The 57,671-nt window shown below is 66.3% G+C and carries 49 protein-coding genes, 1 rRNA gene and 1 pseudogene (1 of these 51 running past the window's edge); 20 read left to right on the top strand and 31 right to left on the bottom strand.

Translation table 11 applies throughout. From position 1 onward, the window contains the following. Positions 1-864, bottom strand: a pseudogene (locus LL964_RS13900) (LysR substrate-binding domain-containing protein) (it extends 127 nt beyond the left edge of the window). A gap of 103 nt (positions 865-967) precedes the next feature. Here LL964_RS13900 and LL964_RS13895 point away from each other — a divergent pair. Then, positions 968-1,207, top strand: coding sequence for a hypothetical protein (locus LL964_RS13895; protein ID WP_104585421.1), 240 nt, complete (start codon positions 968-970; stop codon positions 1,205-1,207). 77 nt (positions 1,208-1,284) lie between these two features. On the opposite strand, the gene LL964_RS13890 is transcribed toward LL964_RS13895, so the two are convergent. Then, positions 1,285-3,516 (bottom strand): NADP-dependent isocitrate dehydrogenase, encoded by a 2,232-nt coding sequence (locus tag LL964_RS13890; protein WP_104585423.1) that lies wholly within the window; start codon positions 3,514-3,516, stop codon positions 1,285-1,287. 201 nt (positions 3,517-3,717) lie between these two features. Between LL964_RS13890 and LL964_RS13885 the strand changes: the two genes are divergently transcribed. After that, positions 3,718-5,421: an SWIM zinc finger family protein gene (locus tag LL964_RS13885; RefSeq protein WP_104585425.1), complete on the top strand. Its 1,704-nt coding sequence runs from the start codon at positions 3,718-3,720 to the stop codon at positions 5,419-5,421. Positions 5,422-5,567: 146 nt separating this feature from the next. Here LL964_RS13885 and LL964_RS13880 read toward each other — a convergent pair whose 3' ends face one another. The 4 genes from LL964_RS13880 to LL964_RS13865 all read right to left on the bottom strand — a co-directional run bounded on the left by LL964_RS13880 (position 5,568) and on the right by LL964_RS13865 (position 8,890). After that, on the bottom strand, positions 5,568-6,128 hold the full coding sequence (locus LL964_RS13880) for a hypothetical protein (RefSeq protein ID WP_104585427.1): 561 nt from the start codon (positions 6,126-6,128) through the stop codon (positions 5,568-5,570). 91 nt (positions 6,129-6,219) lie between these two features. Beyond that, a complete protein-coding gene (locus tag LL964_RS13875; RefSeq protein ID WP_104585429.1) occupies positions 6,220-6,513 on the bottom strand; it encodes a LysM peptidoglycan-binding domain-containing protein in 294 nt (97 codons plus the stop codon). A gap of 100 nt (positions 6,514-6,613) precedes the next feature. Then, positions 6,614-7,429: an NADPH-dependent 7-cyano-7-deazaguanine reductase QueF gene (gene queF, locus LL964_RS13870; RefSeq protein WP_104585431.1), complete on the bottom strand. Its 816-nt coding sequence runs from the start codon at positions 7,427-7,429 to the stop codon at positions 6,614-6,616. Between the two features lie 153 nt (positions 7,430-7,582). Beyond that, complete coding sequence (locus LL964_RS13865; protein ID WP_104585433.1) at positions 7,583-8,890, bottom strand: M20 family metallopeptidase; 1,308 nt, start codon at positions 8,888-8,890, stop codon at positions 7,583-7,585. Positions 8,891-9,346: 456 nt separating this feature from the next. Between LL964_RS13865 and LL964_RS13860 the strand changes: the two genes are divergently transcribed. From LL964_RS13860 to LL964_RS13850, 3 genes are all read left to right on the top strand, one after another. Then, entirely contained in the window at positions 9,347-10,585 is a 1,239-nt protein-coding gene (locus LL964_RS13860; protein WP_104585435.1) for an efflux RND transporter periplasmic adaptor subunit, read from the top strand. Positions 10,586-10,678: 93 nt separating this feature from the next. After that, entirely contained in the window at positions 10,679-13,918 is a 3,240-nt protein-coding gene (locus tag LL964_RS13855; protein ID WP_104585437.1) for an efflux RND transporter permease subunit, read from the top strand. Between the two features lie 283 nt (positions 13,919-14,201). Continuing rightward, complete coding sequence (locus tag LL964_RS13850) at positions 14,202-17,342, top strand: efflux RND transporter permease subunit (protein WP_104585439.1); 3,141 nt, start codon at positions 14,202-14,204, stop codon at positions 17,340-17,342. Between the two features lie 43 nt (positions 17,343-17,385). Here LL964_RS13850 and hglS read toward each other — a convergent pair whose 3' ends face one another. The 9 genes from hglS to LL964_RS13805 all read right to left on the bottom strand — a co-directional run bounded on the left by hglS (position 17,386) and on the right by LL964_RS13805 (position 24,213). After that, a complete protein-coding gene (gene hglS, locus LL964_RS13845) occupies positions 17,386-18,753 on the bottom strand; it encodes a 2-oxoadipate dioxygenase/decarboxylase HglS (protein WP_104585441.1) in 1,368 nt (455 codons plus the stop codon). Between the two features lie 138 nt (positions 18,754-18,891). After that, positions 18,892-19,518 carry a hypothetical protein gene (locus LL964_RS13840; protein WP_167395190.1) on the bottom strand — a complete coding sequence of 209 codons (627 nt, stop codon included), beginning with the start codon at positions 19,516-19,518 and terminating at the stop codon, positions 18,892-18,894. Positions 19,519-19,598: 80 nt separating this feature from the next. Continuing rightward, a complete protein-coding gene (locus LL964_RS13835; protein WP_104585445.1) occupies positions 19,599-20,357 on the bottom strand; it encodes an HAD family hydrolase in 759 nt (252 codons plus the stop codon). 36 nt (positions 20,358-20,393) lie between these two features. Next, on the bottom strand, positions 20,394-20,831 hold the full coding sequence (locus tag LL964_RS13830; RefSeq protein WP_104585447.1) for an EF-hand domain-containing protein: 438 nt from the start codon (positions 20,829-20,831) through the stop codon (positions 20,394-20,396). A 253-nt stretch (positions 20,832-21,084) separates the two neighbouring features. Then, a complete protein-coding gene (locus tag LL964_RS13825) occupies positions 21,085-21,459 on the bottom strand; it encodes an EF-hand domain-containing protein (RefSeq protein ID WP_104585449.1) in 375 nt (124 codons plus the stop codon). Positions 21,460-21,683: 224 nt separating this feature from the next. Then, positions 21,684-22,061, bottom strand: coding sequence for a hypothetical protein (locus tag LL964_RS13820; protein ID WP_104585633.1), 378 nt, complete (start codon positions 22,059-22,061; stop codon positions 21,684-21,686). Positions 22,062-22,193: 132 nt separating this feature from the next. After that, positions 22,194-22,391 carry a CPXCG motif-containing cysteine-rich protein gene (locus tag LL964_RS13815; RefSeq protein ID WP_104585451.1) on the bottom strand — a complete coding sequence of 66 codons (198 nt, stop codon included), beginning with the start codon at positions 22,389-22,391 and terminating at the stop codon, positions 22,194-22,196. A gap of 115 nt (positions 22,392-22,506) precedes the next feature. After that, the gene (locus LL964_RS13810) at positions 22,507-23,214 is read right to left on the bottom strand and encodes a M15 family metallopeptidase (protein WP_425478134.1); all 708 of its coding nucleotides are present in this window, start codon (positions 23,212-23,214) and stop codon (positions 22,507-22,509) included. A gap of 183 nt (positions 23,215-23,397) precedes the next feature. Continuing rightward, positions 23,398-24,213 carry an N-acetylmuramoyl-L-alanine amidase gene (locus tag LL964_RS13805; RefSeq protein ID WP_228315691.1) on the bottom strand — a complete coding sequence of 272 codons (816 nt, stop codon included), beginning with the start codon at positions 24,211-24,213 and terminating at the stop codon, positions 23,398-23,400. 402 nt (positions 24,214-24,615) lie between these two features. Here LL964_RS13805 and LL964_RS13800 point away from each other — a divergent pair, with 402 nt between their 5' ends. The 6 genes from LL964_RS13800 to LL964_RS13775 all read left to right on the top strand — a co-directional run bounded on the left by LL964_RS13800 (position 24,616) and on the right by LL964_RS13775 (position 30,441). Continuing rightward, the gene (locus LL964_RS13800) at positions 24,616-26,028 is read left to right on the top strand and encodes an SH3 domain-containing protein (protein WP_104585457.1); all 1,413 of its coding nucleotides are present in this window, start codon (positions 24,616-24,618) and stop codon (positions 26,026-26,028) included. Beyond that, on the top strand, positions 26,025-27,122 hold the full coding sequence (locus LL964_RS13795) for a dipeptide epimerase (RefSeq protein WP_104585459.1): 1,098 nt from the start codon (positions 26,025-26,027) through the stop codon (positions 27,120-27,122). The genes LL964_RS13800 and LL964_RS13795 overlap by 4 nt, the downstream gene beginning before the upstream one ends. A gap of 164 nt (positions 27,123-27,286) precedes the next feature. Then, on the top strand, positions 27,287-28,087 hold the full coding sequence (locus LL964_RS13790) for a L,D-transpeptidase family protein (RefSeq protein ID WP_104585461.1): 801 nt from the start codon (positions 27,287-27,289) through the stop codon (positions 28,085-28,087). After that, positions 28,084-29,391 (top strand): APC family permease, encoded by a 1,308-nt coding sequence (locus LL964_RS13785; RefSeq protein ID WP_104585463.1) that lies wholly within the window; start codon positions 28,084-28,086, stop codon positions 29,389-29,391. Before LL964_RS13790 ends, LL964_RS13785 begins: the two co-directional genes overlap by 4 nt. 86 nt (positions 29,392-29,477) lie before the next feature. Beyond that, positions 29,478-29,975 (top strand): hypothetical protein, encoded by a 498-nt coding sequence (locus LL964_RS13780; protein WP_104585465.1) that lies wholly within the window; start codon positions 29,478-29,480, stop codon positions 29,973-29,975. A 133-nt stretch (positions 29,976-30,108) separates the two neighbouring features. Further along, positions 30,109-30,441, top strand: coding sequence for a hypothetical protein (locus tag LL964_RS13775; RefSeq protein WP_104585635.1), 333 nt, complete (start codon positions 30,109-30,111; stop codon positions 30,439-30,441). Positions 30,442-30,505: 64 nt separating this feature from the next. On the opposite strand, the gene yiaA is transcribed toward LL964_RS13775, so the two are convergent. Continuing rightward, positions 30,506-30,937: an inner membrane protein YiaA gene (gene yiaA / locus LL964_RS13770; RefSeq protein ID WP_104585467.1), complete on the bottom strand. Its 432-nt coding sequence runs from the start codon at positions 30,935-30,937 to the stop codon at positions 30,506-30,508. Between the two features lie 182 nt (positions 30,938-31,119). On the opposite strand from yiaA, the gene LL964_RS13765 reads away from it, so the two are divergent. Next, entirely contained in the window at positions 31,120-32,298 is a 1,179-nt protein-coding gene (locus LL964_RS13765; protein ID WP_104585469.1) for a PQQ-dependent sugar dehydrogenase, read from the top strand. A 331-nt stretch (positions 32,299-32,629) separates the two neighbouring features. On the opposite strand, the gene LL964_RS13760 is transcribed toward LL964_RS13765, so the two are convergent. The 3 genes from LL964_RS13760 to tsaD all read right to left on the bottom strand — a co-directional run bounded on the left by LL964_RS13760 (position 32,630) and on the right by tsaD (position 36,529). Then, positions 32,630-34,801 (bottom strand): glycoside hydrolase family 3 N-terminal domain-containing protein, encoded by a 2,172-nt coding sequence (locus LL964_RS13760; RefSeq protein WP_104585471.1) that lies wholly within the window; start codon positions 34,799-34,801, stop codon positions 32,630-32,632. A gap of 236 nt (positions 34,802-35,037) precedes the next feature. Continuing rightward, complete coding sequence (folB, locus tag LL964_RS13755; RefSeq protein ID WP_104585473.1) at positions 35,038-35,394, bottom strand: dihydroneopterin aldolase; 357 nt, start codon at positions 35,392-35,394, stop codon at positions 35,038-35,040. Between the two features lie 70 nt (positions 35,395-35,464). Beyond that, positions 35,465-36,529, bottom strand: a complete 1,065-nt coding sequence (gene tsaD / locus LL964_RS13750) for a tRNA (adenosine(37)-N6)-threonylcarbamoyltransferase complex transferase subunit TsaD (protein ID WP_104585475.1) — start codon at positions 36,527-36,529, stop codon at positions 35,465-35,467. Between the two features lie 278 nt (positions 36,530-36,807). Here tsaD and rpsU point away from each other — a divergent pair, with 278 nt between their 5' ends. The 4 genes from rpsU (at position 36,808) to dnaG (ending at position 40,788) form a co-directional block, all read left to right on the top strand. Then, positions 36,808-37,023, top strand: coding sequence for a 30S ribosomal protein S21 (rpsU, locus tag LL964_RS13745; RefSeq protein ID WP_002808376.1), 216 nt, complete (start codon positions 36,808-36,810; stop codon positions 37,021-37,023). Positions 37,024-37,251: 228 nt separating this feature from the next. Continuing rightward, on the top strand, positions 37,252-37,698 hold the full coding sequence (locus LL964_RS13740; protein ID WP_104585477.1) for a GatB/YqeY domain-containing protein: 447 nt from the start codon (positions 37,252-37,254) through the stop codon (positions 37,696-37,698). 286 nt (positions 37,699-37,984) lie between these two features. Then, a complete protein-coding gene (locus LL964_RS13735) occupies positions 37,985-38,938 on the top strand; it encodes a YihY/virulence factor BrkB family protein (RefSeq protein ID WP_104585637.1) in 954 nt (317 codons plus the stop codon). A gap of 92 nt (positions 38,939-39,030) precedes the next feature. Continuing rightward, the gene (gene dnaG, locus LL964_RS13730; RefSeq protein ID WP_104585479.1) at positions 39,031-40,788 is read left to right on the top strand and encodes a DNA primase; all 1,758 of its coding nucleotides are present in this window, start codon (positions 39,031-39,033) and stop codon (positions 40,786-40,788) included. Between the two features lie 20 nt (positions 40,789-40,808). Here the strand turns inward: dnaG and LL964_RS13725 are convergent, their stop codons facing one another. Continuing rightward, the gene (locus LL964_RS13725) at positions 40,809-41,780 is read right to left on the bottom strand and encodes a DUF6602 domain-containing protein (RefSeq protein ID WP_323132949.1); all 972 of its coding nucleotides are present in this window, start codon (positions 41,778-41,780) and stop codon (positions 40,809-40,811) included. A 77-nt stretch (positions 41,781-41,857) separates the two neighbouring features. On the opposite strand from LL964_RS13725, the gene LL964_RS13720 reads away from it, so the two are divergent. Further along, the gene (locus tag LL964_RS13720) at positions 41,858-42,859 is read left to right on the top strand and encodes a bile acid:sodium symporter family protein (RefSeq protein WP_104585482.1); all 1,002 of its coding nucleotides are present in this window, start codon (positions 41,858-41,860) and stop codon (positions 42,857-42,859) included. Between the two features lie 182 nt (positions 42,860-43,041). Continuing rightward, positions 43,042-44,613: a thioredoxin family protein gene (locus tag LL964_RS13715; protein ID WP_104585638.1), complete on the top strand. Its 1,572-nt coding sequence runs from the start codon at positions 43,042-43,044 to the stop codon at positions 44,611-44,613. 50 nt (positions 44,614-44,663) lie between these two features. On the opposite strand, the gene cyoE is transcribed toward LL964_RS13715, so the two are convergent. From cyoE to LL964_RS13695, 4 genes are read right to left on the bottom strand one after another with little or no spacing between them, the layout of a single operon-like run. Next, complete coding sequence (cyoE, locus tag LL964_RS13710) at positions 44,664-45,560, bottom strand: heme o synthase (protein WP_104585483.1); 897 nt, start codon at positions 45,558-45,560, stop codon at positions 44,664-44,666. Positions 45,561-45,562: 2 nt separating this feature from the next. Further along, positions 45,563-46,726 carry a COX15/CtaA family protein gene (locus LL964_RS13705; protein ID WP_104585484.1) on the bottom strand — a complete coding sequence of 388 codons (1,164 nt, stop codon included), beginning with the start codon at positions 46,724-46,726 and terminating at the stop codon, positions 45,563-45,565. Between the two features lie 10 nt (positions 46,727-46,736). Next, positions 46,737-47,312, bottom strand: a complete 576-nt coding sequence (locus LL964_RS13700; protein WP_104585486.1) for a hypothetical protein — start codon at positions 47,310-47,312, stop codon at positions 46,737-46,739. Between the two features lie 27 nt (positions 47,313-47,339). Beyond that, complete coding sequence (locus tag LL964_RS13695) at positions 47,340-48,065, bottom strand: SURF1 family protein (protein WP_104585487.1); 726 nt, start codon at positions 48,063-48,065, stop codon at positions 47,340-47,342. 60 nt (positions 48,066-48,125) lie between these two features. Here LL964_RS13695 and LL964_RS13690 point away from each other — a divergent pair, with 60 nt between their 5' ends. Then, positions 48,126-48,344 (top strand): twin transmembrane helix small protein, encoded by a 219-nt coding sequence (locus tag LL964_RS13690; RefSeq protein WP_104543860.1) that lies wholly within the window; start codon positions 48,126-48,128, stop codon positions 48,342-48,344. 98 nt (positions 48,345-48,442) lie between these two features. On the opposite strand, the gene LL964_RS13685 is transcribed toward LL964_RS13690, so the two are convergent. The 6 genes from LL964_RS13685 to LL964_RS13665 are packed head-to-tail and all read right to left on the bottom strand — an operon-like array spanning position 48,443 to position 53,196. Next, on the bottom strand, positions 48,443-49,318 hold the full coding sequence (locus tag LL964_RS13685; protein WP_029221429.1) for a cytochrome c oxidase subunit 3: 876 nt from the start codon (positions 49,316-49,318) through the stop codon (positions 48,443-48,445). A gap of 36 nt (positions 49,319-49,354) precedes the next feature. Continuing rightward, positions 49,355-49,951 (bottom strand): cytochrome c oxidase assembly protein, encoded by a 597-nt coding sequence (locus tag LL964_RS13680; RefSeq protein ID WP_104585488.1) that lies wholly within the window; start codon positions 49,949-49,951, stop codon positions 49,355-49,357. Further along, positions 49,948-50,079 carry a hypothetical protein gene (locus LL964_RS20080; RefSeq protein WP_255626166.1) on the bottom strand — a complete coding sequence of 44 codons (132 nt, stop codon included), beginning with the start codon at positions 50,077-50,079 and terminating at the stop codon, positions 49,948-49,950. The genes LL964_RS13680 and LL964_RS20080 overlap by 4 nt, the downstream gene beginning before the upstream one ends. A gap of 22 nt (positions 50,080-50,101) precedes the next feature. After that, complete coding sequence (gene ctaD / locus LL964_RS13675) at positions 50,102-51,706, bottom strand: cytochrome c oxidase subunit I (protein ID WP_104585491.1); 1,605 nt, start codon at positions 51,704-51,706, stop codon at positions 50,102-50,104. A 34-nt stretch (positions 51,707-51,740) separates the two neighbouring features. Next, positions 51,741-52,703: a cytochrome c oxidase subunit II gene (gene coxB / locus LL964_RS13670; RefSeq protein WP_104585493.1), complete on the bottom strand. Its 963-nt coding sequence runs from the start codon at positions 52,701-52,703 to the stop codon at positions 51,741-51,743. 16 nt (positions 52,704-52,719) lie between these two features. Then, a complete protein-coding gene (locus LL964_RS13665; protein WP_167395191.1) occupies positions 52,720-53,196 on the bottom strand; it encodes a DUF2244 domain-containing protein in 477 nt (158 codons plus the stop codon). A gap of 277 nt (positions 53,197-53,473) precedes the next feature. On the opposite strand from LL964_RS13665, the gene putA reads away from it, so the two are divergent. Next, entirely contained in the window at positions 53,474-56,674 is a 3,201-nt protein-coding gene (gene putA / locus LL964_RS13660) for a bifunctional proline dehydrogenase/L-glutamate gamma-semialdehyde dehydrogenase PutA (RefSeq protein WP_104585494.1), read from the top strand. A gap of 676 nt (positions 56,675-57,350) precedes the next feature. Here putA and rrf read toward each other — a convergent pair. Continuing rightward, positions 57,351-57,465 (bottom strand): 5S ribosomal RNA (gene rrf / locus LL964_RS13655). Positions 57,466-57,671 lie beyond the last annotated feature (206 nt).

The raw sequence follows: 57,671 nt of genomic DNA, 5'->3' as shown, positions 1-57,671 counted from the left end.
TCGCGCGCCTGCAGCTGCAACCACGCGCGGAATGCGAGAAAGCCGGCATGCGCGGCCGAGCGTGGTGGATACACGAGATAATGCGACCAGCCGGTCTTGAGCCGTTGCGTGGACAGCGCCACCAATTGGCCGGACGCCAGCAACAGGCGTGCGCGCGTCACCCGCCCCAGGGCGACACCGACGCCCTCCAACGCGGCACGGTGATGGGCCTCCGATTCGTCGAGCACGGCGACATAGCGGCGCGGCGCGGCGCCGCCGAACGCGGCAAACCAGCGGCGCCACGCATCGTCCGGGTCGCCCAGCAGCGGCCAGTCCTGCAAGGGCGGTGCGTCCGCGCCGCCCATGCGCGCGATCAGCGCCGGGCTCGCCATCGGAACCAGCCAGTCGTCGAACAGCGGCTCGGCAATGAGACCTGGCCACTGTCCGGCGCCGATGCGCATGGCGCCGTCCACCTGCTGCTGGCGCTCGAAGTCCACCAGCCGTTCGCTGGAGAGCAGATTGATCTCGATGGTGGGATGGTCGGCCAGAAAACCTCCCAGGCGCGGCACCAGCCAGGTCGATGCCATCGATGGGGTCACGCTCAACGTGAGCGTGTCGCCGCGGCGCGGACCGAACGGTTGAAACGCCTCGGCGATCGCATCCAGATGCGGGGCGATACGATCGAGCAGTTGCTGGCCCTGCGGCGTGGCGGTGACCCCGCGCATGCCGCTGCAATACGGGATAGCCCAGCCGCTGTTCGAGTGCGCGCATCTGGTGACTGAGCGCGCTGACGGTGAGATGCATCGTGGCAGCGGCACGCGACAGGTTGCCCAGGCGTACGGCGCTGACGAAGCCTTGCAATGCGTGGAGCGGCGGACGCGACATGGCTGAACCCTTGAATGGAATTCAATACGACCTTGCAAAAGCCTCGCTTTTGCCGTCCCTAGCCTGCACCTACTGTGGATTCCACTCAAGTGGAGGCAGGATCATGCGCATCTTTACCGACTTGCTGTTCCAGCACGGTCACATCGCCGACATGGCGCTTGCACAGCGGCTGGCAGAGCCAGACGCTGCCGCGGACCCGGCAGCGCCGCAAGCCCCGGAGGCGCCCCCCGCGACCGGCGCGGAATACATCGACGCGGCGCAACGCGCCCGGCGCGAACAACGCATGGCGCGCCGCACGCGCCGCCTGCTGCACGCCATTACGGCTGTGTCGCCGTTCCGCTGAAACGACAGGGCCCGCCTCTGGACGAGGCGGGCCCTGGGTGTCGCTGCAGCTCACGCACCGACCGGCGGTGCGGCAACTCAGGCCTTCAACGTGGCCAGGATGTCGTTGAAGGTCTTGCTCGGGCGCATCGCCTCGCTGACCTTGGCCAGGTCCGGGTGGTAGTAGCCGCCGATCTCCACCGGCTTGCCCTGCGCACCGTTGAGCTCGGCCACGATGGTGGCTTCGTTCTCGGTCAACGCCTTGGCCAGCGGCGAGAACTTGGCCTGCAACGCGGTGTCTTCGGTCTGCGCGGCCAGGGCCTGCGCCCAGTACATCGCCAGATAGAAATGGCTGCCACGGTTGTCGAGCTCGCCCACCTTGCGCGCCGGCGACTTGTTGTTGTCCAGGAACTGGCCGTTGGCCACGTCCAGCGCCTTGGCCAGCACGGTGGCCGAGGCATTGTCGTAACGGTTGCCCAGATGCTCCAGCGACGCGGCCAACGCCAGGAATTCACCCAGCGAATCCCAGCGCAGGCAGTTCTCTTCGACGAACTGCTGCACATGCTTGGGCGCCGAACCGCCAGCACCGGTTTCGAACAGGCCACCGCCGGCCATCAGCGGCACGATGGAGAGCATCTTGGCGCTGGTGCCCAGCTCCATGATCGGGAACAGATCGGTGAGGTAATCGCGCAGCACGTTGCCGGTGACCGAAATGGTGTCCTGACCCTTGCGGATGCGCTCCAGCGAGAAGGTGGTCGCTTCCACCGGCGGCAGGATGCGGATATCCAGACCGCTGGTGTCGTGATCCTTCAGATACTGCTCGACCTTGGCGATCACCTGCGCGTCGTGCGCACGCGCCTTGTCCAGCCAGAACACCGCCGGCGTATCGCTCAGGCGCGCGCGCTCCACGGCGAGCTTGACCCAGTCCTGGATCGGCGCGTCCTTGACCTGGCACATGCGCCACAGATCGCCGGCTTCCACCGCATGCTCGAACACCGACTTGCCGTTGCCATCGGTGACCTTGACGGTACCGGCGGCAGGCATCTGGAAGGTCTTGTCGTGCGAGCCGTATTCCTCGGCCTTCTGCGCCATCAGGCCGACATTGGGCACCGAGCCCATGCTGGCCGGGTCGAAGGCGCCGTGCGCCTTGCAGTCATCGATCACCGCCTGGTACACGCCGGCATAGCAACGGTCCGGAATCACCGCCTTGGTGTCCTGCAGCTTGCCCTGCGCATTCCACATCTGGCCGGAGTCGCGAATCATCGCCGGCATCGAGGCGTCCACGATCACGTCGCTGGGCACGTGCAGGTTGGTGATGCCCTTGTCGGAATTGACCATCGCCAGACCGGGGCGCTGCGCGTACTCGGCCTGGATATCGGAGGTGATCTGCGCCTGCTGCGCTTCCGGCAACGTGCCGATGCGTGCGTACAGATCGCCGATGCCGTTGTTGGGATCGAAGCCGACCGACTTGAGCGCATCGGCATGCTTGCTCAGCGTGTCCTTATAGAACTCGCCGACCACCACGCCGAACAGCACCGGGTCGGAGACCTTCATCATGGTGGCTTTCAGGTGCAGCGAGAACAGCACGCCGGTCGCCTTGGCGTCGGCGATCTGGGCATCGATGAAGCTGGCCAGCGCACGCTTGCTCAGCACGGCGGCGTCGACGATCTCCCCGGCCTTGACCGCCACCTTGTCCTTCAGCACCGTGCTGCTGCCATCGGCACCGACGAATTCGATCTTCAGCGCCCCGGCATCGGCGATGGTGGCGGACTGCTCGCTGCCGAAGAAATCACCGGCGTCCATGTGCGCGACGTGCGACTTGGAATCGCTGCTCCACTTGCCCATGCGATGCGGATGCTTGCGTGCGTAGTTCTTGACCGACAGCGGTGCGCGACGATCCGAATTGCCTTCGCGCAGCACCGGATTCACCGCGCTGCCCTTGACCTTGTCGTAGCGCGCCTTGATGTCTTTTTCCGCAGCATCCTTGGGCTCGTCCGGATACGCCGGCAGCGCGTAACCCTGACCCTGCAGTTCCTTGATGGCGGCCTTGAGCTGCGGTACCGAGGCACTGATGTTGGGCAGCTTGATGATGTTGGCCTCCGGCGTGGTGGCCAGCTCGCCCAGTTCAGCCAGGTCGTCGGCGATCTTCTGCGTCTCGCTCAGATGCTCGGGAAACAGCGCCAGGATGCGTCCTGCCAGCGAGATATCGCGCGTTTCGACCACGATGCCGGCGGTATCGGTATAGGCATCGATGATCGGCAGCAGCGACTGCGTGGCCAGGAAGGGAGCTTCGTCGGTGAGCGTGTAGAGGATCTTCGGTGTCTTCGACATGGCGCGGGATAGGACCTCGGAGGAAAGGAGACAGTGACGACAATACGGGAGGGTACGTTGTCGACTGGATCGCGGGCGGCATCGGGAAGAACGCCCCCGATGGGTACGGCCCGCGATTGTCGCGTGTCCATCCCGTTCTGGCAAAATTCGACTCGGCCATCCTGCCAGTGCGCCAGTGGCGCGGATATCGTCCATACCTGCATGACAGCCCGCTTTTCGCCTGCCGATCTCGATCGATCCTTCCTGCTCGGCATCACCACGCCCAGCTACTATGCGCGCGGCCTGGTCTATGCAGATCAGGACCGCGTCACCTTGCAGACGGTTGAGCCGCTGCGGGTCGACGCTATCGTCAGCGGCAGCGACGACTATGCCGTGGAGCTGGTCTGGCGAAATGGCCGCCTGCAGGGGCGATGCGACTGCCCGATCGGTCAGCAAGCGGAATTCTGCAAGCACCAGGTAGCCGTTGCCCTCAGCTGGGCACGGACGAGTGCCGACCCCAACTCCCAAAAACGCACCAAGCGCAGGACTGCCGGCGAGCCAGTGGCCGAATCCAGCGATCGTGTCCTACAGCACTGGTTGTCGACGCAGACCCCACAGGCCTTGCAGGCCTTGATCCTGGAGCTGGCTGACAACGATGCCCAGTTGCGCAGGCGCCTGCTGAGCCAGGCACAACTGGCCGTCGCGCCGTTGCAGCAGTGGCGCAAGGCGATCTCCACCGTGCTTGGCCGCAAGCGATTCATGGACTGGAGCACCACCATTGCCTATGCCAAGCAGCTTGGCGCGTTGCCATCCTTGCTGGAGCAGGCGCGGCAACGTGATCCGCTGGCGGCGCTGGATCTGCACGAGTACGCGTTCAAACGGCTGCTGGCGATCTACGCAGAGGTCGACGATTCGCGCGGCGATCTGGGCGAGCGCCTGCGCGCGTTGGGACATGCGCACCTGGAAGCCGCGCGTGCAGCCGGCACCGATACGCTCGGCGAGCGCCTGTTCGAGCTGCGCATGCTCGACCAATGGAGCCTGCTGCGCCCCTTGCAGGACTATGCCGCGCTGCTGAGTGCGGCGGACATCGCACGGCTGCAAGACGCGGCGCTGAAGATCCTGCATGCCCGCGGCGACCGGGCGCGGCAATTGTCGGCCGAGTCGCTGCTCGAAGACACCGCGCATTGCGGCGCCAGCGTGGATGCCATGCTGGAGTTCTTCGCCCACACCTGTTCCAGCGGCTGGGACCACCTGGAGATGGCGCGCCGCTGTGGCGAACACGGGCGCCAGCGCCAGGCCTTGGAGTGGCTGGAGCGCGGTGTCAAGGCCGACCCTCAGGACGGCCGCCTGCTGGCCGCGTTGGCGACAGCCTACGTGCGTGATGGCTTTCCTGAGGATGCGTTGACGTTGCGCTGGAAGGCGTATCTGCTCATGCCCAATGAAGAGACCTACCTGGCCCTGCAAGAGGCGGCATCGCTGCTGGACGCCTGGGAGGCATGGCGCGAACGCGCATTGCAGGCGCTGGACACCAAGGCGGTGCCGCGCTTCATCGATGCGCACGATACCCGCATCAATCTGCTGCTCGCCGAGGGACAGACCCAGCGCGCGCTGGAACTGGCAGCCGATCCGGACCGCCAGCTTCCGCTGCGCACCTGGGAATCGCTGCTGCCTCACGCCGAGGAATACGACCCGGCGACCGCGATCCGCATCTGCCACGTCATGATCGAGGCGAATGTTGGGCAGACCAAGCGCTACGGATATCTGCAGGCGGTGGAACTCCTGAAGGTGCTGCAGCGTCTTTGCCGCCGTCAACTTGGCAAGGATGGGCAATCCGCGTTCGCATCCGAACTGGCGCGGTATCGCCAACTGTATCGGCCCAAGCGAATGTTCATCGAACTATTGGACGTGCGGTTTCCTGCCACCTGAGCGGCGGTCGCCTTTACGGATCCTTCGACCGACGGCGCGCGCCTGCCGCGCGCCGATTCGGCTGCAGCTCACCTTCCATCAAGACCGCTTCGTGCGGCACCGACCTACGCGTATGCCGCACACACCGACTTGGCCGTGATGGTCTGCTACTTGACCGTAATGGTCTGCGGCGTGCCTGCGGGCTTGCCGTCGACCATGACTTGCGCGGTGTAGGTGCCGGCTGGCCAGCCATCGGGTTTGTTGAAGCTCATATTGGTCGTCTCTGCGCCCGTGGTGGTCAGCGTCGCGTTCTGCTCGCCTGCCACCTGTCCATCCTGGTATGTGAGCTTGGCCGCAACCGGCACATTGCTCGCAGTGCCTTCGGTCTTGACCGAGACGATGATGGTGTCCTTGCTGCCGACGCTGGCCGATGGCGTTACCGTCTTGTCGGCAGCGGCAACCGTGCCGACTGCGACGCTGGAGACGGTGACTCCGCTGCCGGCCATGGCCGCGCCATCGGTACTGGCCGCGCCGGTCGCGGTGCTTTGTGCAGCCTGGTCGCTGGCCGGCGGCGTGGCTGCCGGGCCCGGCATGGCATCGGTGGCCGCGCCAGAGGTCGGATCCTTGGCCACGTTGGAATCGTCGTTGGCCTCCTTGCGGCAACCCGACAGTGCCAGGACGCCGGCCAGGGCAAGAACGAGGGTGCTGGACACGGATTGAGTACGCATGAGTCGATCTCCGATAGGACGAATAAGTCGAATGATGACGCCGGGCATCGATGCGCGGCGCGTTGCATGCACGGAGCGAACCGTCGCTCGATTACGCCTTGGGCGGCAGATGCAGCACCTGGCCTGGAAAGAGCTTGTCCGGATCCTGCAAGGTGTCGCGGTTGGCCTCGAAGATACGCGGCCATAACGCACCATCGCCGAGATGACGCTTGGCAAGCTTGGACAGACTGTCGCCGGTCTGCACGGTCACCGTTTCGCCTGCCAACTGCGCCGTGCTCTGCACGCTGGAACGCACGTTGGAGAAATCGGCCGCAGGCGCGACATCGCCGGTACTGTCGACAGAGGACGTGACATTGGAAAAATCGGCTTTCTTGTCGGCATTCATTGCGGCAGTCCCTCGGCATGCGATGCCTGCAGGGTGCGCGGGGCGCCGTTAAACATGGATCGCGCCGCCGTGAAGCCGGCGCGATCACGCAAGGCAGCGATTACTGGCGCAAATCGCGGAAGATCGAAAGCGGGACCGGGACAGTGGGCGAGCTACGGAGTGGATTGATATCCAGTCCACCGCGCCGCGTATAACGCGCCTCCACCACCAGCCATTCGGGCGCACACCGCTGCATCACATCGTTGAAGATGCGCTCCACGCATTGCTCGTGGAATTCGGCATGGTCGCGGAAACTCACCAGATAGCGCAGCAGGCCTTCGCGGTCGATCGGCGCGCCGCGGTAGCGCAGCGTGACGCTGGCCCAGTCCGGTTGGCCGGTGACCGGGCAGTTGGATTTGAGCAATGCCGAGGTCAGCACCTGTTCCACGACGTCCTGCGCATGGGCACGCAGGTACCCGGCGTTGGGCGGGCCGTAATCGTCGATGCTGACATCCAGTGCGTCGATGGACTCGCCCTCGCCCACCGTGTCGATCGGCGGCAGACCGAATTCCACCGTCACATCGGCACCGGCGCGGGTGGACAGGTCGGTGGCGATGCGCGTGCGCACCGCTTCGGCGCTGTTGAAACGGGTCGCGTTGAGCGAATTCAAATATAGCTTGAGCGACTTTGATTCGATCAGCGAGGGCGAATCGCAGGGCACATGCAAGGTGGCGGTGGCCACGCACGGCTTGCCCTGCGCATCGAGCCAGCTCAGCTCGTAGGCGTGCCAACGGTCACGCCCGATGAACGGCAGCGCGCCGGCCAGACCGATGGCGTCGCGCCCGGCCGCACGCGGGATCGGAAACAGGAGCGAGGGGTCGTAGCCGCTCGGGTAAGCGACCTCACGACCGAGGGTGGAATCTGCTGGGGTATTCATCTAGCCATTTTAGGCCGTCTGGCTGGCCGTGCGGTGTACGGCAGCGCAGCTCCAGGCCCGTACGGCATGTCGGGTTCCACTCGCGAACCCGACATGCCGCTCCATCACCGAAGGCGGGATCCGCCCAGCCGCAGACGAATCCCCGATCCCGAATCACCCTTGCTGCAAGTAATCCAGCGACACCTGCAGCAATGCGCGCAGTCCTACATCCAGCGACGATTCGTCCAGCAGGAATTGCGGGGAGTGATTGCTGGGCGCGGTGGCCGGATCGATCCCCTTGGCGGTGGAACCGACGAAGAAGAACATCGATGGCACCTGCTGGGCGTAGAACGAGAAGTCTTCGGCGCCCATCTGCAACGGCGGCTCGTAGACATTGTCCGCACCCACCACGGCCTGCAGGCTGGGCAGCATCCTGGCGGTCAGTGCGGGATCGTTGACGGTGGCCGGGTTTCCGGGTTGATCCGGCACCTGCGCCTGCACCTTGGCCCCGTGCGCGGCGGCGGTGTGTTCGGCCACGTTCTTGAGGTCGGCGAAGATCTGCTGGCGCATGCCTTCGTCGAAGGTGCGGATGGTGCCGACCATCTCGACATCGTCGGGAATGATGTTGTAGCGGATACCGCCCTTGATCGCGCCGAAACTGAGCACGGCCGGCTGCTTGGACAGGTTGGCGCGGCGGCTGATCACCGTCTGCGCGGCACCGATCATGTCGGCGCTGGCCACGATGGGGTCGATGCCGTTCCACGGCGCCGAGCCATGCGTCTGGCGACCGATCATCTTGATCGCGAAGCGGTCCGAAGCCGCCATCAGGGGGCCACCGCGCACCGCGATCTTGCCGGCCTGCACGCTGGAGAACACATGCAGGCCGAACACCGCCTGTGGCTTGAAGTCGGCGAACAGCCCTTCCTTGAGCATCAAGGACGCGCCACCTTCTTCGTTGCCGGGTGCGCCTTCCTCGGAGGGCTGGAAGATCAGCATCACCTCGCCCGGCAGCTGTTCGCGCATGCCCACCAGCGCCTCGGCCACGCCGAGCAGGATGGCGGTGTGGGCGTCGTGACCGCAGGCATGCATCACCCCGACCTGCTCGCCGCGGTACTCGGCGGTAGCCTTGGACGCAAACGGCAGCCCGGTCTGCTCCTTCACCGGCAGCGCGTCCATGTCCGCGCGCAGGGCGATCTTCGGCCCCGGCTTGCCGCCCTTGATGATGGCCACCACGCCGTGATGGGCGATGCCGGTACGCGGCTTGAGGCCGAGCTTGCGCAGCTGCGCGGCCACGGTGGCGGCGGTGCGCTCCTCGCGGTTTGACAGCTCCGGATGCTGGTGGAAGTCGCGTCGCCACTGCACCACCTTGGGCTGGAGGGTGGTGGCGGCGGCGGCGACCTCGGGCCGCGGCTCCCCCTGCGCAGCGGCAAGCATGGGCAGGGCGAGCAGCAGCGCGCTGGACAGCAGGCAGGTGTGGCGCATCGGTAGTCCTCTCATGAACGGTCTTCACTGTAGTCCACCCGCGCCGCGATGGCGCGTGGCGCGGCGGAAGATCGGGCCTGCACCGCAAACGCTGGGCGGCAGGTCACGGCTCCTGCCTGGTATCGGCCGGACCGCGTGCACAGGTGCAGGGTGCGTGGGCTCGCGCGCCTGTGTGCCGCCACCGCCTGCCCGCATAAGCCGCGGTGGCGGGGTTTGCGGCTCCTGCGGCGGTCGGGCGTATGCCAGGGCATGCGGCGGTGCACCCCGATTCAGCACGGCGGTCAACCGACGCGGTGCTGGCGCGTTGTCGCCCCACGCGCACGTGAATGCGCGCCGCGCCGCGCCGTGCGGGGCGTTACTTCAGTAACGCTCAATTGCGCGGGCGCGACGATATGCTTCGCAACGCCGTCCCCACGGTCGCCCCAGGCGCCCGGCCCGCCCTCAGGAGTTGTCGCAATGTCGCGTTTCTGGAAGATCGCACTGCTGGTCGTCGCAGTGCTCGTGCTTGTATTCGTCGCAATGCGGATGATGGGTGGGGGCAGCCGTGGCAAGCCGGCAGGCGCGCCGGATGGCAATGGCACCGAGAACAGCGGCCCGGTGCCGGTCACGGTCGTGGCCGCCACCACCCAGGACGTGCCGGTGTACGCCAGTGCGCTGGGCACGGTGACCGCGCTCAATACGGTCACGGTGAACCCGCAGGTGGGCGGCCAGCTGATCAGCCTGAACTTCAAGGAAGGCCAGGAAGTGAAAAAGGGCGATCTGCTCGCGCAGATCGACGCGCGTACGCTGCAGGCCAGCTACGACCAGGCGCTGGCGGCCAAACGACAGAATCAGGCGCTGCTGGCGACCGCCCGGGTGAACTATCAGCGCTCCAACGATCCGGCTTACAAGCAGTACGTCTCACGGACCGATCTGGACACCCAGCGCAACCAGGTGGCGCAGTACGAGGCAGCGGTGGCCGCCAACGATGCGCAGATGCGCTCGGCACAGGTGCAACTGCAGTTCACCCGGGTGACCGCGCCGATCGACGGCATTGCCGGCATCCGCGGCGTGGACGTGGGCAATATCGTCAGTACCACCTCGACCATCGTGACGCTGACCCAGATCCGCCCGATCTACGTGTCCTTCAACCTGCCCGAACGCGACCTGCAGGCGGTGCGCAGCGGACAGGCGGCGGCGCCGCTGGGCGTGGCGGCACTGGATCGCGGCGATGCGCGCATGATCAGCAGCGACGGCAGGCTGGAGGTGATCGACAACCGCATCGCCGCCGACAGCGGCACCTTCGGTGCGCGTGCGATCTTCGACAACACCGACAACGCCTTGTGGCCGGGCCAGTTCGTCAATGTGCGGCTGCAGTTGCGCACCATCACCGGCGGCACCGTGGTGCCGACCCAGGCCGTGCAGCGCGGCCCCGATGGCGATTATGTCTACGTGGTCGGAAACGACAACACCGCGCAGATGCGTACCGTGGTTCAAGGCGTGGAAGTGGACGACAGCCATGTACAGGTCACCAAGGGCCTCAAGCCCGGCGAGCGCGTGGTCACCGAAGGCCAGTTCCGGCTCAAGCCGGGCAGCAAGGTCAGCGCGCTCAAGCCGGGCGAGACGCCGCCGGAACCGACCGAGGCCGAGCTCAAGGCCGCACAGGACAAGCAGAGCCGTGGCGGCGGCAGCCGTCGTGGTGGCGGTCCGCGCTAATGCCTGACCACCGCCGGCGGGACCTCCCGTCGGCGGTGCGCGTCGGCGCGCCGTGCGCCGGCATCGATCGACGTCTTCAGCAAGGACTCCTCCGTGGGCTTTTCGACCATCTTCATCCGCCGCCCCATCGCCACCTCGCTGTTGATGGCGGGCGTTCTGCTGCTGGGCATCCTGGGCTACCGGCAACTGCCGGTGTCGGCGCTGCCGGAAATCGATGCGCCCAGCCTGGTCGTGACCACCCAATACCCCGGCGCCAACGCGACCACCATGGCCTCGCTGGTGACCACGCCGCTGGAACGCCAGTTCGGACAGATTTCCGGACTGCAGATGATGACCTCCGATTCGTCGGCGGGCCTGTCCACCATCATTCTGCAGTTCTCGATGGATCGCGATATCGACATCGCCTCGCAGGACGTGCAGGCCGCGATCCGCCAGGCCACCCTGCCCTCGTCGCTGCCGTACCAGCCGGTCTACAACCGGGTCAATCCGGCCGATGCGGCGATCCTCACCCTCAAGCTCACCTCCGATACCTTGCCGCTGCGTGAGGTCAACCGCTATGCCGATGCGATCCTGGCTCAGCGTCTGTCGCAGGTGCCGGGTGTGGGCCTGGTGTCGATCGCCGGCAACGTGCGTCCGGCAGTGCGCATCCAGGTCAACCCGGCGCAGCTGTCGAACATGGGCCTGACCATGGAGTCGCTGCGCAGCGCGCTGACCCAGACCAACGTCAGCGCGCCCAAGGGCTCGCTCAACGGCAAGACCCAGTCCTACAGCATCGGCACCAACGACCAGCTCACCGATGCGGCGCAGTACCGCGAGACCATCATCAGCTTCAACAACGGCCGGCCGGTGCGGCTGGCCGATGTGGCCAAGGTGGTCGATGGCGTGGAGAACGACCAGCTTGCCGCCTGGGCCGACGGCAAGCCGGCAGTGCTGCTGGAGATCCGCCGCCAGCCCGGCGCCAACATCGTGCAGACGGTGGAACAGATCCGCAGCATCCTGCCGCAGCTGCAGGGAGTGCTGCCGGCGGACGTGCGCCTGGAGGTGTTCTCCGACCGCACCGAAACCATTCGCGCGTCCGTACACGAAGTGAAGTTCACCCTGGTGCTGACCATCGGCCTGGTGGTGGCGGTGATCTTCGTGTTCCTGCGCCGGCTGTGGGCCACCATCATTCCCTCGGTGGCGGTGCCGTTGTCGCTGGCCGGGACCTTCGGGGTGATGGCCTTCGCCGGCATGTCGCTGGACAACCTGTCGCTGATGGCGCTGGTGGTGGCCACCGGCTTCGTGGTCGACGATGCGATCGTGATGATCGAGAACATCGTGCGCTACATCGAACAAGGCAAGAGCGGACCGGAAGCGGCCGAGATCGGTGCTCGGCAGATCGGCTTCACCGTGCTGTCGCTGACCGTGTCGCTGGTGGCGGTGTTCCTGCCGCTGCTGCTGATGCCCGGCGTCACCGGGCGGCTGTTCCACGAGTTCGCCTGGGTGCTGTCGATTGCGGTGGTGATCTCGATGCTGGTGTCGCTGACGCTGACGCCGATGATGTGCGCCTACCTGCTCAAGCCCGATGCGCTGCCCGAGGGCGAAGACGCACACGAACGCGCGGCCGCCGCCGGCAGGACCAACCTGTGGACACGCACGGTGGGCGTGTACGAGCGCAGCCTGGATTGGGTGCTTGCCCACCAGCCGCTGACCCTGGGCGTGGCGATCGGCGCGGTGGCGCTGACCGTGCTGTTGTACGTGGCCATCCCCAAGGGCCTGCTGCCCGAGCAGGACACCGGCTTGATCACCGGCGTGGTGCAGGCCGACCAGAACGTGGCGTTTCCGCAGATGGAACAGCGCACCCAGGCGGTGGCCGCAGCGCTGCGCAAGGATCCGGCGGTGACCGGCGTGGCCGCCTTCATCGGCGCCGGTACCATGAACCCCACCCTCAACCAGGGCCAGTTGTCGATCGTGCTGAAGACACGTGGCGACCGCGATGGCCTGGACGAGGTGCTGCCACGCCTGCAGAACGCGGTGGCCGGCATTCCGGGGGTGGCGCTGTTCCTCAAGCCGGTACAGGACGTCACCCTGGACACCCGCGTGGCCGCCACCGAATACCAGTACTCGCTGTCGGACGTGGACAGCGACGAACTGGCCACCTGGGCCGGGCGCATGACCGAGGCGATGCGCAAGCTGCCCGAACTGGCCGACGTGGACAACAACCTGGCCAACCAGGGCCGTGCGCTGGAACTGAGCATCGACCGCGACAAGGCCAGCATGCTCGGCGTGCCGATGCAGACCATCGACGACACACTGTACGACGCCTTCGGCCAGCGCCAGATCTCCACCATCTTCACCGAACTCAATCAGTACCGGGTGGTGCTGGAAGTGGCGCCGGAATTCCGCAGCAGCACCGCGCTGATGAACCAGCTGGCGGTGGCCAGCAACGGCAGCGGCGCGCTGACCGGCACCAACGCCACCAATTTCGGCCAGGTGACCTCGTCGAACTCGTCCACCGCCACTGGCGTGGGCGCGCAGAACACCGGCATCGTGGTCGGCGCCGGCAGCATCATTCCGCTGGCGTCGCTGGCGCAGGCCAAGGTCACCAACACGCCATTGGTGGTCAGCCACCAGCAGCAGCTGCCGGCAGTCACCATCTCGTTCAACCTGGCGCCGGGGCATTCGTTGTCGCAGGCGGTGGAGGCGATCGAGCAGGCACGCGAAGCGCTCGGGATCCCGAGCCAGGTCCACGCGCAGTTCGTCGGCAAGGCCGCCGAGTTCACCGGCAGCCAGACCGATATCGTATGGCTGTTGCTGGCCTCGATCGTGGTGATCTACATCGTGCTGGGCGTGCTGTACGAGAGCTACATCCACCCCTTGACCATCATCTCCACCTTGCCGCCGGCCGGCGTGGGCGCGTTGCTGGCGCTGATGATGTGCGGACTCAGCCTGTCGGTGGACGGCATCGTCGGCATCGTGCTGCTGATCGGCATCGTCAAGAAGAACGCGATCATGATGATCGACTTCGCGATCGAGGCGCGCCGCGAAGGCGCCAACGCGCACGATGCGATCCGGCGCGCCTGCCTGCTGCGTTTCCGCCCGATCATGATGACCACGGCCGCCGCGATGCTGGGCGCATTGCCACTGGCGCTGGGCACCGGCATCGGCTCGGAACTGCGCCGGCCGCTGGGCATCGCCATCGTCGGCGGCCTGCTGCTGTCGCAGCTGGTCACGCTGTACACCACCCCGGTGATCTACCTGTACATGGAACGCGCCAGCGAGCGGCTGCAAGCATGGCGCACGCGGCGTGCGGGGCGTGCGGCGGCGCATCGGCATGTGGAGGGGCGGGTATGAATCTGTGCGCCGCTGTCGGGACCCGGGACCCGGGACCCGGGTCCCGTGGTGAAGCCAGGCACGCAAGCCGAGCACGTCGGGTCTGGGATGGAGCGGGCAGCGTGGACATGCGGTTGCAGGCGCAGGCGCCTTTGCATTTGCTCCTGCTTGTCCGAGTCCCGGGTCCCGGGTCCCGAGTCCCGGCCCTACTGCTTGTCCGAGTCCCGGGTCCCGGGTCCCGAGTCCCGGCCCTACTGCTTGTCCGGGTCCCGGGTCCCGGGTCCCGAATCCCGGAATTTTCCCGATGAACATCTCCGCGCCCTTCATCAAGCGCCCGATCGGCACCTCGCTGCTGGCGATCGGTTTGTTCGTGATCGGACTGATGTGCTATCTGCGCCTGGGCGTGGCGGCGCTGCCGAACATCCAGATTCCGGTGATCTTCGTGCACGCCACCCAGTCCGGCGCCGATGCCAGCACCATGGCCTCCACCGTCACCGCGCCACTGGAGCGGCACCTGGGCCAGTTGCCGGGCATCGACCGCATGCGCTCTTCCAGCTCGGAGAGCAGCAGCATGGTGTTCATGGTGTTCCAGAGCAATCGCAACATCGACTCGGCCGCGCAGGACGTGCAGACCGCGATCAACGCCGCGCAATCGGACCTGCCCTCGGGCCTGGGCACGCCGATGTACCAGAAGGCCAATCCGAACGACGACCCGGTCATCGCCATCGCGCTGACCTCGGACACGCAATCGGCCGATGAGCTGTACAACGTGGCCGATTCGCTGCTGGCGCAGCGGTTGCGGCAGATCACCGGCATCAGCTCGGTGGACATCGCCGGCGCCTCCACCCCGGCGGTACGCGTGGACGTGGACCTGCGCGCGCTCAATGCACTGGGACTGACACCGGACGATCTGCGCAACGCGGTGCGCGCGGCCAATGTAACCTCGCCAACCGGCTTTCTGTCCGACGGCAACACCACCATGGCCATCATCGCCAACGATGCGGTGGCCAAGGCCGCCGATTTCGCGCAGCTGGCGATCTCCACGCAACGCGATGGACGCATCGTGCGGCTGGGCGATGTGGCCACCGTCTACGACGGCCAGCAGGACGCCTACCAGGCGGCCTGGTTCGACGGCAAGCCCGCGGTGGTGATGTATGCCTTCACCCGTGCCGGCGCCAACATCGTGGAGACCGTCGATCAGGTCAAGGCGCAGATTCCCGAGCTGCGCGCCTACCTGCAACCCGGCACCACCCTCACGCCCTACTTCGACCGTACCCCCACCATTCGCGCCTCGCTGCACGAGGTGCAGGCCACGCTGATGATTTCCCTGGCGATGGTGGTGCTGACCATGGCGCTGTTCCTGCGCCGGCTGGCGCCCACGCTGATCGCCGCAGTCACCGTACCGCTGTCGCTGGCCGGTTCGGCCCTGGTGATGTACGTGCTGGGCTTCACGCTCAACAACCTCAGCCTGCTGGCGCTGGTGATCGCGATTGGATTCGTGGTCGACGATGCGATCGTGGTGATCGAGAACATCATGCGGCACCTGGACGAAGGCATGCCGCGCCTGGACGCCGCATTGGCCGGCGCGCGCGAGATCGGCTTCACCATCGTCTCGATCACCGCCTCGCTGGTGGCGGTGTTCATTCCGATGCTGTTCGCCAGCGGCATGGTCGGCGCGTTCTTCCGCGAATTCACCGTGACCCTGGTGGCGGCGATCGTGGTCTCCATGCTGGTGTCGCTGACGCTGACGCCGGCATTGTGCAGCCGCTTCCTGTCCGCGCACGAGCACGTGCAGCGCCCCAGCCGCTTCGGCGCCTGGCTGGACCGCATGCACGAGCGGATGCTGCGCGTATACACCGTAGCGCTGGATTTCTCGCTGCGCCACGCGCTGCTGCTGGCGCTGACGCCATTGCTGTTGATCGTCGCCACCGTCTTCCTCGGTGGCGCGGTCAAGAAGGGCTCGTTCCCGGCGCAGGACACCGGCTTGATCTGGGGGCGCGCCAACTCCAGCGCCACGGTGTCCTTCGCCGACATGGTCGGCCGCCAGCGCCGCATCACCGATATGCTGATGGCCGACCCGGCGGTGAAGACCGTCGGTGCGCGGCTGGGTTCGGGCCGCCAGGGAGCCAGCGCCTCGTTCAACATCGAGCTGAAGAAACGCAGCGAAGGCCGCCGCGACACCACCGCGCAGGTGGTGTCGCGGCTCAGCGCCAAGGCCGACCGCTACCCGGACCTGGACCTGCGCCTGCGCCCGATCCAGGACCTGCCCAGCGACGGCGGCGGCGGTACCAGCCAGGGCGCGCAGTACAAGGTCTCGCTGCAAGGCAACGATCTGGCCCAGCTGCAGGAGTGGTTGCCCAAGGTCCAGGCCGCCTTGAAGAAGAATCCGCGCCTGCGCGATGTGGGTACCGACGTGGATACCTCCGGCCTGCGCCAGAACATCGTGATCGACCGCGCCAAGGCCGCGCGCCTGGGCATCTCGGTCGGCGCGATCGACGGCGCGCTCTACGGCGCATTCGGCCAGCGCTCCATCTCCACCATCTACTCCGATCTCAACCAGTACAGCGTGGTGGTCAACGCACTGCCCTCGCAGACGGCAACCCCCAAGGCGCTGGACCAGATCTTCGTGCCCAATCGCGCCGGGCAGATGGTGCCGATCACCGCCGTCGCCACCCAGGTGCCCGGACTGGCGCCGCCGCAGATCACCCACGACAACCAGTACACCACGATGGATCTGAGCTACAACCTCGCACCGGGCGTGAGCACCGGCGAGGCGGATCTGATCATCAAGACCACGGTGGAAGGTTTGCGCCTGCCCGACGGCATTCGCATCAGCGACGGCGGCGGATTCAACGTGCAGTTGAGCCCAAACTCGATGGGCATCCTGCTGCTGGCCGCGGTGCTCACCGTCTACATCGTGCTGGGCATGCTCTACGAGAGCCTGATCCACCCGGTGACCATCCTGTCCACGCTGCCGGCCGCTGGCGTCGGCGCGCTACTGGCGCTGTTCCTCACCAATACCGAGCTGTCGGTAATCTCGATGATCGCGCTGGTGTTGTTGATCGGCATCGTCAAGAAGAACGCCATCATGATGATCGACTTCGCGCTGGTGGCGCAGCGCGTGCATGGCATGGATGCGCGGGCGGCAGCACGCGAGGCATCGATCGTGCGCTTCCGGCCGATCATGATGACCACGATGGTGGCGATCCTGGCGGCCGTGCCGCTGGCGGTGGGCCTGGGCGAAGGCTCGGAACTGCGCCGACCGTTGGGCATTGCGATGATCGGCGGGCTGGTGTTCTCGCAGAGCCTGACCCTGCTCAGCACCCCGGCGCTGTACGTGATCTTCTCGTGCCTGAGCGAACGCTGGAAGGCCCGCCGCGCGCGCAAGCGTGCGCAGCGGGCCGAACGCGCCGCGGCGCGTCGTCCGGCGGCGCAAGCGCACTGAGCCACGGCAATAGCCGTGGCGACTGCGCTGCGACGGGGACGCGTTACGCCAACAACCCCTGCAGCGAGTCGCGCTCCAGTTGCGCGTACAGCGCGAACTCGTCGTGCACCTGCGCACCCAGGGCCTGCTCGAAGCTGCGCTTGCTCGACTGCGCGGCGTAGGCGCGCTGCTCGGCGCCGCCCAGGTTGGACTGGAAGATGCCGGCCGCACTGACCGGCAGGAAGTCCTCGTAGACGATCGGGTCGGCACTGACCAGGCCGAGCGCAATCGCGGTTTCCGCCGGCATGGCCGCCACCTGTGCCGGATCGGCGCGTCCGGCCTCGGTGAGCGCATAGCGGAAATAGCCCAATCCTTCCTGGCGCAGCAACGCTTCGTCATCCGGAAAGGCCACGAAGGCGGTCTGCAGGCGGGTGGCGTAATCGGCCCCCGTACTGCCGGCGCCATCGGCATCGCGCGCCTGCGCCAGCAGCGCGTCGTACAGCGCCCGGCCCTTGGGCGTCAGCGCAAGCCCGCGCTGTTCGATCTCGCCGAAGCGCGCGGTATGGGTGCCATGCTCGGCCTGCCCGCCGTCGCCGACGAAGCGCACCGGCTCCTCCAGCGCCTTGAAGCTGGTCTGGCGCAGCAGGATCGGCACGCGCCGCCGCGGCGGCCCTTCGATCACTGCCTTCGCATCGATGCCGGCACCGCGCATCTGCGCCTGTGCGGCATCGATATCCAACGTGCGCGGGGTCAGGTGGTTGATGTGCGGGCCGTGGAAACTCACCACGTCGGCAATCAGCTTGTGCGCATCGCTCAGCGCGCGATAGGTCGGCAGCGACACCGTGGCGTCACCATGCCAGCGGAAGGTCTCCAGCGCTTCGGCCACGAACTGCTGCGCCTGGGTCGCATCCAGACCGCCTTGCTGTTCGCACTGCTCGATCAACTGCATCGCACCGGCAGTGAAGATCTGCCGCTGCTGCAGGATCTGCGCGGCCTGCTCGCGCAGGGCGGCATCGTCGATCAACTCCAGCCGCAGCAGCGAGGTGAACACGCGGAACGGATTGGCCGACAACGCGGCCTCGTCGATCGGCCGGAACGCGGTGGAGTGCACCGGCACGCCCGCCACCGACAGATCGTAGTAGCCCACCGGATGCATGCCCATCACCGCGAACAGCCGGCGCAGGGTGGCCAGTTCTTCCGCGGTGCCGACCCGGATGGCGCCATGCCGCTCCAGATCCAGGCGCGCGCGTTCGTCGTTGCGCTGCAACCGCAGCGCCAGTGCCGGATCGGCTTCCAGCGTCTGCGCATTGACTCGCGCCACCAGCGTCATCAGCTCACCGTAGAGTGGGACCTCGGCGCGGTACATGTCCGACATCGCCTGCGCGAACAGGCTGCGGATCTGATCGGGAGAGACAAACACGGTATCGCGCATGGATCGGGTCTTGGCAGGGGCCGGCCGGGGCCGGCGTTGCCCGCATTCTCGCCGACCCTGCCCTGCCCGGGCCAGCTGCACGGCAGCATCCGCTCGCACGGACGACGCAGGCGACTGCCTGTGTGAGCGCGACGCGGCCTACAGCCCCGCCTGCGCCGCCGCTTCGGCCGCCTCGGCGGCCTCGCGCGCGGCCTCCAGCCGTTGCGCAGGGTCGCCGAGTTGGCGACGCAATAGCGCATCCAGCGTGATCGGCCGCTCCCAGCGGTCGTAGCTGGCGACGATGGCATGCCGCAATGCGCGCATGTGGGCGTTGTCCGGCGCCACCGACAGGCGGGTGATCACGCCTTCCCAGCCGTCGCGGTGATCGCGGCTGTAGGCGCGCACACTGTCGCGGCACGACAGCTGCACCGTCTGCGCCCAGAAGCAGGCGAAATAGATATCCCCGGCGTGCCAGCCGTGCACCTGCAGTAGCGCCTGCACGTAGCCACGCGGCGTGCCGGTGTAGCGCGCCACCTCGTCGATGAAGCTGTCCGGGTAGCGCTGCGCGTAGCTGCCCATGTCGGCCAGGTGCTGGTCCACCCAGGCATCGCCGGTGCCGGCCATTGCCGCCGGTGCCGGCTGCTGCGCCGCATCGGCAGGATCCGCCGCCGTCGGCGCGCCATTGGATTGCGCTGCGACCAGCAGGGGCACCAGCAGTATTGCCACAAGGGGCAGTGATCGCAGTCGTGAGCAGCGTGGAACGGGCATGCGTCGATGATGCCGCATGCCCATCCCGCTGTCAGGTGGTGCCAGGTGCGACCCGGCCATCCAGCGAAGCAAACGATCGCCTGCGGCAGCCGCCCTGCCTACCTGGATGCCTGCTGCCGGGCCAGGGCATCCAGCGTGTGAACCGCTGCCGGCCAGCCGGCGGCATCGGGCACCTCGCGCATGCGCGGCTCGTCGGCAGCCACGCCATGCTCCTGTTCGTGTGCCCAGGTCACCGCATACGGGGTGTAGATGCCCCACCCGCCGATCGCCAGCACCGGCTCCACGTCCGAGCGCAGCGAATTGCCGATCATCACGAAGCGTTGCGCCGGCAGGTCGAATTCGCTCAGCACGCGTGCATAGGTCCTGGGATCCTTCTCCGAGACCACTTCCACACGCGGAAACAGGTCGCTCAGACCGGATTGCTCGATCTTCTGCTCCTGGTGGAACAGGTCGCCCTTGGTGATCAGCACCACCGCATACTCGGCAGCGATGGCACTCACCGCCTCGCGTACGCCGGCAATCACTTCCACCGGATGCTGCAGCGTGGTCCGGCCGATCTCGACGATGCGCTGGATATCGCGCGCCTCGATGCGGGCATCGGTCAGCTCGATCGCGGTCTCGATCATCGACAGGGTCATGCCCTTGGCGCCATATCCGAAGATCTGCAGATTGCGCCGCTCCACCGCCAGCAGATGCTGCTGCATGCGGCTGTCGCCCAGGTCGAGATAGCGCGCCAGGATGGCTTCGAAATCCGCCTCGGCACTGCGGTAGTAGTCCTCGCTCTTCCACAGGGTATCGTCGCCGTCGAAGCCGACCAGTTGGATCGCCTGGCCGTCGCGCTGTGCAATGGGTGTCATCGCACAAGTCTAGCAGCGCGCCCCGGCGCCGCCGTATCAATCTCCGGCCGCATCGCCCGGCCCCGGCTGATAACTGGCGAATTCGTCGCGCGACAGCCGCCCATCGCCGTTGCTGTCGAAGCCGGCAAAGCTCTCGCGCAGGATCGGGTCCGCGCCGGCTTCGGCCAGGGTCAGCGAACCGTCGGCATCGCCGTCCAGGCTACGAAAGCTGCGCGGCGCCAATGTTCCGGCCGTCGGTGCTGCAGACGGTTCGGCGCCCCCCTTGGCAGGGGACGGGCCAGCCGGGCCGACGGGCAGCAAAGGCGTAGCCGCCGGCGCAGGGGGCTCGACTGGCAATGGCGACATCGCCGGCGAACTGGTCGTCGGCAGCACCACGGGCGCCTGCTGTGGATCGACGGGAGGCAGCTCCGGAGGCGCGGCGAGAACCTGCCAGGGACTCGACAGCGCAGCCAGCACGATAACGCGTGGCAACATGGGATGGGCCGATGAAAGATGCTCCCACCATAGCGCGCAACATGTAAAAAAAGTGGCGCCATGCGGGGAGCATACGAAAAGGGAGCGGCCCTGGCAGGTCGCTCCCGATCTTCCATCCTGTTACTGCTGGCCGCGTGACTTAATTGCTGGCCGCGTGACCGTCAGACAAGCGCTCGCTGGCTACTTGACCTATGACGTTCGACAGCGCAAAACGATTTCCGCACCGCCAGTGACTCGGTCACGGCACCGGCGATCAATTGCCCTGCGAGCCGCTCGCCGCCGCCCCGCCCTGCTGCTTGGCGACGAAGGCCTTGTACTCGTCGGGCGTCAGCTTGCCATTGGTATCGCTGTCGGCCTGGTCGAAGATCTGCGCCAGACCTGCGTTGACCTGCGCCTCCTGCTTGCTGATGGCACCGTCGCTGTCGGTGTCCACGCTGGCCCAGGTCTGGCCGCCGCCGGAGCTTGCGCCGCTGCCCTGCGCGGACGTCGCCGAGCTACCCGATTGCGCCGCATTGCCGGTCTGGGCGGCGGCATCCTGCGGATTGCTTTGCGCCATCGCCGGCAATGCCAGGGCAGCGGCGAGCGCGGCAGTGGCGGCCAACAGCGAGGTGCGATTGCGGTTCTTCATTGGGTGGTCTCCTGTTCTTGGAAATGCACGGTGTCGCCGCACATGGCACCACCCTACCCAGCACGGATGAACGCCCGACCTGCCACAATTTGCCGTAGAACGTCCTCTTAACCACCGCTCCAACGTTTGCGCCTAGCCGCCTGTTAGGCGTGGGTGAGTCAAATAGAAGTGGTCCATTCATCGCAGCGATTTGTGCGAACCGTGCCGCGTTTTGGCCAGCGATTTTAGGAGCCAGACGCGTCGCTGTCCCAGCGCTCGGAACTGAACAGTTTCCAACCCAGCACGACACCGGCGATCGCGCCGGCCACTTCCAGCACCACGCGCGACCCCAATTCGTTGGGATCGTGGATGCGTGCCAGCGCCAGACGCGCGTACAACGGCGATTCCAGCCGCACGATGCTGGTGTAGACGAGATTCCAGATGTCGTATCCCGCACCGGCCGCCACCGCGAGCAGGCAGGCCGCTCCCAGCGTGTGGCCCTGCGTGAACTGCAACCGCCGGCCGCCATATTCGACCGCGGCGAAGATCGCGATACCCAGCACCAGCGCGATCAGGCCGGCCTCGAGCGAACCGAGCAGGCCGAAATGCAGGGGCAGATTCATCGTGACGATCCAGGCGGCAGGCGGGCCAGTGTAGCGGCTGGCGCCATCGGCATCGGCTCCCAACCGACGGTTAGCTCGCCCTGTTTAGCCACGACGCGACCACCCCGGCAGCGCTGCAGAGACGGTACCGCCTCAGGCATCGTCCTGACCACGCGCGGTCACCTGCACCTCGCCCTGCTCATCCCATTGCACGGCGACCGTGATCGGCTTGCAGCACACCTGGCAGTCCTCGATGTAGCACTGGTCGCCGCCGCTGATATCCAGGCTCAGGGTGATCCATTCCCCGCAATACGGGCAGGCGATATCGATGAAGCGTTCCGGGTCGGTCATGGCGATTCCTGCGTTGGTGGAAACGGCCGCGCTGCGCGCGACGCGGGCGATGGAGGCGCCGGCATGGTGTCCAGGCGACAGACGAACGCGGCTGCGCTGCGCGCTGGCAGTGCGGTCATTCCACCGGCACATCGTAGGCGGTGTGCGGCGTCGGCTCCGGCGTCAGGGTGAAATGCCACCACTCCATGGGATAGTTGGCAAAGCCCTGCGCCGCCATGGCGCGCACCAGGCGTTGGCGGTTCGCGCGCTGACCGGCGTCGAGGTCGGGCGCATCGGTGTGCGCGCGCGGATCGAAGAAATCGAACCCGGTGCCCATGTCCACGGCCCGGCATGGCGTCTGCCGGCAGTCGAGCAGGCCGACATCCAGCGTCGCGCCGCGGCTATGCCCGGAGGTGTCGGCGATGTAGTCGCCGAGCAGCGCGCGCTTGTCCACGCGCGGGTAGTAGCGCGCCTTGGTCGATTGGTCCTGCAGATCCGCAGCCCACGCCACGAAGGCGCGCACTGCCCGCACCGGCCGGTAGCAATCGAACACCTGCAGCTGGTATCCCTGCGTTTTCAGTGTCAGCGCGACCCGCGCCAGCGCGTCGGCTGCCGGGCGCAGCAGGTAGCAGCGCGCGGCGTCATAGCCGGGCACTACCTGCCCGGTGAAGTTGTCGCTGCGCGCGTAGCGCATGTCCACCGCGATGTCCGGCGCCAGCGTCGCAACATCGATCAGGCCCGCCTGCGCAGCGGTGGTGGCCGGCGAAACGACGGGGCCGGGGATGGCGCTGCCGCACACACAGGCGGCCGCTGCAGCGGCCAACCGCCAACGTCGAAGGCGCAGTCGTTGGCGAGGGCAGCGCGACACACGGTGGGATGCATGGATATCTGTCATGCGCACAGCATAGGCCAGCGATCGGGAATGATCGCAGCGGGCGGTGGTTGGCCCGGCATGGTCCGGCGGATAGTGGCGCCATGCCGGCCTGCACGGCACCGCGCGGCGGGACCTCACCGATACCGGCAGGGGCTACGGAACGTCCACACCCGCATCGGCCGCCGGAGGCGGTCGCCCCCCCCGCGTCGGACTGGACAACGGCAGGGTCAGGGCGTGCAGGATGCGCAGATCCTCTGCGTCCAGGGTGGTGGCGCTGCTGCCGCGATAGTGGTGGTGGAACGCCTGCAAGGTGGCGGCAGGATCGTCCAGGCTGTAGCCCAGCACCGCGAGTGCCTGCCAGGGATCGAAGCCCGGCGGCGCCGCCGGCGCATCGGCCGCCGGCCAGCGGCCGAAACCGGCATCGCCAAGGCGCTTCCAGGGAAACAACGGGCCGGGGTCGTTCTTGCGCGTCGGGGCGACATCCTCATGACCGACGATCTGCGTGCGCGGAATCCGCAGGCGGCTGCACAGATCCTCCAGCAGCACCAGCAGGCTGTCGATCTGGGCCGGGGCGAACGGTTCGCTGCCGTCGTTGTCCAGCTCGATGCCGATCGAGGCCGAATTGATGTCGGTGATGCTGCCCCAGCGCCCTGCACCGCCGTGCCAGGCGCGCTGATCGTCTGCGACCAGCTGGTAGCGCTGCCCATCCTCGCCGATCAGGTAATGCGCGCTGACCCGCCCGCCGCTGTTGCGGCTACGGAGCGTGTTCAGACTCTGCTGCACCGAATGCTGGTCGGTGAAATGCAGCACGATCAGGATGGGCCGCCGCGCATCGTAGTTGGGCGAGGGCACCCACCGGGCCAGGGGATTGCGTTGCGGCGCGTGCGCGCAGGCGGCCAGCGACAGCACGAGTACGCATGCGGCGCCACGCAGCCAGGCCGATGACGACGGAAGGGACGTTGACGACACCGGTGTTCTCCTGGACGAATGCAATGGCCCGCACGGCGTCCAGCGTCGCAACGCGCTGCCGTGGCGCTCCATTATCCGCTCGGTTGTCATCGGCAGGGTGGGCCACGCCGCACACCCTACCCCGCCCGGCGTTGTCGTTGGCAGGTACCGGGTGCTGACGACTGCGCACTCGGCCACGGGGCGTTCGCGCACCAGCGATGCAAGCCTCGCCTGCACCCCGCAACGGCGACCACAGATGCACCACCGCGCAGGTCCTGCGCAAAGCACGGCAGCGCGCGTACACTGCGATCATGCTCGCAAGCTGGCTGTCCTGGCGAATCTGCCGAGGCAGTGCGGCGGGTCAGGTCTTTCGCTTCCCGCGATCGGGCCACGGCCAACGGCTCCCATCTCCTCGAGCGTTTCATGCCACTGTCGCGCTGCCTGCTGACCTTGCTGTTGATCGTCTTCGCGCTGCCCTGCGCCGCGGTGTCCCGTTCGGCCAGTGTGCCGACGCCGCACGCTGCTCCGTTCGCGGTCGACGATGCGCAGCTGACACCCGATTACTGGAGCCAGCGCACTCCCGGCGCACAGGTGCCGCGCCTGAGCGGTGCGCAGATCGCCGACTTCAACGCGCGGCTGCTGCGTGACGATGCATCGATGCACGACCTGTCGCGGCTCCCCGCCACCCTGCCGGGCGCGGCGGTGCGTGCGCGGATCCAGGCGCTGTCGGCACCGCCGACGCGTGCGCTGTACGACGCCCATGGGCATCGCATCGCCGCGGCGCGCCTGGCCCAGTGGCAGCGCACGCTGGCATTGGACGCGCTTCCCCCGCAGGTCGCGCCGCGATATGCGCTGGTGGTCCAGCGCGCTGCGCTGCGCACCTTCCCTACCAGCGAACGCGTGTTCGCCAGTCCCGACGACCGCGACATCGATCGTTTCCAGGAGTCGGCGCTCTACCCCGGCACGCCCGTCGCCGTGCTGCACGCCAGCGCCGATGGTGCGTGGCGGTTCGTGATCGCGGCCAACTACGCCGCATGGATCGCCGCCGACCATATCGCCGAAGGCAGCCGCACCGACGTGCTCGACTACGCGCAGCACGGTGCGCGCCTGATCGTCACCGCTGCCCACGTGCAGACTGTCTACACGCCGGAACTGCCCGCGGTGTCGGCATTGCGGCTGGATATGGGCAGCAGCCTGCCACTGCTGACCGACTGGCCGCCGCAGCAAGCGGTCAACGGACAGTCGCCCATTGCCGCCCATGTGGTGCAATTGCCGGTACGCGGAACCGATGGGCGTCTGCAGCGGGTGCCGGCGCTGGTGCCGCGTGGCGCCGATGTCCGGGTTGGCGCACTGCCGGCCAGCGACGATGCGCTCCTGCGCCAGGCCTTCAAGTTTCTGGGCGAGCGCTATGGCTGGGGCAACGATTACGCTGCGCGCGACTGCAGCGGCTTCGTGCTGGATGTCTACCGCAGTCTCGGCATCGCCCTGCCGCGCAACACCGGCGATCAGGCACGCAGCCCGGTACCGCACCGCGTCGCGTTCGACGCGCATGCACCGCCATCGCAACGCACGCGCCAACTGGCGCAGCTGCGCGTCGGCGACCTGATCTACATCCCCGGCCACGTGATGCTGGTCATCGGTCATGAGCGCGGCACCCCATGGGTGATTCACGATGTGGCCGGCATCAGTTATCGCAGCGCCAACGGCAGCGTGCAGCGCGCGCCTCTGAACGGCGTCTCGGTAACGCCCTTGCTGCCCCTGCTGGCCACCGATGGCACGCCGCTGGTCGCGCACATCGTCCGTATCCAACGCATCGCACCGATCGGTTCCCCATGAAGATCACAGGTTTGCGCCTCGGCATGCTGCGCGTGCCGCTGAAAACCCCGTTCAGGACAGCGCTGCGCACCGTGACCGCCATCGAGGACGTGGTGGTGCTGCTGCAGAGCGACGACGGCCACATCGGCTACGGCGCGGCACCGGCCACTGCACCGATCACCGGCGATACCCATGGCAGCATCGTCGCCGCGATCACGCACTGCATCGCACCGCGCCTGATCGGCCAGGAGATCGCCGACCTCAATCGCCTGTGCGGGCTGGTACAGCAGGCATTGGAACGCAACACCAGCGCCAAGGCCGCGGTAGAGATCGCGCTGTACGATCTCTGGGCACAGGCCTACGGCGCGCCGCTCTACCAGCTGCTGGGTGGTGGCACGCCGCGCATCACCACCGACATCACCATCAGCGCCGATGCCATCGACACCATGGTCGCGCAGGCGCAATCGGCGCTGGCACGCGGCTATCGCGCCCTGAAGATCAAGGTCGGCAAGGACAGCGACTCGGATGTCGACCGCATCAAGGCGATCCACGCTGCGGTCGATGGGCGGGCCACGCTGCGGCTGGATGCCAACCAGGGCTGGACGCCCAAGCAAGCGGTGCGCAACATGCGCGTGCTGGAAGCGGCCGGCATCGTGCTGGAGTTGCTCGAACAGCCGGTCGGGGCCGCCGACATCGAAGGACTGGCCTTCGTCACCGCGCGTATCGACACCCCGGTGATGGCCGACGAAAGCGTGTTCTCGCCGTCGCAGGTGATCGACCTGATCCAGCGCCGCGCCGCCGATATCGTCAACATCAAGTTGATGAAGACCGGCGGGCTGTCCAATGCCATCCGTACCGCCGACATCGCCGCCCTGTACGGGGTGCCCTGCATGATCGGGTGCATGATCGAATCCAGTGTCAGCGTTGCTGCCGCGGTGCATCTGGCGGTCGCCAAGGCCGACAGCATCACCCTGGCCGATCTGGACGCGCCCGCACTGGCGCAATTCGATCCTGCCGAGGGCGCCGTGCATTTCGACGAGGCACAGATCCATATCGACGCCGTGCCGGGTCTGGGAATCGGCCGCATCCGCGGGCTGGAGCTGTTGCCACCGTAGCGGCGCAGTCATACCGCGACCGATGACGACAGACCCGCGCCATCGGTGCGCATTGCTGGGTACAGTAGCCATCGGTGCGATATCCAGAGCGCCGCCGACGCCGCGCTGCAAACTGCTGCGGCTCCGGTCGTCCGCTCGATCCAACCACTGCCTCCGGAGCCTGCATGCGTCTTGCCCACCTGTTGCGATCCATCCTGCCGATGCCGATGCCGATGGCAATGGCAATGGCGCTGGCACTGTGCAGCGGCACCGTCGCTGCAGCCCAACCGATCCAGGCCGTGCAACAGGCGCGTGCGCTGATCGTGGTGACCACGCACGACTGGGACAGTACTCAGGCGCGGCTGCAGACCTTCACGCGTACCGATGGGCAGTGGCGGCCGGCCGGGGCCGGCTTCGCAGTCGCACTCGGTCGCCACGGCAGCGCCTGGGGCGAAGGCCTGCACCCGGCGCAGCCGAATGGCCCGCAGAAGCGCGAAGGCGACGGCCGCAGCCCGGCCGGTGTGTTCGCCATCGGCCCGGCCTTCGGCTATGCGACACACCTCAACACCGCCCTGCCCTATCAGGCGATGACTGCCACCCACTACTGCATGGATGTGCCGGCCTCGCCGTTGTACAACCGCATCGTCGACGCGGCGCAGGTCGGCCAGGCGGCGGTGGCCGGCTCCACCGAACCGATGCGGCTGGACCTGCGCACGCCCGGCGACGGGCGTTATCGCGAAGGCTTCGTCATTGCGCACAACCCTGCTGCAATCGCCGGGCGCGGCAGCTGCATCTTCGCGCATCTGTGGCGCAGTCCGGGCCAGGTCACCGCCGGCTGCACCGCGATGGATCCTGCCGACATGCAGCGCCTGCTCGCGTGGTTGAAGCCGGCCGACCATCCGCTGTTCGTGCTGTTGCCGCGTGCCGAGTACGCGCGGCTGCAGACAACCTGGCAACTGCCGGCGCTGGACGAGGCCGCACCATGAGCGCGCCGGCACCCGGACTCGATGCGACCGGCCTGGTGCGCGCGGTCAGCCGCTGGCAGATCGTCGGACTGTCGATCAACGATGTGATCGGCAGCGGCATCTATCTGCTGCCCGCCGCCACCGCCGCCCTGCTCGGCCCGATGAGCCTGTGGGCGGTGCTGCTGGCCGGCCTGGCGGTGGCTCTGCTGGTGCTGTGTTATGCGCAGGCTGCCAGCTATTTCGACACCCCCGGCGGCAGTTATCTCTATACGCGCGAGGCCTTCGGCCCGTTCGTGGGATTCCAGATCGGCTGGATGATCTGGCTCACCCGCATCAGTTCGGCCGCAGCGCTGAGCAACGGCCTGGCCGATGCGGTGGCGCGCTTCTGGCCCACAGCCTCCACCGAGGCCTGGGCGCGTCTGTTGGTGGTGGTCGGCTCGCTGGGTGTACTCACCGCGATCAACGTGGTCGGCGTGAAGTCCGCCGCGCGCACCGGCATCGCCCTGGTGATCGGCAAGTTGGTCCCGTTGCTGTTGTTCGTGGCGATCGGCCTGTTCTACGTCGATTGGTCGTGGGCGTTCGCGGGCAAGTCCCCGGATCTGCGGGATCTGGGCAATCTCGGCGAAGCGGCCTTGCTGCTGTTGTTCGCCTATGCCGGTTTCGAGAACATTCCCGCCGCTGCCGGCGAGTACCGCAATCCGCGCCGCGACGTGCCGTTCGCGCTGATCACCATGATCGTCACGGTGACCTTGATCTATGCCGCGGTGCAGGTGGTCGCGCAGGGCACGCTGCCCGACCTGGCCGCATCGCCCACGCCGCTGGCCGACGCAGCCAGCGGTTTTGGCGGTGAGGCGCTGGCGCTGATCCTGACCGTGGGCGCTACCATTTCCATCCTGGGCACCACCAGCAACACGGTGATGCTGGGGCCGCGCTTTCTGTTCGCGCTGGCCAAGGACGGCTACGGCCCGGCATTCCTGGCCCGCGTGCATCCGCGGTTCCACACGCCGGCGGCAGCGGTACTCACGCAGGGTGTGCTGTCGCTGGCACTGGCGGTGTCCGGCTCGTTCACCCAGCTGGCGCTGCTGTCGATGGTCACCCGGCTGTTCGCCTACATCGGCACCGCGGCGGCCGTGATCGTGCTGGCGCGGCGTTACCGGCAGCGCACCGAGACCTTGCGCCTGCCGGGGGGCCCACTCATTCCCGTTGCCGCGATCCTGTTGTCGCTGGGCCTGCTGGCCAGCGCCAGCTGGCAGAATCTGGCCGCCGCCGCAGTCGCGCTGCTGGTGGGCTGTGCGTTCTATCTGTTCCCGCGCAAGCCGGCATGAGGCTTTCGCAGCGCACTCGCGTAGCGCTCACGCAGACCTAACCGCGCACGCCCAACGCTGCGGCCATCACCCGATGGGAGCCTGCGATGAAGCTGCGCCGTGTCTACAGCACACCCGATCTGGAAGGCGCGCAACGTGCGCTGCACGCTGCACGTCGCGCAGGCATCGACAACGAAGCGCTGTCGTTGATTGCACGCTCGGACATCGAACTGCACGACGTCCCTGACGATCGCAAGGAAGCCAAGACCGACTTCGTTCCCGCCGCAGCACGTGGTGCGGCAACCGGCGGCGCCGCGGGCCTGGTTGCGGGGCTGGTCGCGGTGGCGGTGCCGCCAATCGGCCTGACCCTTGCCGGCGCAGGCGTCATGGCATTGGCAGGCGCACTGGTGGGCAGCTGGTCGGCGGCCCTGGTCGGTGCCACGGTGCCCGATCCGATCCGCCGCCAGTTCGAGGACGAGATCGAAGCGGGCAGGGTGCTGGTGGTCATCGATGCGGACGAGTCTGCCCTCCAGGCGGCCGACACGGCTGTGCTCGCTGCAGGAGCCAAGCCCCTGCCTTACGAAGCTGCATCGGCCGCCAGCTGATGCAGCAAGGGGCGCTGTTCCAACACCGTGCGCGCGCGCATATCCGTCTTGATCAGCTCCTCACCCGGCATGCCGCGTCGTTAACATGTCGCCCCCTAAGTTGAGCCTCACTTTCGAAACGATGGAGACGCGCATGAACGTGCCGTACCAGATTCCGGGCCGCGCACCCGACGAAGACCGTAGTCAGAACATCTCGACGTATTGGCGCGAGCGGTTCACCGAAGAACCCTACTACACCGAAGGCGATCGCTTCGAAGATTATGAGGGCGCCTACCTGGCGGGCCACGAGGCACGTATCCGCGACAACGCGCGCGCCTACGACCAGGTGGAGGCCGAGCTGCATCGCGATTGGGAGGCCAAGCGCGGCACATCGTCGCTGAGCTGGAGCAAGGCGCGTCATGCGGTGAAGCGGGCCTGGGAAAACGCTGCAGACTTCGTCAGCGGCGACTCGTCTCCCAAGCGCTGATGCAACTGATACGACAACGCCACCGTCATGGTGGCGTTGTCGTTGGTGCAGCCCGCGCGGCGTCTCAGTCCAGCGCTGGCGGCACCGCATGCGACGCGCGCGAGGCAGCCGAGACATCCATCGCATCGCGGGTATTTTTCTGCACCGCAACCGCACCGAACAGGCTCAATGCGTAGGCCATCGCGTAGAAACCTTTTTCGCTCAGGAGCAAGCTGGCGTTGAACAAGCCGATCGTCAGCAGCACCAGCGCGATGATCAGCGAGAACCAGCAGATGGCGTAGTACAAGCCAGTGACCGGGATGCCATCGGCGCGATCACGCACGCTTTTCTGCAACGACACCGATGCGAACAGGCCGAACAACAAGGTGAAGTAGTAACCCTTTTCGTTGAGCAGCATCTGCGCATTCCACAGGCCGATCAGATATGCCGCGCTGCCCAGCAGCAAGGCGGCCCAGGATGCGGCAACGAAAGCGGGCGAGGTTTTTTGCGTGGCCATGGAAACTCCTTTTCATGGTGATATTTCATGGTGAAACAGCGATGTGAGACGCGTCCGCCCTGCGGAGAGTGATCTGCGACAAGGGCGGCCTCGGCAGCGTCGTGTAAGGTACTTGAAAACCCAACGCGGCACACGTTGCGGGAGGGCTGCAGCGTGGTCGTGCCCATCCCCTGGAGGACCCCATGTCTGTCCGACGTCTGCTTGCCCTGGCCTGCTCGGCCACCCTGTTCGCCACCGGCGCTGCTCTGGCCGAACCGGCAGCCGCCCCCGCGGCATCCATCCCCAAGGCGCAATGGCCGTTCCAGGCGACTGTCGTCGCCGATTTCGACGAGCCCTGGGCGATGAGCTTTCTGCCCGATGGCACGCTGCTGGTCAGCGAGAAGCGCGGCGCGCTGATGCGCCTGGATACCAGGACAAAGCGCAAACGCGCCATCACCGGCGTGCCCACCGTCGCCTACGGCGGGCAGGGTGGCTTCGGCGATGTGGTCCCGCACCCGAATTTCAGCAAGAACGGCTTGGTCTACCTGAGCTACGCGGAGCTCGGCCAGAACAATACACGCGGCGGCGCCGTCGCCCGCGCCAAGCTCACCCTGGACGCCAACGGCGGTGGCACGCTGAGCGGCTTGCAAGTGATCTGGCGACAGGTTCCCTACGTGAGTGGCAACGGCCACTTCGGTCACCGGATCGCATTCGGCAAGGACGGCAAACTGTGGATCACCTCCAGCGAACGCCAGCGGTTCGATCCCGCACAGGACATGAAGTCCAACCTCGGCAAGCTGATCCGCCTCAACGACGATGGCAGCGTCCCGGCCGACAACCCGTTCGCCGCACAGGGCGGCGTGGCCGCACAGGTCTGGTCGTTGGGTCATCGCAACCTGCTCGGCATTGCCTTCGACGCCAAGGGCCAGTTGTGGGAACACGAAATGGGGCCGGCAGGCGGCGATGAGCTCAACCTGATTCAGCGCGGCGCCAACTATGGCTACCCGATCGTGTCCAATGGCGACCATTACGATGGCAGGCCGATTCCCGACCACAACACACGACCCGAGTTTGCGGCCCCCAAGATCAGCTGGACGCCGGTGATTTCGCCGGCCGGCTTCGTCATCTACAACGGCAAGCAATTCCCGGCCTGGCGCGGTAACGGATTCATCGGCGGACTCTCGTCCAGGGCCCTGGTGCGGGTGTCGCTGGGCGATCAGCCAACCGAACTTGCGCGCTACGACATGGAAGCGCGCATCCGTGAAGTGGAGCAGGGCCCCGATGGCGCACTGTGGTTACTCGAAGACGAGGCCAGTGGCAGCACCGGGCGCCTGCTCAAGCTGACGCCCAAGAGCAGGGCGGCAGTCGACAACGACGCGTAAGCAGCTGAGTCGGTCAAAGGGGGCACCGCCTGCGCGTCGAAGGATTGCGCAGGCGGTGCAGTATCGGACGCTCGCACAGGCGCCTGTGCCCGAAGCAACCGATCAGCGCCTGCGCAGCCACCGGTCGCACGCGGCCGGCAGTCGCAAGGGTATTCACCACCCCGATACTTTGGTCCTTGGCGCGCCGTCCGCGTTTCCCTGACGGCTGCGCGCCCTGTTTCGTTTTGCCGCTCCGGCTGCGCATCGCCGTGACCTTGCTGAGGCCCGCATTCCTGGCATCACCGCGCAAGCGGTCGACGCTGCGCCGTCATCGCATTGCCCCCCGGCGCGCTCAGCCGCCGAGCAACTCGAAGCTCACTGCCTCGCCACTCTTGGCCGATGCGCAGACCCAGACATCGAATGCTCCCGGCTCGGCGGCGAACAGCCCCTTGGGATTGGTGAAGGCCAGTGCATCGCGTGCAAGGGTGAACACGACATCCGCGCTTTCGCCAGGCTGCAGCAACACCTTGCGAAATCCCTTGAGTTCGCGCACCGGGCGTACCCGGCTGCCCACGCGGTCGTGCACGTACAGTTGCACCACTTCCTCGCCGACCACATCGCCGGTGTTGGTCACACGGGTGGTAATGGTGAGCGTGTCGTCCCAGCCCAGGCGTGCGGTGCTCAACTGCGGTTGTGCATAGGCGAAGGTGGTGTAGCTCAGTCCGTGACCGAACGGGTACAGCGGCTCGTTCGGCATTTCGCGCCAACGCGCCTTGTACTCGGACAAGGTCGGCAGCTCCGGGCGGCCGGTGCGCAGATGGTTGTAGAAATACGGTTGCTGCCCGGTCGCTTGCGGGAAGCTGATCGGCAGGCGCGCGGACGGGTTGTAATCGCCGAACAGCACATCGGCCACGCCGGTGCCGGTCTGGGTACCCAGATACCAGGTCACCGCAATCGCCTGCGCATCGCGTACCGCGCCAGTCAGCGCCAGCGCCCGGCCGTTGCGCAGCACCACCACCACCGGCGTCCCGGTGGCGGCGACGGCTTCGGCCAACGCCTGCTGCGCCGGCGGCAAGGTGATCTCGGTGCGCGACTGCGCTTCGCCGCTGTAACGCTGCGGCTCGCCCAGTGCCAGCACCACCACATCGGCGGCCTGCGCGGCGTCGATGGCTGCGGAGATGCCGCCCGGCAGTGCGTCTTCCAGGCCGCAGCCGGCCACCACGCTCAGATACTCGTCGGCGACCACCGCACGCACGCCCTGCTCCAGGGTCACGTAACGTGCCTTGTCGCCGAACAGCGTCCAGCAGCCTTCGATGTTTTCGCGGTCCTGCACGAACGGCCCGATCAACGCGATCCGCTGCCCGCTCTTCTTCAACGGCAGCACGGCATCGTCGTTCTTCAGCAGCACGATCGAACGCCGCGCCGCATCGCGCGACAGCGCATCGTGCGCGGCCAGGTGGGCGGTGTCGGCTTCGCGCGCCGGATCCAGCGAGCGATACGGATTGTCGAACAGGCCGATGGCCTCTTTCAGCTGCAGGATGCGCCGCACGCTGGCATCCAGCGCGGCCATCGGTACTTCGCCACTTTCCACCAGCGAAGGCAGGTGCGCGGCATAGAAACCGCTCTGCATGCTCAGGTCCAGCCCGGCCAGAAACGCCTTGCTGGTCGCATCGCGCTCGTCGGCGGCATAGCCGTGCGCGATCAGCTCCATGTCGGCGGTGTAGTCGGAAATCACCACGCCCGGGAACTGCCACTCGCCGCGCAGGATCTCGGTGAGCAACTCATGGTTGGCGCTGGCCGGTATGCCATTGATGTCGTTGAAAGAGGACATCACCGCCAATGCGCCGGCATCCAGTGCGGCCTTGAACGGCGGCAGATGCACATCGCGCAGCGTCTGCGGTGCGATGTCCACGGTGTTGTATTCCATGCCCGCGGCGACCGCGCCATAGGCTGCAAAGTGCTTGGGCGTGGCCAGCAGTGAGTCGGCGGCGGTCAGGTCGCCGCCCTGGAAGCCGCGTACGCGCGCGGCGGCGAACGCCATGCCCAGCACGACGTCCTCGCCGGCGCCCTCGGCACCGCGGCCCCAGCGCTGGTCGCGGGCGATGTCCACCGCCGGCGCGTATGTCCAGTGCAGGCCGGCAGCCGTGGCCTCGACCGCAGTGGCACGCGCGGTGCGCTCGGCCAGCGCGGGCTCGAAACTGGCCGCCTCGCCCAGCGGGATCGGGAACACCGTGCGCATGCCGTGGATCACGTCGGCGGCCAGGATCACCGGGATGCCCAACCGGCTCTCTTCCACCGCCACTTTCTGAATCTGTGCGCCCAGTGCGGCACCCACGCCATTGAACAGCGAGCCGACCCGCCCCTGGCGAACCTGCTGCAACACTTCGTCGGCGTTGCGCACGTTGGCTTCGGGATTCACGTCCGGCGCGAACGGCCGCACCATGTCGGCGAACACACCCAACTGTCCGACCTTCTCTTCGACGGTCATCCGGGCAATCAGGGTTTCGATGCGATCAGCAGCCATGAGATCCTTGAGAAAACGTTTACATGGCCGGCAATTCTAGCCTGCCGTGGCCGCGCAGATGCAAGTGGCGGGAGGTGAAAGCCGGGTCTGGGGTGTTGTCGAGCACGGTTTGGCCACGCTGACCCAGGATCGTGGCCAAACCGTGCCTCGGTTGCGCCGCCCCTTCCCCGGATGGCACGGACCGGACACTGCGCAGCGCGACCACCGCACGCGCTCGCGCCCGGCGCGAGCAGCGGTCAGAGCGCCTGCCCCCGTTCGATGATCACCCCCACCGCCTGCGCGCCGCGCACCGCGCCGGGCTTGCTGAGCTTGAGCCGCAGCCAGCGCACCCCGAACTCCTCCAGCACGATCGCCGCGCAGCGTTCGGCCAGGGTCTCCACCAGTCCGAACTCGGAGGCTTCGACAAATGCGATCAGGCGCTTGCTCACCGCCTTGTAGTTCAGCGTATCGGCGATCGCGTCGCTGGCCGCCGGCACCCGGTTGTCGAAGCCCATCTCCAGATCGAACCGCAGCGTCTGGCGGATCCGCCGCTCCCAGTCGTAGATGCCGATCAGCGCATCGATTTCCAGACCTTCGATAAACACTTTGTCCATGGGGATTCGGGATTCGGGATTCGGGATTCGGGATTGGCAAGAGCGGAACACATCAGGCGAGAACGGGCTGCTACGAATCCCGAATCTCCACTCCCGAATCCCGCGCCGCCACCAGTGGCGGCAGCGCAGCCATATCCCAGCGCGGCGTCACATGCACCGCCGCGTCGGCGTGTTCGCCGGCCTGCAGCCGCAGCGCGCCGGCAAAGGCGATCATCGCGCCATTGTCGGTGCACAGGGCCGGGCGCGGAAAGCAGACCCGGCCGCCACGGCGTTGCGCGGCCTCCTGCAGCTGCGCGCGCAGGCGCTTGTTGGCACCCACGCCACCGGCCACCACCAGCGTATTGCAGCCGGCTGCGTCCAGCGCGCGCAGGCATTTGATCGCCAGTGTCTCCACCACCGCGTCCTCGAAACCGCGGGCGATGTCGGCGCGGGTGGTATCGGACTGGTCGCTGGACCGCCAGGCCAGCAACACCTGGGTCTTGAGCCCGCTGAAGCTGAAATCCAGCCCCGGCCGGTCGGTCATCGGCCGCGCGAACCTGTAGCGTCCGGGCGTGCCGGTTTCGGCCAGCGCCGCCAGCTGCGGGCCGCCTGGGTACGGCAGGCCCATCATCTTGGCGGTTTTGTCGAAGGCCTCGCCGGCCGCATCGTCCAGGGTCTCGCCCAGCACCTCATAGCTGCCCAGCGCCTTCACCGATACCAGCTGGGTGTGGCCGCCCGACACCAGCAGGGCCACGAACGGTGGCTGCGGCGGGTCGTCTTCCATCAGCGGCGCCAGCAGGTGCCCTTCCATATGGTGTACGCCGATGGCCGGCACCTCCAGTGCCCATGCCAATGAGCGCGCCACCCCGGCGCCCACCAACAGGGCACCCACCAGGCCGGGACCGGCGGTGTAGGCCACGCCATCGAGCTCGTCGATCCCCAGCCCGGCCTCGGCCAGGGTCTGGCGGATCAGCGGCAGCAACTTGCGCACATGGTCGCGGCTGGCCAGCTCCGGCACCACCCCGCCGTACTCGGCATGCAGCGCGATCTGGCTGTACACCGCATGGGCGCGCAATGCCGCCACCCCGTTCAGGGCGGTGTCGTAGACCGCCACACCGGTCTCATCGCATGATGATTCGATCCCAAGGACTTTCACGGCAACTCGGCAGAAGAAGGCGTGCGGGCATTTTCGCAGCTTTTTCGCTGCGCAGATTGGCCTTGCGCAGATTCGGCGCCGCCATGGGAGCAGCCCGGAACCGCGCGTGGACGCAGCCTCCGCATGGCGGCCCCGGGCGATTTTCGCCTGGGGCTTGCAGGTCGTTGGCAAGTCGTTATAATGCGCGGCTCGCCGGGGCAACCCGGAAATTCCGTCACGCGAGTCCGCTCGCACCCGCCCGGGGCTCCCGGACGGAAAAATCCCTATCTGGAGAACACATGCCCAGCGTTAAAGTCCGCGAGAACGAGCCCTTCGAATTTGCGCTCCGTCGTTTCAAGCGCACCTGCGAAAAGGCCGGCGTGCTGGCCGAAACCCGCAAGCGCGAGTTCTACGAAAAGCCGACCCAGGAGCGTAAGCGCAAGGCTGCCGCTGCCGTGAAGCGTCAGCTGCGTCGTTCCTCGCGCGACGTCACCAAGCGCCAGCGCTTGTACTGATCGAACGCGGTTCCTTGCCGTCGGGTGAGCGCTGCAGGCGCGACCCGGCGGGATCGGACCCAGGAGCCGGCACGCGCAAGCGTCGCCGGCTTTTTGCATTGGCCCTTCGGCATCCGCGCGCACTCTGTCACGCGGCGCCAGCCCGCGAGCGGCCATCGCCCCGATCCCTGCCGGTGCGCCTGTCCAGGTGCATCGGCCTTCATCATCTGCAATCTCAGGAGTTACAGCATGCCCCTCAAGCAGCAGCTTACCGACGACATGAAGGCCGCGATGAAGTCCGGCGACAAGCACAGCCTGGGCGTGATCCGGCTGATCAACGCCGCGATCAAGCAGAAGGAAGTGGACGAGCGCATCGAGATGGACGATGCCGCCGTCATCGCCGTGCTCGACAAGATGGTCAAGCAGCGCAAGGACTCGGTGACCCAATACGAAGGCGCCTCCCGCGCGGACCTGGCGCAGATCGAGCGCGAGGAAATCGTGGTGATCGAGCGCTACCTGCCGGCCAAGATGGGCGAAGCCGAGATCGTGGCCGCCATCCAGGCCGCGATCGCGGAGACCGGTGCCAGCAGCCCGGCCGACATCGGCAAGCTGATGGCCGCGCTCAAGCCCAGACTCGCCGGTCAGGCCGACATGGGTCTGGTCTCCACGCTGGTGAAGCAGCAGCTGGCAGGCTGACGCGGTCGATCCACCTGCCCTGTGCATCTGCCAGGGCAGGCGCGCGTGGCGCTGGCGAAGCGCGGCTACCGCGTCACCGAACGTGCTGTTGATGCCCAATGCTGCTGCGCGTGCCGCCGGCCGGCGCACGCGCAGCAGCATGCCGCAGGCGCGCGGCTTTCACCGTATCTTCGATCGAGCCCTGCTAGAACGAAGACGCCAGCGCAGGCGCGGGCCAGGCACTCCGCATACCGGTCTGGCTCCATGCCACCTGCGTGCGCGACGGTATGCGCCAGGGATCTTGCCGGTGACGACACTTTCCACCGAACACCTGCAGAAACATCTGACCCGCCTGCAGCGTAGCCTGCCGATGGCGCTGTTCAACCGCTTTCTCGAGATCGACGTGATGACGCAGGCCGCGTCGCTGTCGTTCTACGCGCTGCTTTCGCTGGCACCGCTGCTGGTGCTGCTGCTGTGGCTGACCGCCTCGCTGTATCCGCCTGCGCAGGAAGCGCTGGTGCAGCAGATCGCGCAATTGGCCGGCGGCAGCGCTGCCGAGGTGGCCGACACGGTGATTCGCAATGCCACCGACCAACCCGGCATCGGCTCGCTGGCCGGCCTGTGGAGTACCTTGCTGCTGTTCATCGGCGCCACTGCCGTGTTCGCGCAATTGCAGAACGCGCTGAACCTGATCTTCCGCACCGACAAGCAACGCCTGGACGGCATCATGGCGTGGCTGAAGAAGCGCGTGTTCTCCTTCGGCGTGATCCTGGCGCTGGGTTTTCTGCTGATCGTCTCGATGATCGCCACCACCGCCTTGCAGGTGGTATTCGCACGGCTGCCCTCCGTCCTCCCGGCGGTGGGCTATGTGACCACGCTGGCGTTGTACTCGCTGGCCTTCGCATTCCTGTACCGCTATCTGCCCGATCGCACCGTGAACTGGCGTCAGGCCTTCGTCGGCGGGGTCATTACCGCCCTGCTGTTCGCGCTGGGGCGCTACGCCATCGGCGTATACATCGCCAAGGCCGCGCCGGGCAGCGCCTATGGCTCGATGGGCACCCTGGTGATCCTGCTGGTGTGGATGTACTACGCCTCGGTGGTGTTCTTCACCGGCGCGCTGCTGACCGCGGTGATCGACGAACGCGTGCGTTCGCACCGCAAGCTGCGCGAGGCCGGGGTGGATCCGGACCACCCGCCCGCCACCGTCGTCATGCCCGAACCGGATGCAGCATCCAGACCCGACCCGGCGACGCGCAGCTGACGCGCGCAGACCAGGTGCACTGCACTTGAGAAACGCAGACGTCGGCGCCGCCTGAATCAGGCCGGCGCCGGCCGCTGGGATATCCTAGTGGGATGGCCCGCATCCCCGACGCATTCATCGACGAACTGCTTGCACGTACCGACATCGTCGAGGTCGTGGGTGGTCGGGTGCCGCTCAAACGCCAGGGCAAGGAGTATTCGGCGCGTTGCCCGTTCCACGACGAGCGCTCGGCCTCGTTCACGGTCTCGCCGACCAAGCAGTTCTATCACTGCTTCGGCTGCGGCGCGCATGGCACCGCGATCAGCTTCCTGATGAATTACGACCGCCTGGAGTTCCTCGACGCGGTCGACGAGCTGGCCAAGCGCGCCGGCATGGAGATCCCGCGCGACACCCAGCAGCGCAGCCCGCAGCAGCAGGACGACAGTCGCGAGCTGTACTCGGCACTGGAGGCGGCGACCAAGTTCTTCCAGCGCCAACTCGCGGGCAACCCGCGCGCTGGCGACTACCTGGACGGGCGCGGTGTGGACGCCGACAACCGCGCGCGCTTCCAGATCGGTTATGCGCCCGATGGCTACAGCGCATTGAAGGACACCCTGGGCACCGACGCGCGCCGCCTGAACGTGCTCGAACGCGCCGGGCTGTTTTCCAAGAACGACCGCGGCCATGTCTACGACAAGTTCCGCGACCGGGTGATGTTCCCGATCTTCGACCGCCGCGGCCGCGTGATCGCCTTCGGCGGGCGCATCCTGGGCGCCCTGGCCGATGGCCGCGATCCGGGCCCGAAGTACCTCAACTCGCCGGAAACCGCGCTGTTCCACAAGGGGCGCGAACTCTACGGCCTGTGGCAGGTGCGCCAGGCCAACCAGAAGATCGAGCGACTGATCGTGGTGGAGGGTTACATGGACGTGGTCTCGCTGTTCCAGTTCGGCGTGACCCAGGCGGTGGCCACACTGGGCACGGCAACCACGCCGGAACATGCCGAGCTGCTGTTCCGTAACGCACCGGACGTGTATTTCTGTTTCGACGGCGACAACGCCGGGCGCAAGGCCGGCTGGCGCGCACTCGAGTCGGTGCTGCCGCGCATGAAAGATGGTCGCCAGGCCTTCTTCCTGTTCCTGCCCGATGGTGAGGACCCGGACACCATCGTGCGCAAGGAAGGCGCGCAGGCCTTCGATGCGCGCCTGAAACAGGCCACTCCGCTGTCGCAGTTCTTCTTCGACGAGATGTCGCGGCAGATCAACCTGCATACGCTCGATGGCAAGGCACGCCTGGCCGAGCGCGCACGCCCGATGCTGGCGCAGATTCCCGACGGTGCGTTCGGCGATCTGATGCGGCAGGAACTGGCACGCATGACCGGCGTCGGCGCCTCGCCCAGTTCGCCTGGTCAGGGCGCCTCGCCCCAGGCGCGTGTGCCCGCGCGTGTGGGCGCGCCGGTGCAGCGGCGCAGCCTGGTGCGCGCCTCGATCGCGATCCTGCTGCAGCAACCCTCGCTGGCCATGGGCCTGGACCGCCATCACGATCTGGCCGGGCTGCGCCTGCCCGGCGTGGAGCTGTTGATCGAGTTGCTGGACCTCGTGCAGCAGCGCCCGGAAATCAGCACCGGCGCGTTGCTGGAACACTTCGCCGAACGCGACGAGCAGGCCGCCTTGCAGAAGCTCGCCGCGCAGGCGATGCCTGGCAACGAGCAGAGCTGGGCCATGGAATTGCACGACGCCATTGCCCAATTGGAAAAGCAACTGCTGCAGCAACGCCTGGAGGAATTGCAGGCCAAGCAGCGCGCGCAAGGCCTGGACGACACCGACAAGTACGAGCTGCGCGAGCTGCTCAAGGCGCGAGCGGCGCTGCATTGAGCGCCACCGCCGGCGATGGATCAGCTCAATGGAATGTAGTCAAAGCTGAGGGGAAGACTGTCCTGCAGATGTGCCGGCGAAAGAAACTCGTAGATCCAGGTGCGCGAAGCCGCCAGTGCGCATTCGGTGGCGAACATGAGAATGTGCAGCGCGTCGTCGCTGGCCGGGAGCCAACGCCAGCCACAATCGATGTTTCCTCGACGCGGGAACGGATACGGCAGGCGACGCGGCGCGCCTTCGTCGCCTGCAGAAGAGGCAGCGTAGGCGAGAAAGCCGTCCTCCAGGCTGAGCAACAGATTGTGCCGCAGATAGAGGGACGCGCTCGAAGGCGGATACAGACGGGCAAGCGACCTGTGGAATCCCTCACTTCCCGGCTCTTCGCCTTTGCGCCATTGGATCCGCTCGCAGACCAGGAACGTCACCAGATTCTGCTGCTCGACCAACTGCGGCTGGAACAAGCGCTGCCGATGGAGATCGAGCGACTGTGGTGTGAGGTCGTCCGACGCGGCCCCGTCCCACAAGGAGAAGACCGCTTCGACCGGCGAGACGGGCAGACCGGGCGGACACTGTGCCGCTCGCAATCTCTTCGTTTCGCCGAGTTTTTCCAGCGCCTCGCCCAGTGCCGCGACCGATAATGTGGACTTGACCTCGCCCACCGCAGCACAGGTCTCGGTCGGAAAGAACGTCCTTCCGCCGACCAGATCAAGGCTGGGCGTCGCATCGCGGTCATAGATGACGATATCGCATTGGGTACTGCTGTGCTGCTGCGGGGCACTCAGGAAGCCACTTCCGATGGACAGGCGCGCAGGCAGGTGGCAACCCAGCAGCGTCCGCAGCAGTTGCTCTCGATACATGCCGAACTCCCCCGCGTGCACAAGGCCATTGCGTTGCTCCTGGTCACCGAACGCGTGCCGACTCATCACCAGATAGTCGTCGCGAAACTTTTTCGCAGTATTGAGCGCCAGCGTCTGCAGAGCGAGGGAAGGAAGCACGTTCAAGGCAGTCCTTTCTGCGGAGTCGTGTGAGAATAGCTGAGGTATCCCAGGCGTTTCCTTGCCCTCATCACATCATGAAGAAGCTGCTGGCGCGGTTGCGCATAGATCCTTTCACCCTCGCGCTGCTGTGCACGGTCACGCTCGCCTCGCTGCTGCCGGTCCGGGGCTCGGCCGCCGGGATCATGGACGATGTCACCGACGTGGCGATCGCGGCGCTGTTCTTCCTGCATGGCGCGCGGCTCTCGCGCGAAGCGGTCAAGGCCGGCGCGCTGCATTGGCGGCTGCACCTGGTGATCCTGGCCTGTACGTTCGTGCTGTTTCCGTTGCTCGGGCTGCTGTTCCGGCCACTGGCCCATCTCGCACTGACGCCGCAGCTGTATGTCGGAGTGCTGTTCCTGTGCGCGCTGCCGTCCACGGTGCAGTCTTCGATCGCCTTCACCTCGATGGCGCGCGGCAACGTCCCGGCAGCGGTCTGCGCCGCATCGCTTTCCAGTCTGCTGGGTGTGTTCTTCACCCCATTGCTGATGGGCGCAATGGTCGGCAGCCAGGGCGCGATGGCGCATCCGGCCGACGCGATCGGCAAGATCCTGCTGCAATTGCTGGTTCCGTTCCTGGCCGGCCATTTCCTGCGTCCATGGATCGGCGGCTGGGTCGAGCGGCATCGCGCGGTGCTGCGCTATACCGATCAGGGCACCATCCTGCTGGTGGTCTATACCGCCTTCAGCGCCTCGGTGAACGAAGGCCTGTGGCAACAGACCCCGCTGCCGGCGCTGCTCGCAGTGCTGGGGGTCGCGGCTGCGTTGCTCGCAGTGGCGATGACATCGATCGTGTTTCTGGCACGGCGCCTGCGCTTCAGCCGTGCCGACGAGATCGCCATCGTCTTCTGCGGTTCGAAGAAGAGCCTGGCCACCGGCATTCCGATGGCCAAGGTGATGTTCGCAGGCGGTGGCCTTGGCGCGATCGTGTTGCCGATCATGCTGTACCACCAACTGCAGCTGATCGTCTGCGCCGTCGTGGCGGCACGCTACGCACGCACCACAGCAGCCGACCCGCAGCCGGATGGCGGGCAGCATTGACTCCATGCCCGCGCACCGCACGCAGCACAACCTGCGGGCTGCTGCGCTGGGGGTGACACCGATTCGCATTGCCTGCGTCCGCCGAGCGCGAGCAGGGATACAACGGTACTGACGAGCCATACGCCGGTGCAAGGCGATGTGATGGAGCGCTCACTCCCCTGCTGCCCTCCATGGTGATTGTCATGACGTTGTCCACCCGACGTTCTGTTCCATGCGTGTTCGCGCTGCTGGCGACACTCGCGACGCTGAGCGGCTGCGATAAACCGGCTACACCCGCCGTGCCGGCGCAGCCGAAGGCGACCGCACTTGCTGCCGCGCCCGGTATCGCCTGGCGCGAAGGCGATATCGACGCCGCCTTCGACCAAGCCAAACAGAGCGGCAAGCCGCTGCTGCTGTATTGGGGAGCGGTCTGGTGCCACCCCTGCAATGTGCTCAAGGCCACCGTGTTCAAGGATCCGGCCTTCATCGCAAGCACGCAGCAGTTCATCGCCGTGCATCTGGATGGCGACCTGGAAGAGGCGCACATCTGGGGCGATCGCTTCGGTATCAGGGGCTATCCCACAATCATTCTGCTGCGCCCGGACCGCAGCGAGATCACCCGCCTGTCCGGCATCGACAGCAGCGCACATCTGGTCGCTGCGCTGAGCGCCGCAGCAAAGAGCACCGGCTCGGCCAAGCAACTGCTGGATAAGGCACTGCACACGCCGCGGGAGCTCACTGCCGAGGACTGGGAGGTGCTCAGCAACTACGATTGGTTCGTCGACGCACAGATGGTCAAGGACAAGGACAAAGCCAAGGTCCTTACCCAACTGAGCGAGGCCGCGCCGAGCCCTGCTCTGCAGCACCGGTTTGCGCTGCTGACGCTCCACTTTGCGAAGAACCCCACCCCGGGCGAACCGGTGTATCGCGGACTGCTGGACGCGCTGCTCACCGATCCGACAGAACTGCACCGCAATCTAGGAACGGTCAACGTGATCGCCGACCGTCTGGTCATGGCCGTCAGCAGCGACACGGCCGAACGGAGCAGATCCTCCAAGGCCCTGTTGCAAGCGCTGGACAAGGCCTACGCCGATCCCACCCTGCCACTTCTCGACCGGCTGGACACCGTCTACTCACATATCGCACTTGCTCGTCTGGCCCAGGGCCAGCCCGCCGAGGGCAAACCGGACAGTCCGCCGCTCCCCAAGGAGGTGGTCGAGCTGGTCCATCGACGCGTGCAATGGGCCACCGATCAGCCTGTGAGCGATGAAGAGCGCCTTGTCGTCATCGATAATGCGGCATCGATCCTGGGCGAGATCCAAGACCACAGCGGTGCCGAGCAATTGTTGCTGGCAGAACTGCCTCGCAGCAAGACGCCGTCTCACTACATGTTTGATCTGGCCGAACTGGCCGAACGACGTGGCGACCCCAAGACCACGCTGTCCTGGTACAGGAAAAAATACGAAAGCGCGCAAGGCGAGATCGCCCGCCTGCAGGCGGCCGTACCGTACATCGAGGCGTTGATCCGGCTCCGCCCCGGCGATGCAGCCGACATCGAAGCCGCTGCCGGCCAGGTCATCGATGTCGTGAACGCGCAGCCAGACAGTTATCGCAAACGCTATCGCGCGGACTTCACCGAGTTCGGCAAAAAGCTCAAGGCATGGAGCGAGCAGCATCGTCCGGAAGGCGGCGCGGTGCTGACCCGACTGCAGCAGAAAGCAAGGTCCGGCTGCAAGGACATGCAGCCCAGCGACTGCGCAAGCTGGTTGAGTTGAGCCTGCGCAATCTGGTTGCATGCGGCGCCGGCACATGGCGTTCGGCGCCGCTAGCGCACCCAGGGCAGCAACAGGTGATCCACCATCAGGAATGCGAACAACGCCATCAGATAGACGATGGAGTAACCGAACATCTTCATCGAGAACAGCTCGTCCGGCGGGTCGAGCATGCGCCATGCATACCAGAGGAACACCGCGTTCAGGACCAGCGCGCCGCCCAGGTAGAACACCCCGCTCATGCCCACAGCCACCGGCAGCAGGGTCACGATCGCCAGCGCGATCGTGTACGCAAGGATCTGCTTGCGCGTATGCGGCACGCCGTGGGTCACCGGCAACATCGGGATCGCCGCCTTGGCGTAGTCGGCGCGACGGAAGATCGCCAGCGCCCAGAAATGCGGCGGCGTCCAGATGAAGATGATCAGCACCAGCAGCGAGGCATTGACCCAGTCGGCGCTGGTCGGCAACCCGGTCACCGCGGCCCAGCCCAGCATCGGCGGCGTGGCGCCGGCCAGGCCGCCGATCACGATGTTCTGCGAGGTCGCACGCTTCAGGTAGACGGTGTAGATCACCGCATAACCGATCAACGAGGCGAACGTGAGCACTGCGGTGATGACATTGACCCAGACCACCAGGATGGTCATGGAGATCACGATCAGCGCGCTGGCAAACACCAGCACCTGCCATGGCCGCACCTTGCCCACCACCAACGGTCGCCACGAGGTGCGCGCCATCTGTGCGTCGATCTTGGCATCGAGCAATTGATTGATCGCCGCAGCCGCCGAGGCGGCCAGCCAGATTCCCAGGAACCCGAGTGCACCGGTGCGTACCTGCACCCAGGTCGGCATGCCGGGAATGGCCAGGAACATGCCCACCAACGCGGTGAACACGATCAGTGCCACCACCTTGGGTTTGGTCAGATCCCAGTAATCGCGTGCGCTGACGGCCATGCTCACTCCGGCGCGCGCAGCCGCGCCAGCAACGAGACCAGCACGAACAGCAACGCCACTGCGCCGCCGTTGTGCATGACCGAAACCTCCAGCGGCAGCGCCAGCTTCACGTTGAGCATGCCCAGCGTCACCTGCACGGCCACCAGCACCGCCAGCGCGCCTGCCCACACCCGCATGCCCGGCGAGCGCGAAAGCCGCCAAGCCAGCCACCACAGGTACAACGCGGTCGCGATCGCCCACAAGCGGTGCGCCATCTGGATGGCGATACGCGCCGCGCCATCGAGCACCCCACCTTCGTAATCCACGCCGATACCGCGCCACAGCGTGAAGCCCTCGCGGAAGTCGTGTGGCGGCCACCACTGGCTGACACAGCGCGGGAAGTTGTCGACCGACCAGCTGCCGCCACCACAGGCCAGCGCGGCATAGTTGGCGCTGACCCAGCCGCCCAGCGCGATCTGCAGGCCCAGCACCGCCACGCCCAGGCGCAACAGCCATTTCAGCCGCGATGCGTCGGCCAGGGTGATCGGCAGATGCGTCGCGCGCCAGGCCATCCACACCAGCAGCGAGAACATCAACATGCCGCCCAGCAGGTGCCCCATCACCACGATGGGCTTGAGCAGCAGCGTCACTGTCCACATGCCCAACAAGGCCTGGAAGATCACGACCGCCAGCGTCAACACCGCCGCGCGTGCCAGGTCGATATTGCTCCAGCGCAATGCCGCCAGCAGCAGGATGGCCTCACCGGCGATCGCCACTCCGAAGGCCACGGTGTGCCAGCCGGACATGTACAGAGGAATCGACAACGCCACCAGCGCTGCGGCCGAGATCACCTGCGCAATGCCCATGCGGCGGCGACGCACCGCCAGCAACGACAACACCAGTACCTCGACACCCAGCGCCCCGGCCAGGAAGCGGTGCACCTGTTCCCGCCAGGCCTTGTGCGACTCCAGCGGACGGATCTTGCTGGCCACATGCGTGTTGGCCTCGTCGTTGCTCTGCGGCCAGGTCACCCGGCCGTAGCAGGTCGGCCAGTCCGGGCAGCTCATGCCGGCATCGGACAGGCGCACGAACGAGCCGAACAGGATCGTGCTCGCGGTGAACAAGGCCGCCAGCCAGGCCATGCGGTGGAAGTGGCGGAACAATGCCGGTGGCGCAAACAGATTCATCGAAACGGGCTCACATCAGCTTCAACAGCTTGACCAGATCCGAGCGCAAGCCGGCCGGGTCGAAGCCCGGGGCATAGCGTAGGATCACGAAGCCATTGGGATCGATCACATACACGGGCACACCAGCCGTATCGGTGGCACGCGGCAATGCCTGGCGCAGGCGGGCATCGTCGCGCAGCACGCGCAATTCCGGCATTGGCGGCAGCCCGGATGGCGGCGCACCGACCCACAGCACCTCTACCTTGTCGGCACGATGCCCGAGCAGTTGCCACACCTTATCCAGTTCTGCTGCCAGTGCCACGCACTGTCGCGTACAGTCGGTCGGCGGCGCCACCGCGATGCGCCAGACGCGATCGCTCGGCGACCACGCATACGGCTGCCCGTTTGCACGCACCGGCACCAGCGCACGCAAATCGGCAGGCGGCTTCAGCAGCTCGCCGTTGTTGCGCATCGACGCCGGCTGCCATCCAGAGAAGCGCAGCACCCCGGCCAACAGCATCGAGCCGAAGAACAGCGCCGCCAGGGCAATCAGCATTCTGCGGCCGCGTTTGACCGCGTGCGGCGTGGCCGGTGAAGAGGAAGTCATGCCGGCGATTTTCTCATGCCGCAGGCGTCAGTGCCCGCGTCGACGGCGACGCCGCGCACGCCAGGTCAGCAGTCCCGCGGTGGTCAATACCGCGATCGCCAGCCCGAACCACTGCACCGCATAACCCAAGTGCCGCGCGGGTGGCAGCGTGTTCGGCAGCATCTGCAGATCGCGTGCATAGCCCACCGGCACCGCCGGATCCAGCCGCAGCACCTGCGACGAAATGTCGCGCCTGCCCAGCGTCTCGCGCACCGCCGCGGGATCCAGGCGGGTGGCCAGCCAGGTGGTCGCAGCGGCAGTGGGCGCCAGCGCAGGACCGATCGCCAGCCCCGCCGATGGCGGCGCGCTCAGCAAACCCTGCACCGCGCGCGTACCACCCAGCGCCGCCAGGGTGGGCAATTGCCGATTGGCCGGCAATGGCAGCCAGCCAAGATCGACCAATAGCGTCTGCGGTAGCCCCTCGACCGCGGCGAGTTGATAGACACGCACACCGGCACGCCCATCATGCAGCTGGTTGTCCAGCAGGACCTGTTGTGGCAGAAAGCGCACCCGGCCGTTGACCCAGCTCAACGCTTGCGGGCTGGCCAGGGCCTGCACCAGGGTCAACGGCCTCTCCCGCACATGCGCCGCGCGTTCCAGCAGCGCTTCCTTGCTGTGCATGCGCTGCAGCTGCCACTGCCCCAGCGCCGCAAACCCCGCGCTCACCAGCAGCGCCAGCGCCCACCCGAACACCATCGTGTGCTTGCGCATCATGACAAACGACGCGAAAAGGCGTGCAATGCGACGATCACGCCGACGACCACCGGGGCTGCTGTGAACGATTCGCTCAAGACGCTGCTGATTGTCGCCTTCCTGATCGTGATTCTGTGGAACCTGGGTGCCGGCCTCTACTACCTGCTCACCGACCGCGGCCAGACCAAACGCACCGTCAACGCACTCACCTGGCGCATCGGCTTATCGGTCGCCCTGATCGCCATCGTGATCATCGGCATCTACACAGGCTGGATCAAACCGCACGGCGTCGGTCGCTGACGCGGCCGATGGGATTGGGGATTCGGCATTGGGGATTCGTAAGGGCAAAAGCGGATCGCTTTTACGAATCTCGAATCTCCACTCCCGAATCCCCGCCCTCAAAGCACATACACGAACAGGAACAGCGCCAGCCACACCACGTCGACGAAGTGCCAATACCATGCGGCCGCTTCGAAGGCGAAGTGGTTGTCGCGGGTGAAGTGACCCTTGGCGGCGCGCAGCCACATCACCGCCAGCATGATCGTGCCCAGCAGCACGTGCATGCCATGGAAGCCGGTCAGCATGAAGAAGGTGGAGCCATAGATCCCCGAACCCAGGGTAAGATTGAGTTCGGTATAGGCGTGGATGTATTCCTCCGCCTGCAGGAACAGGAACACGCAGCCCAATAGCACCGTCAGCCCCAGCCATAGCAGCAGCGCACCACGACGCCCGCCTTTCAATGCGTGGTGCGCGATGGTCAGGGTCACGCCCGAGCTGAGCAGGATCAAGGTATTGATCAGCGGCAGCCCCCAGGCCGGGATGGTCTGGAATTGCCCGCCGATCGTGCCCGGACCGTTGGTCGGCCAGGCGGCCGAGTAGCCATTCCACAGCAGTTCGTTGGTCATCACGCCATCGCCTTCGCCGCCCAGCCAGGGCAACGTCAGCACGCGGGTGTAGAACAGCGCACCGAAGAAGGCGCCGAAGAACATCACCTCGGAGAAGATGAACCACACCATCCCCATGCGGAACGAACCGTCCACCTGACGGTTGTAGTTGCCGGCATTGGACTCACGAATGACATCGCCGAACCACATGAACAAGGTGGCCAGCAGCATCGCCATGCCGGCGAAGAACGTCCATCGGCCCCAGGCCGCATCGTTGAGCCAGCTGGCCACACCGATCATCATCACGAACATCGCAATCGAGCCGACGAACGGCCATTTGCTCTGGCTCGGGACGAAATACGCATCGGCGTTGGGACTGTGATCGGCCATGGCGTTGCTTCCGTGTCGTGATAGGTGTGGATGGAGTTATGGAGCGGCGCGCGGCGCACCAGAAGCGCCCGCGCCCGGCAATTGCGAAGTGAGCGCGTCGTTGCGGTAAAACGTGTAGGACAGCGTGATCGTGGTCACTTCCGGCGGCAGGGCCGGATCGACGATGAAACGCAGCGGCATGTCGCGTGTCTCGCCGGCTTGCAAGGTCTGCGCAGTGAAGCAGAAGCATTCGGTTTTGTTGAAGTAACCGGAGGCGCGCGCCGGTGCGACCGATGGAACGGCGCTACCGACCACCGCACGCGCGCTGTCGTTGCGCGCGAAATACAGGGCTTCGTTGAGTTCTCCGGGCACCACATCCATCGTCATCTGCTCCGGATGGAAGGTCCAGGGCAACTTGGAATTGACCCCGGCATCGAACTCCACCCGCACCGTGCGTTTGCCGGATACGGCCAGCGCGCCGGCGCCTGCGCGCGCGCTTCCCGGCGCCCGCTCCATGCGGATGCCGAAAACCTTTTCGCAGGCGATGCGATACAGCGGCACCAACGAAAACGTCAGCACGAACACACCCAGCACCACGGCAAGCAACTTGAACAAGCCAGCCGTCGGCGCGGGTGCGGGCGAGCGTGCGTTCATCGGCCGATGACCCCCGACGCAATGAAGCCGATGTAGATCAGCAGTGCGACGACGCCCACGGTGATCGCCGTACGCCGTACGGCACGGCGTTGCTGCGCCTGGCGCTCGGCGGCAGACAGTAAGCGCATTACCGTCGGCTCGGAAGTGGACTCAGTGGCCGATGTCTTCATGCGCAAGATCTCCAGGCTTGATGACCGGCGGCACGGTGAAGGTGTGCGCCGGTGCCGGTGACGGGACCGTCCACTCCAGACCCTTGGCACCTTCCCACGCACGCGCATCGGCCTTGGCGCCGCGACGCAAGGATGCGAACAGAATGCCGGCCATCAGGAACGGCGTGGCGAACATGCCGAATGCGCCGATCGAGCTGATCAGGTTCCAGTCGGCGAACACGACGTTGTAATCGGGAATGCGCCGCGGCATGCCTGCCAAGCCGAGGAAGTGCTGCGGGAAAAACAGCAGGTTGACGAACACCATCGTCCACCAGAAATGGAACTTGGCCCAGGCCTCGTTGTACATATGCCCGGTCCACTTCGGCCACCAGTAGTACACCGCCGCGATCAGCGCAAAGACGGCGCCGGTCACCAGCACGTAGTGGAAGTGCGCCACCACGAAATAGGTGTCGTGATACTGGAAGTCGGCCGGGACGATCGCCAGCATCAGGCCGGAGAACCCACCGATGCTGAAGAGGATCACGAACGCCACCGCCCACAGCATCGGCGATTCGAAGGTCAACGAGCCTTTCCACATAGTGCTGACCCAGTTGAACACCTTCACCCCGGTGGGGATGGAAATCAACATGGTGGCGAACATGAAATAGATCTCGCCACCCAGCGGCATGCCCACGGTGAACATGTGGTGGGCCCACACGATGAAGCTCAGGAACGCGATCGCTGCGATCGCGTACACCATCGCCTGATAGCCGAACAGCGGCTTGCGGCTGAAAGTCGGAATGATCTCGCTGACCACGCCGAATGCCGGCAGGATCATGATGTACACCTCCGGGTGCCCGAAGAACCAGAAGATGTGCTGGTACATCACCGGGTCGCCGCCGCCGGCCGCATTGAAGAAACTGGTGCCGAAGAACTTGTCGGTCAGCAGCATGGTCACCGCGCCAGCCAGCACCGGCATCACCGCGATCAGCAGGAACGCGGTGATCAGCCACGCCCAGCAGAAGATCGGCATCTTCAGCAGGTCGATGCCGGGCGCGCGCATGTTGAGCACGGTGGCGATGATGTTGATCGCGCCCATGATCGAACTGACGCCGGCCACGTGGATGGCGAACACGCTGAAGGCCACGTTGTAGCCGCCTTGCAGCGACAGCGGCGGATACAGCGTCCAGCCACCGGCCGGTGCGCCACCGGGCAGGAACAGCGTCAGCAGCAACAGGGTGAAAGCCACCGGCAGCAACCAGAACGACCAGTTGTTCATGCGCGGCAGCGCCATGTCCGGCGCACCGATCTGCAGCGGAATCATCCAGTTCGCCAGACCTACGAAGGCCGGCATCACGCCGCCGAAGATCATCACCAGCGCATGCACGGTGGTCATCTGGTTGAAGAATTCCGGTTTGACGAACTGCAAACCGGGCTCCATCAACTCGGCGCGGATCACCACGCTCATCGCCGCGCCGATGATGAACATCACGAAGGAGAACAGCAGGTACAGCGTGCCGATGTCCTTGTGGTTGGTCGAAAAGAACCAGCGCTCGACGAAACCGGGCTGGTGGTGTCCGTGGTGATCGACTGCGGTATGCGCCATGACGGAACGGCCTCTGCGATGCGGTTGCGTGCGGTTAGAGAGCGGCGGTCGGTGCCGCGGCCGGCGTAACGGGGGCTGGAGCCGCTGCAGGCGCAGCTTCGCCTGCGGGCGCCGGAGCAGCCGGTGGCGGAGCGGCCCCTGCAGGTGGCGTCGCTGCCGGCGCCGCTTCGGCAGCATTGCGACGCGCGGCAAGCCAGCGCTGGAACTCGGCCTTGGGCAAGGCTTCGACCACGATCGGCATGAAGCCATGGTCCTTGCCGCACAGCTCGGCGCACTGCCCGCGATACACGCCCGGCTGTTCGATATTGGTCCAGGCCTCGTTGACGATGCCCGGGATGGCGTCCTGCTTCCAGCCCAGCGCCGGCACCCACCACGCGTGGATGACGTCGTCGGCAGTGATCACGAAACGGATCTTGGTATCGACCGGCAGTACCAAGCGGTTGTCGACGTCGAGCAGGTAGTGCGGCTGCGACGCCATGGTAGGACGCTCACCGCTCTGCCGGATGCGGTCGGACTCGCGCGCGAGCCGGCTGGTGAATTCCACGCCCTTGCCCAGGTATTCGTACTTCCACATCCACTGATAGCCGGTCACCTTCACCGTCATCTCGGATTCGCGCGTGTCGTACATCGCGATCAGCTTGGCCGTCGCCGGCCAGGCCATGGCGATCAGCACCAGCACCGGAATCACCGTCCACAAGACCTCGGCTTGCGTGTTGTGGCTGAACTGCGCGGCCACCGCACCCTTGGACTTGCGGAACTTGAACATTGCATAGCCCATCGCCGCGAACACCAGCGCGCCGATCACGACGCAGACCCAGAGCGCCACCATGTGCGCCTCGTAGGCCATGCGTGCAGTCTGGGTCACCCCGCGGCCCATGTTGAGCTGCCACGCCTTGGGGTCGGCCGACTGCGCCCACGCTGCCGGTGCGGCCGTCAAGGCCATCGCCGCCAGGCTCAATCCGGTAACCATCGACTTCCAGCTGCTGCGTTGCGTCATTGCCTAGACCCTTACGTCATCGGTGACGGCCATTGGCGGCCGCGAGCAAGCGTTTCAGCGTATCTGCCAGTTCCACACGTTCGGCCGGCCCGAGAAAGCTTCCAATCTCGACCTGCCTGCCGCTGCTCACCAACAGCACCCTGTCATCACGTTCCATGCGCAACCGCACCCAGTGCGGATGTGCCCGAAACGCCGGTGGCGCCTGTCCGGACGGAAACACCTCCACAGCGGTGTCGCCTACCCGGATCGCTTCTTCGCGCTCGCCGCTTCGCCACAACTGCCGCAGCGCCAGCGCCACCACACCACTGTGCAACAGGGCGAACACCGGCGCGAATGCATTGCCGGTCCACCACCCCAGGCCCGCAAACAACCACATCGTTCCAGCCAGGACCGCGAACAACAGCACGAACTGCCGGGACGACAGTGCCCGTGGAGGTCGCAACCGCAATTGCGTCCCGACCCCTTCGGACATCAACGGCAGCACTTCGATCATGGCGACACGCAGCGGACTGCGGGAACAGCCCGATGGTAGACCCGCGCCGACGCAGGCGGCAAGCGTTTCCGGCGATCGCCAATTTGCTGCAGTGCAGCTAAAAGTGCGTCCGAATCAATCACTTCCCGAGGATGGATACCCGCAGCCAGCTGCGCGCACGAGTGCCGATACGGCGATGGGCGACCCACACAAAACGGCAGGAAAGCTGCCGCTTCCACACAAGTGCACAGACGTGCTGGCTCTCTAGAATGAGCGCCGATTCCCAGGCACTTTCCGCATGAACGCTCAGCTCGATCGACCCGCCTCTTCCGCTAGCGCGCGAGCGCTGCTGGCGCCCGAACTCTCTGCCGCCCCGGGCGCATTGCGCGCCGCCATCACCGCCGCCTGGCTCAAGGACGAAGCCGACCACGTGCGCGAACTGCTCGATCAGGCGCGCCTGCCTGCCGCCGAGCAGGCCAAGGTGCAGGCGCTTGCCGCCGACCTGGTCACCCGCGTACGCGCACGGGCGCAGGATCAGGGCGCGATCGAAGCCTTCATGCGCCAATACGACCTGGGCAGCGAAGAAGGTGTGCTGCTGATGTGCGTGGCCGAAGCACTGCTGCGCATTCCCGACCAGGACACTGCAGACAAGCTGATCCGCGACAAGCTCGGCGACGCAGACTGGAAGAAACACGTGGGCGGCAGCGACTCGGTGCTGGTCAATGCATCGACCTGGGGCCTGATGCTGACCGGCAGGCTGGTGCAGCTCAACGACCTCACCCGCGCCGATGTGCCCGGCGCGTTCAAACGCCTGATCGGTCGCGTGGGCGAACCGGTCATCCGCCTGGCCGTGCGCCAGGCCATGAAGATCATGGGCCATCAATTCGTGATGGGCCGCACCATCGGCGAAGCGCTGTCGCGTTCGCGCAAGGGCGACAACGCCGACTACCGCTATTCGTTCGACATGCTCGGCGAAGGCGCGTTGACCATGAAGGACGCCCAGCGCTACCTGCAGGCGTATCGCGACGCCATCCACGCCATCGGCCGCAGCGGCAGCTTCGTCGGCACCGATGTGTTCGCCGCTCCTAGCATCTCGATCAAGCTGTCGGCGCTGTATCCCCGCTACGAACACGCCAAGCGTGCGCGGGTGATGGCCGAGCTGGCGCCGGGCGTGCTGGAGCTGGCGCAGTTGGCCAAGTCGTACGGCATCGGCTACACGGTCGATGCCGAAGAAGCCGATCGGCTGGAGCTGTCGCTGGATATCATCGAGGCCACCTTCTCCGATCCCTCGCTGGACGGCTGGGAGGGCTATGGCCTGGCGGTCCAGGCGTACCAGAAGCGCACCCCCTACACCATCGACTTCCTGGCCGATCTGGCACGTCGCGTCGGCCGCCGTATTCCGGTGCGCTTGGTCAAGGGCGCGTACTGGGATGCGGAGATCAAGCGCGCCCAGATCGAAGGCCATCCCGGCTATCCGGTGTTCACCCGCAAGCAGAACACCGACGTGTCCTACCTGGCCTGCGCACGGCGCATGTTCGCGCACAGCGATGCGCTGTATCCGATGTTCGCCACCCATAACGCGCAGACCATCGCCGCCGTGCGTGCGATCTCCGGCGGCAAGGTCTACGAGCACCAGAAACTGCACGGCATGGGCGATGACCTGTATGCCGAGGTGATTCCGGCAGACCGCCTGGGTGTTCCCTGCCGCGTCTATGCGCCGGTCGGCTCGCACGAGGACCTGCTGCCGTATCTGGTACGCCGCCTGCTCGAGAACGGCGCCAACTCCAGTTTCGTCAACCGCATCACCGATGAAGACGTCGCCATCGAGGACCTGATCCGCGATCCGGTCGAAGCGGTGTGCGCGTTCTCCTCCATCCCGCATCCCAAGATCCCGCTGCCGACCGACCTGCTGCGCAGCCAGAACCAGAACAGGAAGAACTCCATGGGCGCCAATCTCGCCAACGACAACGATCTGCGGCAGCTGGCCGAGCAACTCAATGCTGCGGTCAAGCCGTGGTCCGCGGCGCCCCTGGTGCCTGGCGCAGTGGTCGGCACGCCGCGCGAAGCGGTACTCAATCCCGCTAACCGCACCGAAACGGTCGGACACTGGCAACCCGCCGATCCGGCCACGGTGCAGAAAGCGCTGGCGTCCGCCACCGCTGCACAGCCCGGCTGGAATCGCACGCCGGCAGCAAGTCGCGCCACCATCCTGGAGCATGCGGCCGACCTGCTGGAAGCGCGCATGCCCGAGTTCATGGCCATCTGCGTCAAGGAAGCCGGCAAGACGCTGCCCGATGCCGTAGCCGAGGTCCGGGAAGCGGTCGACTTCCTGCGCTATTACGCCGGCCAGGCACGCGCGCAGTTCGGCGCGCCCGAACGTTTGCCAGGGCCGACCGGCGAATCCAACGAGCTGCAGCTGCACGGGCGCGGCGTGTTCGTCTGCATCAGTCCCTGGAACTTTCCGCTGGCCATCTTCCTGGGCCAGGTGGCCGCAGCGCTGGCAGCCGGCAACACCGTCATTGCCAAGCCAGCCGAGCAGACCAATCTGATCGGCTTTGCGGCAGTCAAGCTGCTGCATGAAGCCGGCGTTCCGGAAGCAGCCGTGCAGTTCCTGCCGGGCGACGGCGCCAGCGTTGGCGCCGCGCTGACCAACGATCCGCGCGTGGCCGGTGTCGCCTTTACCGGCTCCACGGAGACCGCGCGCATCATCAACCGCACCCTGGCTGCGCGCGATGCCGCCATCGGCGTCCTGATCGCCGAGACGGGCGGGCAGAACGCCTTCATCGCCGATTCCTCCTCGCTGCCCGAGGCGGTGGTCAAGGACGCGATCTCCAGCGCCTTCATCTCCGCCGGGCAGCGCTGCTCTGCGGCGCGCGTGCTGTTCGTCCAGGACGACATCGCCGACAAGGTCATGACCATGCTCGCCGGTGCCATGGGCGAGTTGAAGATCGGCGATCCCGGCCTGTTGTCTACCGACGTTGGCCCGGTCATCGACGCAGATGCGCTCAAGATCCTCGACGATCACGCAGCACGCATGGACCGCGAGGCGCGTCTGATCGCTACCACCCAGCTGGGTGAGGGTACTGCCCACGGAAGCTTTTTTGCCCCGCGCGCCTACGAACTGAGCTCCCTCGCGCAACTGCAGCGCGAAGTGTTCGGTCCAGTGCTGCATGTCATCCGCTGGAAGGCCGACCAGCTCGATGCGGTGATCGAGCAGATCAACGCCACCGGCTACGGCCTGACCCTGGGCGTACACTCGCGCATCGACGAGACCATCGAACGCATTACGTCCCGCGTGGCAGTGGGCAACGTCTACGTCAATCGCAATCAGATCGGTGCCGTCGTCGGCGTTCAACCGTTCGGGGGCCAGGGCCTGTCCGGCACCGGCCCCAAGGCCGGCGGCCCCCACTACCTGCTGCGCTTTGCCACCGAAAAGGTCGTCACGGTCAACACGACGGCCGCTGGCGGCAATGCCTCGTTGCTGACGCTGGGCGACTGAGTCGCCACCCGCAGCAGACAAGGAAGACCCCGCATCTGCGGGGTTTTTTTGTGTGCATCGTGGCGATGACGTTGCGACCGCGAGCGGCGTAGAACCGCCCACCCTGGGCCGCGCTTTGGAGCTGCGCAAGCTGGACCCACACTTTGGCCGCATTCGACCAAAGCAGTCCGCAACGTGCGCTTGCTATCCGCCCACGTCAGCGCCGGTCTCCGGCCGTCGCACCGATCCTTCGCAACTGAAACTCGGTGTTCAGTCGCCATGTGCACCACCATCCGATTTCAGGCGATCCCCGCTAGGTGAACCGGTGTGCAGGCACGCCCACGGACTGTCATTTGATCGGCCGTGCATCCGCCATGTCCAGCAGTACGATCACATCGCCCCGACGGGCCCCGGGCGGTTCGTCTCAGCCCCGGTTTCGAGATTGATCGCCGATCGAAGGTGCTTCCGGCCGACACTCCTGCCGTGACGAGAGCTCGGCCGCGCGGCTGGAGTGCGCGGCTGTGTGCGCGTGGCGCACGTAGAGGTGTGAGTGCGGCAGTGAGCCGGCTTGTGGTCGCTGCGTGCCGTTACCTGCGCCAGGTCCGCATCATGGCGGGGTATGTGGTTGGTGTTGGTTTTTTGTTTTGCGCAAAGAACAAACCCCCAGTCCGTGAGGACTGAGGGTTTGGGGTAAAGCCCCTGGCGATGACCTACTCTCGCATGGCTTGAGCCACACTACCATCGGCGCAGCTGCGTTTCACTTCCGAGTTCGGGATGGGATCGGGTGGTTCCACAGCGCTAATTTCACCAGGGAGACGGTTGGAGCGGCGCCAGTTTTTGCTTCTCTTCAAAAGTCTGCACAAGGAAGTGCAGGCTCTTGCGAAGGGAAGCGCGTACGGCGCCCGTCTCGCATAGGTAACTTATGACGTAGCTTGCATTTGGATGATCTACCAACGTTCGTTGGGACCAAGGCAACTTGAGGTTATATGGTCAAGCCGCACGGATCATTAGTATCAGT

The sequence above is a fragment of the Xanthomonas melonis genome, from assembly GCF_020783655.1.
GTDB classification, from domain to species: domain Bacteria; phylum Pseudomonadota; class Gammaproteobacteria; order Xanthomonadales; family Xanthomonadaceae; genus Xanthomonas; species Xanthomonas melonis.
The sequence above is the reverse complement of the archived record's forward strand: the minus strand, read 5'-3'. Positions and strand labels throughout refer to the sequence as shown.

What these genes read in the sequence shown, in the direction of transcription:
- hglS (WP_104585441.1), bottom strand. Translation starts at nt 18,753, where the DNA reads ATGCGCGATACCGTGTTTGTCTCTCCCGATCAGATCCGCAGCCTGTTC.
- LL964_RS13700 (WP_104585486.1), bottom strand. Translation starts at nt 47,312, where the DNA reads ATGACTTCCTCTTCACCGGCCACGCCGCACGCGGTCAAACGCGGCCGC.
- LL964_RS13775 (WP_104585635.1), top strand. Translation starts at nt 30,109, where the DNA reads ATGAACGTGCCGTACCAGATTCCGGGCCGCGCACCCGACGAAGACCGT.
- LL964_RS13760 (WP_104585471.1), bottom strand. Translation starts at nt 34,801, where the DNA reads ATGGCTGCTGATCGCATCGAAACCCTGATTGCCCGGATGACCGTCGAA.
- LL964_RS13800 (WP_104585457.1), top strand. Translation starts at nt 24,616, where the DNA reads ATGCCACTGTCGCGCTGCCTGCTGACCTTGCTGTTGATCGTCTTCGCG.
- folB (WP_104585473.1), bottom strand. Translation starts at nt 35,394, where the DNA reads ATGGACAAAGTGTTTATCGAAGGTCTGGAAATCGATGCGCTGATCGGC.
- dnaG (WP_104585479.1), top strand. Translation starts at nt 39,031, where the DNA reads ATGGCCCGCATCCCCGACGCATTCATCGACGAACTGCTTGCACGTACC.
- LL964_RS13695 (WP_104585487.1), bottom strand. Translation starts at nt 48,065, where the DNA reads ATGATGCGCAAGCACACGATGGTGTTCGGGTGGGCGCTGGCGCTGCTG.
- putA (WP_104585494.1), top strand. Translation starts at nt 53,474, where the DNA reads ATGAACGCTCAGCTCGATCGACCCGCCTCTTCCGCTAGCGCGCGAGCG.
- LL964_RS13780 (WP_104585465.1), top strand. Translation starts at nt 29,478, where the DNA reads ATGAAGCTGCGCCGTGTCTACAGCACACCCGATCTGGAAGGCGCGCAA.
- LL964_RS13875 (WP_104585429.1), bottom strand. Translation starts at nt 6,513, where the DNA reads ATGAATGCCGACAAGAAAGCCGATTTTTCCAATGTCACGTCCTCTGTC.
- LL964_RS13815 (WP_104585451.1), bottom strand. Translation starts at nt 22,391, where the DNA reads ATGACCGACCCGGAACGCTTCATCGATATCGCCTGCCCGTATTGCGGG.
- LL964_RS13715 (WP_104585638.1), top strand. Translation starts at nt 43,042, where the DNA reads ATGACGTTGTCCACCCGACGTTCTGTTCCATGCGTGTTCGCGCTGCTG.
- LL964_RS13880 (WP_104585427.1), bottom strand. Translation starts at nt 6,128, where the DNA reads ATGCGTACTCAATCCGTGTCCAGCACCCTCGTTCTTGCCCTGGCCGGC.
- LL964_RS13885 (WP_104585425.1), top strand. Translation starts at nt 3,718, where the DNA reads ATGACAGCCCGCTTTTCGCCTGCCGATCTCGATCGATCCTTCCTGCTC.
- LL964_RS13860 (WP_104585435.1), top strand. Translation starts at nt 9,347, where the DNA reads ATGTCGCGTTTCTGGAAGATCGCACTGCTGGTCGTCGCAGTGCTCGTG.
- ctaD (WP_104585491.1), bottom strand. Translation starts at nt 51,706, where the DNA reads ATGGCGCATACCGCAGTCGATCACCACGGACACCACCAGCCCGGTTTC.
- LL964_RS13765 (WP_104585469.1), top strand. Translation starts at nt 31,120, where the DNA reads ATGTCTGTCCGACGTCTGCTTGCCCTGGCCTGCTCGGCCACCCTGTTC.
- LL964_RS13850 (WP_104585439.1), top strand. Translation starts at nt 14,202, where the DNA reads ATGAACATCTCCGCGCCCTTCATCAAGCGCCCGATCGGCACCTCGCTG.
- queF (WP_104585431.1), bottom strand. Translation starts at nt 7,429, where the DNA reads ATGAATACCCCAGCAGATTCCACCCTCGGTCGTGAGGTCGCTTACCCG.
- LL964_RS13790 (WP_104585461.1), top strand. Translation starts at nt 27,287, where the DNA reads ATGCGTCTTGCCCACCTGTTGCGATCCATCCTGCCGATGCCGATGCCG.
- coxB (WP_104585493.1), bottom strand. Translation starts at nt 52,703, where the DNA reads ATGACGCAACGCAGCAGCTGGAAGTCGATGGTTACCGGATTGAGCCTG.
- LL964_RS13890 (WP_104585423.1), bottom strand. Translation starts at nt 3,516, where the DNA reads ATGTCGAAGACACCGAAGATCCTCTACACGCTCACCGACGAAGCTCCC.
- LL964_RS13895 (WP_104585421.1), top strand. Translation starts at nt 968, where the DNA reads ATGCGCATCTTTACCGACTTGCTGTTCCAGCACGGTCACATCGCCGAC.
- LL964_RS13680 (WP_104585488.1), bottom strand. Translation starts at nt 49,951, where the DNA reads ATGAACGCACGCTCGCCCGCACCCGCGCCGACGGCTGGCTTGTTCAAG.
- LL964_RS13740 (WP_104585477.1), top strand. Translation starts at nt 37,252, where the DNA reads ATGCCCCTCAAGCAGCAGCTTACCGACGACATGAAGGCCGCGATGAAG.
- LL964_RS13665 (WP_167395191.1), bottom strand. Translation starts at nt 53,196, where the DNA reads ATGATCGAAGTGCTGCCGTTGATGTCCGAAGGGGTCGGGACGCAATTG.
- yiaA (WP_104585467.1), bottom strand. Translation starts at nt 30,937, where the DNA reads ATGGCCACGCAAAAAACCTCGCCCGCTTTCGTTGCCGCATCCTGGGCC.
- LL964_RS13820 (WP_104585633.1), bottom strand. Translation starts at nt 22,061, where the DNA reads ATGAATCTGCCCCTGCATTTCGGCCTGCTCGGTTCGCTCGAGGCCGGC.
- LL964_RS13705 (WP_104585484.1), bottom strand. Translation starts at nt 46,726, where the DNA reads ATGAATCTGTTTGCGCCACCGGCATTGTTCCGCCACTTCCACCGCATG.
- rpsU (WP_002808376.1), top strand. Translation starts at nt 36,808, where the DNA reads ATGCCCAGCGTTAAAGTCCGCGAGAACGAGCCCTTCGAATTTGCGCTC.
- cyoE (WP_104585483.1), bottom strand. Translation starts at nt 45,560, where the DNA reads ATGGCCGTCAGCGCACGCGATTACTGGGATCTGACCAAACCCAAGGTG.
- LL964_RS13840 (WP_167395190.1), bottom strand. Translation starts at nt 19,518, where the DNA reads ATGCGGCATCATCGACGCATGCCCGTTCCACGCTGCTCACGACTGCGA.
- LL964_RS13685 (WP_029221429.1), bottom strand. Translation starts at nt 49,318, where the DNA reads ATGGCCGATCACAGTCCCAACGCCGATGCGTATTTCGTCCCGAGCCAG.
- LL964_RS13720 (WP_104585482.1), top strand. Translation starts at nt 41,858, where the DNA reads ATGAAGAAGCTGCTGGCGCGGTTGCGCATAGATCCTTTCACCCTCGCG.
- LL964_RS13835 (WP_104585445.1), bottom strand. Translation starts at nt 20,357, where the DNA reads ATGACACCCATTGCACAGCGCGACGGCCAGGCGATCCAACTGGTCGGC.
- LL964_RS13795 (WP_104585459.1), top strand. Translation starts at nt 26,025, where the DNA reads ATGAAGATCACAGGTTTGCGCCTCGGCATGCTGCGCGTGCCGCTGAAA.
- LL964_RS13825 (WP_104585449.1), bottom strand. Translation starts at nt 21,459, where the DNA reads ATGAAGAACCGCAATCGCACCTCGCTGTTGGCCGCCACTGCCGCGCTC.
- LL964_RS13830 (WP_104585447.1), bottom strand. Translation starts at nt 20,831, where the DNA reads ATGTTGCCACGCGTTATCGTGCTGGCTGCGCTGTCGAGTCCCTGGCAG.
- LL964_RS13785 (WP_104585463.1), top strand. Translation starts at nt 28,084, where the DNA reads ATGAGCGCGCCGGCACCCGGACTCGATGCGACCGGCCTGGTGCGCGCG.
- LL964_RS20080 (WP_255626166.1), bottom strand. Translation starts at nt 50,079, where the DNA reads ATGCGCTTACTGTCTGCCGCCGAGCGCCAGGCGCAGCAACGCCGTGCC.
- LL964_RS13865 (WP_104585433.1), bottom strand. Translation starts at nt 8,890, where the DNA reads ATGCGCCACACCTGCCTGCTGTCCAGCGCGCTGCTGCTCGCCCTGCCC.